The sequence below is a fragment of the Chelatococcus composti genome, assembly GCF_014201415.1.
GTDB lineage: Bacteria > Pseudomonadota > Alphaproteobacteria > Rhizobiales > Beijerinckiaceae > Chelatococcus_A > Chelatococcus_A composti.
In genome coordinates this window covers 113,919-167,745 of record NZ_JACHEH010000004.1, presented here as the reverse complement: position 1 = coordinate 167,745, position 53,827 = coordinate 113,919, and the positions used below count along the sequence as shown (strand labels likewise).

Here is a 53,827-nt window from a genome sequence, read left to right as displayed (position 1 = left end):
GCGCGCGGTCGCCTCGCGCGGCAGATCGTCTGCCGCCCCGGTCTCGTTAAAGTGGTGGTAGAGGCCGATCTTGAAGCCCGGCATGCCCCACTGCGGGAAGACGTAGAAGTGCCCGTGCTCGGTGAGGAGGTTGCCGACGGGGAAGCGGTCGAGTGCGAAGAGCTCGGGATCCTTCGGCCAGAACCAGCCGATTACCTGCCGCTCGGGCACGGCCTTGCCGGCGAGCGCCGGCACCATTTCGCCCATCCAGGCGCCAGCCGACAGGACGAGCCGCTCGGCGTGATAGGTGCCCTGCGGCGTGCGCACACAAACGCCTTCGGCGGTTGTCGACCAGTCGAGCACGGGCTCGCGCGCCCGGATCTCGGCGCCGTGGCGCAGCGCCAGCCACACATGGGCGAGGATGGCGCGCTCGCTCGCGACGAAGCCGCCCTCCGCCTGGTAGACCGCGGAATAGCCGTCCGGCAGCCGCCAGCCGGGAAAACGCCGAGCGAGCTCCCCGGCCGTCAGCTCCTCATGCTCCAGCCCGTGCGCGATGCACGAGGCGAGCGAGCCTGCCGCCACGCGGCTGCCGCGCGGGCCGGCATCAATGGAGCCGGTGATGAAGAGCAGCTGCTCACCGTGCGCCTGCTCGGTCTCCCGCCAGAGGCGATAGGCATGGCGCAGCAGCGGGACGTAGTCTGGATGCTCGAAATAGGCGAGGCGGATGATGCGGTTGACGCCGTGCGACGAGCCCATGCTGTGGCCGATGTCGAACCGCTCGAGGCCGAGCACGCGCTTGCCACGCCGGGCGAGCTGGTAGGCGGCGGCGCTGCCCATCCCGCCCATGCCGACGACGATGACGTCGTAACGCTGCCCCGCACCCATCGGCTCCTCCGCATCAGGACGACCGCCCGGATCGGCGGCACGGCGATTGATCGCGAAGAAGGGGCCGGGCGTCAACCGCCGGTGACGCTCATGTGCCGTCCGACGGCTGGCTGGCGGCGGCGCCGGTCGATGACGAAGTCGTGGCCACGCGGCTTGCGGGCGATGGCGCGCTCGATCGCCTCCTCCACCGGCCCGTCGCTGGCGGAGGCGCGCAGCGGTGCGCGCAGGTCGGCCGCGTCTTCCTGGCCGAGGCACATGTAGAGCGTGCCGGTGCAGGTCAGTCGCACACGATTGCAGCTCTCGCAGAAATTGTGCGTCATCGGCGTGATGAAGCCGAGGCGCCCGCCTGTCTCCCGCACGCGGACGTAACGCGCCGGGCCGCCGGTGCGATAGTCGATCTCCTCGAGCGTGTAGCGCTCGGCGAGCCGCGCCTTGACGAGGGAGAGGGGCAGGAACTGGTCCACCCGCGCCGGCCCGATCTCGCCAAGCGGCATCACCTCGATGAGCGAGAGGTCCATGCCCCGCCCGTGCGCCCATTCCATCAGCGAGGGGATCTCGTCCTCGTTCACGCCCTTGAGCGCCACGGCGTTGATCTTGACGGCGAGGCCCGCTTCCTGCGCCGCATCGATGCCGGCGAGCACCCTGCTGAGGTCGCCCCAGCGCGTCAGCGCGCGAAAGGTCGCGGGCAAGAGCGTGTCGAGCGAGACGTTGATGCGCCGGACGCCGCAGGCCGCGAGGTCGCGCGCATGGCGGGCTAGCTGCGTGCCGTTGGTCGTCAGCGTCAGCTCCTCCAGAGCGCCACTCTCGAGGTGGCGGGAGAGGGAGGCGAACAGGCGCATGATATCACGCCGCACCAGCGGCTCGCCGCCGGTGATGCGCAGCTTGCGCACGCCGCGGCGGATGAAGACGCTGCACAGCCTGTCCAGCTCCTCCAGCGTCAGCAGGTCGCGCTTGGGCAGGAAGTGCATGTCCTCGGCCATGCAGTAGACGCAGCGCAGGTCGCACCGGTCGGTCACCGACACGCGCAGATAGGTGATGGCCCGTGCGAACGGATCGAGGAGCGGCAGGGCAGGCCGGACCTCGCCCCGGTCGAGAACTGTCGTGTCGGCCAAACCGTCCTCCTCCACCCCCGCTCTGGCGTCTTTATGGATACCAATTTAAGGGTGATTGCCGGGGCATCAATCCCGGATCGGCACTTGCGGCAGGAAAGCCGATCACAGTTGTGCGGGGATAACGGATCGATGGAAAGCATCCACTGGCCGAGCGAGATCCGCCTGGCGAAGGACCGCCGCCAGCTTCTCGTGACCTTCGAGGACGGCCGGCAGTTCACGCTCGCGGCCGAATACCTGCGCGTCTCGAGCCCGTCCGCCGAGGTGCGCGGCCACGGGCCGGGCGACCGCAAGACCGTGGCGGGCAAGAAGAACGTCGAGATCATCGGCGTCGAGCCCGTCGGCCGCTATGCCGTCAAGCTCGTCTTCGACGACCTGCACGACACCGGCATCTACACCTGGGACTATCTCTACGAGCTCGGCAGCGACTTTGAGGCCAGGTGGCAGGCCTATCTCGCCGAGCTGGAGGAGAAGGGGCTGTCGCGGGAGCCGCCGAGGAGGCGGTGAGGCACAAGGCAGAGGCGTTTCGCCATGAAGAAAGCCGGCCGCGCGGCGGCCGGCTTTGTCGTGAAGGCAGGGAAGCTGCGGCTCAGCGCATCACTATGACCTTCGTGCCGACACGCACGCGGTCGTAGAGGTCGATGACGTCCTCGTTCATCATGCGGATGCAGCCGGAGGACACCGCCTGGCCGATGGTGTCCGGCTCGTTCGAGCCGTGGATGCGGTAGAGCGAGTTGCCGAGATAGAGGGCGCGCGCGCCGAGCGGGTTGTCCGGACCGCCGGGCATATAGCGCGGCAGGTCGGGACGACGCTTCAGCATCTGCGGCGGCGGGCGCCAGTCGGGCCACTCGCGCTTTGCCGTCACCGTCTTCACGCCGCTCCAGGTGAAGCCCGGGCGGCCGACGCCGATGCCGTAACGGATGGCGCGGCCGTTGCCGAGCACGTAGTAGAGGCGCCGCTCGGAGGTGGAGACCACGATGGTGCCGGGGGCGTGGCGGCCGTTGTAGGGCACGACCTCACGCGTCACCGGGCTCGCCTGCAGCTGGTACTGGTCGGTCTCGTGGAGCGGCTGGCGTGTGAGGGGATCGATCTGGTAGGCGCTGGCCGGTGTGGCTGCGAGAGCCACAAGGCCCGTTATGGCAAAGAGAATGCCGCGCATCGGTTGCCTCGATGGGTGTGCGGGAATCGAGAGTGACAAAAGGCTGTCAAAAGTTCCGCCTCGAGGCCAATGTGTCGAAACATCGGCTATCGTGCAACGACAGCGTGACGTTTCCGCGCCCAAATCATTGTGAACGCCGGGGTGCGTGGCGGCGCTGCCACACTTTCCGCCGCCGTTGTTGGAGCGGCGTAAATGAATACTCAACACTCCGCGCCGTATTTTAGTCGTATCTGACTAAAATGGGGTCAATCGACATGGCGGATCCGGCGAAATCATTGCATGGCGCGCAGGCCGATGCGGCCGGGGCGCGCGTCCGCACGCTGGCGGCCAACCTTGCCGTCGTCGGCCTCGACAGCGCCCTCGTCGTCGCCGAAGCAGGCGCGCAGGGGCCAGGCACGGTCGAGGCGGCACGCCGCCTCGGCAGGCTGGCAGACCGGCTGGAAAGGGCGGCGCGACCGCTCTTTGCCCAACCGGCCGCGGAGCAGGCTGGCGACCGCTGGCAGGCCGCGGTCGAGGTGGCGGAGGAGGCCTCGTCTGTCGCCGGCGCGCTGCTTGCGGCCGCCGCTGCGGCGCGGCGCGCGGCAGACGGCGAAGGGGAGGGGCACACCGCATCCGTGCCCGTCGCCGCCACGCCCCGGGCGATGGCAGCAGGACGGCGCCTTGCAGCCCGTTCGCTGGACGCGCGCCGCATCGTCTCCTGGCTGCGCACCAACGCGCCGCGCTGACACGGCGCGCCGACGATATCACGCGCTAGCCACCTCTGTCGCAACGAAGCGGGCCGTCTTCACGGGGCGTCCATGCCCCCGCATGCCAGGTCAGGCGCGCGGGTGCATCCGCAACCCGGCCGCGAAGCAGGACTGCCCGCGTAAAATGTGTTCGGTAAAATGCGTTCGAGCGCGAGGGTAGATGAATGGTGGGCGTGACAGGGATTGAACCTGTGACCCCTCCCGTGTGAAGGGAGTGCTCTCCCGCTGAGCTACACGCCCGAGCCATAGCGTTGCCTGCCGCTGCAGGGCTCGTAACGCGCCTTCTATGGGCAGTGCGCGCCGGCGTCAAGCGAGGAAGCGCACAATGTCACGTTGCTCCTGTGAAAAGCCCGCGCTACTGCTCGTCCCGTAGTCGATCCAGAGGGATGAATGCGGCTGCCGCGTCTCCTTGCCGTCCTGGCGCTGGCCTATGCGCTCGCCCTGCAGGCCATGCTTGCGGGGATGGCCGCCGTGCCCGCCGCCGCGGCGGAAGGTGCCGGCTCCTCCCTGGGCCTTGTCTGGTGCACGCCTGGAGGCGCAGATGCGACGACCGGGGACGAGGCCCCCGCCGCCCACCACGATCTGCATTGCATCCTCACCTGCGGCCAGCTGACGCCCGGCTCCGCGCTCGTCCCGGCGGCCATGCCGTCGGCGATTCCTGTCGCCCGGCCGGCGCACGACCGGCCGGCGCTGCCACTGGCCGAGCCGCTGTCGCGGCGGGACCTGTCCCGCCTCAAGCCGGCACCGCGCGCGCCACCGGTGATCTGATCCCGATTCACGCATCTCGAGCCAACCGCGGCGAATGCGGATGACGGACGGCACACGATGCCGCCGCCCGCCCGCCGCCATCGGAGATCAGGTTGATGACATCGCTTTCTGTTGCCGGCTTCACTGCGCAACTTTCCGCTTCCCGCCGCCGTGTCCTCGTCGGCGCGGCAATTCTTGCCACCGGTCTTGCGGCTTTCGCCGGCGGCGCCTCGGCGCATGGCTACAAGGCCGGCGCCCTCAGGATCGGCCACCCCTGGTCGCGCGCCACGCCGGCCAACGCTCCTGTCGCAGGCGGCTACATGACCATCGAGAACACGGGCGATGCCGATGACCGGCTCGTCGCGGTGAGCGCCGAGATCGCCCCGCGCGGCGAGATCCACGAGATGAAGATGGAGGGCGACGTGATGAAGATGAGCCCGCTGCCCGACGGGCTCCCCATCAGGGCGGGCGAGACGGTGAAGCTCGCTCCCGGCGGCTACCATCTCATGTTCATGCCCCTGGCGCGGCAGCTCAAGGAAGGCGACACCTTCAGGGGCGAGCTCGTCTTCGAGAAGGCCGGCAAGGTCACGGTCGAGTTCAAGGTCGAGGGCATCGGCGCCCGGGGCGACGGCAAGGCCGATAGCCACAAGAACCACGCCAACCATTGAGGAGCTGCGCCATGAGCCGTTTGCGCATCATCCTGTGGAGCCTCGTGGCCGTCATCGCGCTGCTCGCGGGCGCCCTGTGGATCGTCGGCGACCGTCTCATGGCGCCCCAGGGCGGACGCATGATCGGCGCCGCCAACATCGGCGGGCCGTTCACGCTGACGACGCACGACGGCAGGAAGCTGTCGTCTGCCGACCTGGCGGGGCGGCCCTTCGCCGTCTTCTTCGGCTTCACCCACTGTCCGGACGTCTGCCCGACGACGCTCTTCGAGATGTCGGAGAACCTGAAGGCACTCGGGCCCGACGGCGACAGGCTCACCGTGCTGTTCATCACCGTCGATCCCGAGCGGGACACGCGGGAGCTGCTGGCGACCTATCTCGAGTCCTTCGATCCCCGCATCATCGGCCTCACCGGCACGCAGGAGGAGATCGACGCGGTGGTGAAGGCCTACCGCGCCACCTATCAGCGCGTGCCGACCGAGGGGGGTGGCTACACCATCAACCACACGGCCTCGGTCTATCTCATGGACCGGCAGGGGAATTTCGCCGGCACGCTCGACTATCACGAGCAGCAGGAGACGCAGATGCGCAAGCTGCGTCGGCTCATCGAGCGCTGAGCAGCCGTCACGACCGGGCGAGGGACGTGCGGCGGGACAGGGCCGTCGCAGCGTCCCACAGGTGGTCGAAGTGCTCGATGATGGTGTCCGGGTCGAGCTCGCTCACCGGCGTCATGGTGTAGCCGAAGGGCACGGCCACGACCGGGATGCCGGCTGCCTTGGCGGTGGCGATGTCCGTCTGCGAATCGCCGACCATCACGGCTGCGTCCGGTACACCGCCCGCAGCTTCGATCGTCATCGTCAGATGCCGCGGGTCGGGCTTGAAGAAGGGGAAGGTGTCGCGCCCGCAGATGGCGTGGAAGCGCGGTGCGATGCCCAGCGCCTCAAGCAGCATGACCGAGTGGCGCTCGACCTTGTTGGTGCACACGGCGAGGCGCCAGCCCGCAGCCTCGAAGCGCTCGAGTGCCTCCGCAACGCCCGGAAAGAGCCGGCTCTCCACCGCGATGCGGCCGGCATAGACCTCGAGGAAGCGCTGGTAGAGCGTGTCGAGATGCGCTGCCGAGACGGTGCGGCCGTTGGCCGCGATGCCCCGCTCGAGCAGAGCGCGGCCCCCGGCGCCGACGAGGTCGCGCGCCCTGTCGAGGGGAACGGGCTTCAGCCCCTCCTCGACGAGGATGAAATTCAGCGTCGCAATGAGATCGGGCGCCGTATCGGCCAGGGTGCCGTCGAGGTCGAAAACGATGGTCGCGGTGTGGGACATGGAAGGAAGGGCTAGCCGATGTGGCCGGTGCGGGCAAGCCCGCGGGGCCTGACGGCTGCATCGGTGCCAACGGGGCGATGGTAGAATGCCAACGCGATTCGCCCGCATCGGAGTTGTCATGACGCCCATCGCGAAGTTTTCCGCGGCTGCCGTGCTGCTCGCCGCCTTCGTCCTGCCCGCCGAGGCCAACCAGTTCGAGTTCAAGGCCGCCCCGCAGACGGACCTCAACCGCATCTACCGGGTCGACCGGGTCACGGGTGAGGTGGGGGCCTGCCAGTACGGCCTCAAGGAAGGCACCATCGGCGTCACCTTCTGCTATCCGGCGGGCGAGGGGGCAGGGCCGCAGACGCCGGGCGAATACGGCCTCGTCGCCTCGAACCATCAGAAGGAGGCAGGCGTCTTCCGCGTCAATTACCGCACCGGGGAGATGAGCGTCTGCTACGTCTTCAACGACCACGTGGTCTGCACGCCGCAGGCCACCAGCGGCGCGGCCGCGAGCGGGGGCGGCAGCGGCGAGCAGCCGGCCGGCGGCGACAGCGGGCAGCGCGGCACGGGCGCGCGCTGAGCCGCGCTGCCTTTGCGCTGCCCGATGCGCGTGTTAAAGCGGCGGGACATGAGCGGGCCGGCGCGCGCATCCAGTCAGGCATGCAGGGCGCCAGCCGGCAGATTCAAGGCGGATCGTTGGAATGAATGCCGAAGAGATGAAGCGCTCCGCGGCCGCGCGGGCAGCCGAGCTGGTCCGGGACGGCATGCGCCTGGGCCTCGGAACGGGGTCGACCGCCCGCCATTTCGTCGCCATCGTCGGTGAGAAGGTGCGGGCCGGGCTCAAGGTTGTCTGCGTTCCCACCTCTGAGGCGACACGCATGCAGGCGGAGGCGGAAGGCATTCCGCTCACCACGCTCGACGAGACGCCTGCCCTCGACCTTACCGTCGACGGTGCCGACGAGCTGGACGACAGCCTGCGCCTCATCAAGGGCGGTGGCGGCGCGCTCCTGCGCGAGAAGATCGTCGCGGCCGCCAGCCGGCGTATGGTCGTCATCGCTGACAGCTCCAAGCGCGTGGACGTTCTCGGGCGCTTTCCGCTGCCCATCGAGGTCAATCCCTTCGGCCTGCGCGCCACGCAGGAAGCCATCGCGCAGGTTCTCGCCAGGCGCTGGCCCTCGGCGTCGCTGACGCTGCGACGGGGGGCGGACGGCAACCCATTCGTCACCGATGGCGGGCACTACATCCTCGATGCCGCGCTGCAGCGCATCGAGGAGCCGGAGGCGCTCGCCGGCGAGCTCGTCGCCATTCCGGGCGTGGTCGAGCACGGGCTCTTCCTCGGCCTCGCATCCGGGGCGATCATCGCCACGGAGCAGGGGCTCGTCGAGCTCGGCGAGCTCGGCTGAGACCGCGGGACGGGATATTGACTTCGATTGCCGTTCCGTCGTTCTGATCGCAGCCATCCGCACGACATGCGCTTGCAGGGCGCGAGGCGCCAGGGAGAGATCGATCAATGAAGCGTACAGCCATTCACGTCGCGGCCGCCGTCGTCGCCTTTTCCCTTGCCGGCCCGGTCGCTGCTCAGGAGGTGGGGCCCATCACGCCGGCCAAGGTCGAGGCGGCGCGCCAGATCGTGACGGGCTCGGGCATGGACCGCTCCTTCGAGGCGCTCGTGCCGACCTTCGCGGCGCGCATCAAGCAGAGCTACGTCACACGGCCCGAGATCACGAAGGATCTCGACGAGGTGCTGGCGCAGGTGCAGCCCTCCATCGAGAGCAAGAAGGCAGAGCTGGTCGACACGGCGGCCAAGATCCTCGCGAGCCGCATGAACGAGGCCGATCTCAAGGCCACGGCGGCTTTCTTCACCTCCGATGCCGGCAAGGCCTATGTTGCCGCCCAGCCCGCGGTTCTCGATGACCTCTACATCGCCATGCAGGACTGGACGAACCGCGTCTTCGAGGAGACGATGAGCCAGGTTCGCGCCGAGATGGCCAAGCGCGGCCACCAGCTCTGACGCTTCGCCCCGCGCGGAAAAAAACCGGCGGCCGCAAGGGCCGCCGGTTTTCTTTTGTCGGTGAACGGGCAGGTGGTTCAGTCCTCCTCGGCCTTGAAGCGCGACAGGCCCTTGAAGATGAGGGGCGCCACCAGCGCCAGCGCCGCGATGGCGAGCAGCGTCGCCGCGAGCGGGCTCTCGACCAGCGCCATCGGATCGCCCAGGCTGATCTGCAGGGCGCGCCTGAGCTGCGTCTCCGCCATCGGCCCGAGGATGAGGCCGACGACCATGGGCGCGATGGGATAGTCGTAGCGCCGCATGACGAAGCCGAGCAGGCCGAAGACCGCCAGCATGATGAGCTCGACGGGCGAAGGGTTTGCCGCGATCGTGCCCATCGCCGCGAAGACGAGGATGCCCGCATAGAGCCAGGGCTGCGGAATGGCGAGCAGCCGTACCCACAGGCCGATGAGTGGCAGGTTGAGCACCACCAGCATCACGTTGGCGATGAACAGGCTGGCGATGAGGCCCCAGACGAGATCCGGCTTCTCGGCGAACAGCAGCGGGCCGGGATTGAGCCCGTACTGCTGGAAGCCGGCGAGCAGGATCGCCGCCGTTGCCGAGGTCGGCAGGCCGAGGGTCAGCAGCGGCATCAGCGTGCCCGCGGCCGAGGCGTTGTTTGCCGCCTCGGGGCCGGCGACACCCTCGATGGCGCCCTTGCCGAATTCCTCCGGGTGTTTCGTCAGCCTCTTCTCGATGGTGTAGGAGAGGAAGGTCGGGATCTCGGCGCCGCCGGCCGGCAGCGAGCCAATGGGGAAGCCGAGTGCCGTGCCGCGTAGCCAAGGCTTCCACGACCGCTTCCAGTCTTCCTTCGTCATCCACAGCGAGCCGCGCACCGGCTCGATCGTCTCGGGCGCGTGCTTCAGGCGCGAGGCGACGTAGAGCGCCTCGCCGACGGCAAAAAGCCCCACGGCCAGCGTCGTCACCTCGATGCCGTCCAGCAGCTCGGGCACGCCGAAGGTCAGGCGCGCCTGGCCGCTCAGCGCGTCGAGGCCGACGAGGCCGAGCATCAGGCCGATGAAGAGACTCGTGAGGCCGCGCAGCGGCGAATCGCCGAAGGTCGCCGAGACGGTGACGAAGGCCAGGATCATCAGCGCGAAATAGTCGGCCGGGCCGAACTGGATGGCGATCTCGACAAGCCAGGGGGCGAACAGCGCAAGACCGATGGTGGCGATGAGACCGGCCACGAAGGAGCCGATGGCGGCGGTGGCGAGGGCTGGCCCGCCGCGCCCGGCCTTGGCCATCTTGTTGCCCTCGAGCGCCGTGATCATCGAGGAGCTTTCGCCGGGTGTGTTGATCAGGATCGACGTGGTCGAGCCGCCATACATGCCACCGTAGTAGATGCCGGCGAACATGATGAGCGAGCCCGTCGGGTCCAGCTTGAAGGTGACGGGCAGCAGCAGCGCCACGGTGAGCGCCGGGCCGATGCCCGGCAGGACGCCGACGGCTGTGCCGAGGAAGACGCCGATGAGCGCGAAGAGCAGCTTCGTCGGCTCCAGGGCGACGGAGAATCCCTGCGCGAGCGCGAGAACGGAATCGAGCACCGGACGACCTTTCAGAAGAGATGTTCGATCGGCCCTTGCGGCAGCGACAGGGCGAGGAGCTTCGTAAAGCCGAGATAGACGAAAAGGCCGAGCGCGACGCCGATACCCAGATCGGTCAGCAGCGCCCGCCGGCCGAAGCCGCGCGCCGTAAGGCCGAAGAGCACGGCCATGGCCGGAATGAAGCCGCCACCGAAGCTGATGATGGCGATCATGCCGGCGATGCCCGCGAGGATGGTGAGAACGGCGGCGTGGTCGCTCGGCTCGGGCACGGGGATCTTGCCGCGCACGGCGCTGACGACCGTGCCGAGAGCGAGGGCCGTGAGGGCGGCGGCAACTGTCCAGGAGGCGGCGCTCGGCCCGATGCCCGCATAGCTCGACACGGCGCCCATGCCCGAGGCGTCCCACGCGACGGCCGCGGCAAGGGCCAGCAGCCCGGCGGCGATGACGAAGCCGACGGGATCGCCCCTGCGGCCCTCCGGCCGGTCGTCTTCCTGCTGTGTCATGAACATCTCCAGGATGGTTCCGCGGCTCCGCTCCGTCGCCGGCCGTCCGTGGCGCCTGGCGGTGAGGGAGCAGTGCGGGGGATGAGCGAAAACGGCGGACGGAGCGCCCGCCGTTCCCGTCTTTCAGGCGGTGTCGGGCCCGCTTACTTCACAAGGCCGATCGACTTCAGCACCTCGGCGACGCGGACCTGCTCGTTCTTGAGGTAGTCGGCGAAGGCGTCACCGGCGAGATAGGCGTCGTCCCAGCCCTTGGCCTTCAGCGTCTCCTGCCACTGGCTCGACTTGACCATCTTGTCGACGGCCTCGAGCAGCGTCTTCTTCTGCTCCTCGCTGAGGCCGGGAGGGGCGACAACCGAGCGCCAGTTGACGATCTCGAGGTCGATGCCCTGCTCCTTCAGGGTCGGCGCGTCGATGCCCGGCACGGGCTTCTCGGCGGCGATGCCGATGAGGCGCAGCTTGCCCGCCTTGATCTGGCCCTCGAACTCGCCATAGCCGGAGACGCCGGCCGTCACCTTGCCGCCGAGGATGGCCGCCAGGGCCTCACCGCCGCCGGAGAAGGGCACGTAGTTGATCTTGGTCGGGTCGACGCCGACCGCCTTGGCGAAGAGGCCCACCATGATGTGGTCGGTGCCGCCGGCCGAGCCGCCGGCCCAGGTCACCTTCGCCGGGTCGGCTTTCAGCGCCTCGGCGAGATCCTTGGCGTCCTTGATCGGCGAGTTGGCCGGCACGACGATCGCCTGGTTCTCGGCGGTAAGGCGCGCGATCGGCGTCGTCTGGTCAAGCGTCACGGGCGACTTGTTGGTGAGAATCGCGCCCACCATGACGAAGCCGTTGACCATGAGCTGCGAGCCGTCACCCTTGGCGTTGACAAACTGCGCAAGGCCCACGGTGCCGCCGGCGCCCGGTACGTTGACCACCTGCACGCTCTTGGCCGCGCCGCTCTCGGTGAGGGCCGCCTGCATGGCGCGCGCCGTCTGGTCCCAGCCGCCGCCCGGCCCGGCGGGCGCCATGATCTTCAGCTCGAGATCCTGGGCAAGCGCGCCGGTGGACAGGCCAGCCGCCATCACGAGCGCGGCGATGGCACCGGTGGCCGTTTTTAACGAACGAAACATGTGGTTCCTCCCGTTTAACAAATCAGCTTTGCCGATAGGGTGCCGGACGGTATCACGGCTTTCTGTCCCATCAAGCGAACCTCACGACACAATATATCGCAACAATCCTCCCGTCGCCGGCCTTTGCGGCTTTCCCTTTTCCGAGGCTTCTTCTAAAGCCGGGCGTCGCATCTTCAAAGCCAGCGAGCATTCTCTTGCCTCACGCCATGCCCGTTCCGAGCGCCGAGCCTTCCGTTCATGCCCGACGGCTGACCCTCGCCGCCTTCGTCACGCTGGCGCTGATGCCGCTGGCCATGGCGCTCGCCAACCGCTCGGCGCCGCTCGTACTGACGGTGGCGGCAGTGCTCGCGCTCCTTGCGGCGCTTCTGGAGCCTGATGGGCGGATGCGCCTCGTCCGGGCGGCGCGCGCCATCGTGCGCACGCCGGTGTTCCTGGCCGTCCTGTCTCTGGCCGCCTATGCGGCCGTCAGTATGACGTGGAGCATCCGTCCCGGCGCCTCGCTCTTCAGCTACGGGGAGGTGCTGCTGCCGGCCGTCGCTGGGACCGTCGCCACCTCCGTCCTGCCGTTCCGGGTGCCGCGGGCCGTCCTGACGCTTGCGGCCGTGGCCATGGTGGCGGCCTGCCTTGTGGTCACCGGAGATCTCGCCAGCGAGCTTGCGCTGCGGCGGGCGCTGGGGCTGCGTGCCACGGGCGGCTTCGTCTTCAACCGCAGCATCCTCACGGTGCTGATGCTGGCCTGGCCGCTGTGCCTGCTCTGGTGGACTGCCGGCCGCCGACCGCTCGTGGGCGCGGCGGTGGCCTTCCAGCTGCTCGTCATCGCCGTTGGCGAATCGGGGGCGGCAACGATGGGTATCCTGTGCGGCGCGGCGGCTTTCGCCATCGCGCTTCTCGACCGGCGCCTCGCCCTTGCTCTCGTCACGGCCGGTCTCCTGGCCTGTCTTGCCGTCGGCCCCTTCAAGGGTTCGCTCACGATGCGGCTGCCGGACGCCCTGATCGAAGCCGTGCAGAAGCGCGGCCACGCCATCGAGCGCATCGCGCTGTGGCGCAGCTTTGAGGAGGTGGTGTGGCGCCGGCCGTTCCTCGGCACGGGCTTCGGGTCGAGCCCGGGACTGCCCGACGACACGGTCGCGCAGGAGGTGCCGGACGAGCTGCGCGGGATGCTGGCCATCGGGCATCCGCACGATGCCTTTCTGCAGATATGGGTCGAGCTGGGTGCCGTCGGCGCCGCCCTGGCTGCGCTCGTGATTGCAACAATGATGCGTGCGCTGGCGCACTTGCGGGGGCTGCGGCTGGCTGCTTCGCTCGGGCTCGTGGCCTCGGCCGCCGGTGTCATGTTCGTCGGGCACGGGGCCTGGCAGGGCTGGTGGGTTGCAGTGTTGGGGGCTGCGATCGTCTGGCTCCGCTGTCGTTCCGATGGGGTGGTGCCCACCGAAGGGGTGGATCATGAGTGATTGCGATGTTGATCTCTTCGTGATCGGTGGGGGCTCCGGTGGTGTGCGCGCCGCGCGTATCGCCGCTGGCTACGGCGCCCGCGTCATGCTGGCGGAAGAATACCGGGTGGGCGGCACCTGCGTGATCCGCGGCTGTGTCCCCAAGAAGCTCTTCGTCTACGCGAGCCGCTTCGCCGCCGATTTCGAGGATGCAGCCGGCTACGGCTGGAGCGTGCCCCAGGCCACGTTCGACTGGCCCACGCTCGTCAAGAACAAGGATGCCGAGATCACCCGCCTCGAAGGTATCTACCGCAACAATCTCGTCAGGGCCGGGGTCGAGATCGTGGACAGCCGCGCCGTGATCGAGGATGCGCACACGGTGCGTATCCTGAAGACCGGCGCCCGCATCCGCGCCCGCTTCATCCTGGTCGCCACGGGCGGACGCGCGGTGAAGGCGCCGGCCGTGCCGGGCATCGAGCATGCCATCACCTCGAACGAGGCCTTCCACCTCGAGCGGCTGCCGGGGCGCATCGCCGTGGTCGGCGGTGGCTACATCGCCGTCGAGTTCGCCGGGATCTTCGCCGGCCTCGGTGTGGCGACCACGCTCGTCCACCGGGGCGAGAAGCTGCTGCGCGGCTTCGACGAGGACGTGCGCGACGCGCTCGGCCGCGCCTATGCCCGCCGCGGTATCACGCTCTGCCTCCAAACGGGCCTGGCGCGTATCGAAAAGGCGGTGGATGGCCTCGTCGTCTCGCTGACGGACGGGCGCGAGCTGCATGTCGACCAGGTCATGATCGCGACCGGGCGGATGCCCAATACCGAGAAGCTCGGCCTGGAGGAGGCGGGCGTACAGCTGGCTGCCAATGGCGCCATCATCGTCGACGAGATGTCGCGTACCAGCGTGCCGAGCATCTACGCGGTCGGTGACGTGACGGACCGGGTCAATCTCACGCCCATGGCTATCCGCGAGGGGCACGCCTTCGCCGACACCGTTTTCGGCAACCGCCCCACGCGCGTCGACCATGCTGTCGTGCCGACCGCCGTGTTCTCGACTCCCGAGATCGGCACTGTCGGCCTCACCGAAGCCGATGCGCGGCAGCGCTACGGCAATGTCAGGATCTTCCGCACCACCTTCCGCGCCATGAAGGCCACCCTGTCCGGGCGCGACGAGCAGGTGCTGATGAAGATCGTTGTCGACGGGGAGACCGACCGGGTGCTCGGAGTCCACATCGTGGGCGACGGGGCCGGCGAAATGATCCAGCTCGTCGGCATCGCCGTCACGATGGGGGCCACCAAGGCCGACTTCGACCGCACCATGGCCGTCCACCCTACGGCGGCGGAAGAGCTTGTGACCATGCGCTCGCCGGTGGCCTGAGGGCCGACGCGCGCTTCACTATCCGAAAAGAAAGCGCCCTCCCCGGGTGGTCATACCCGCGGGAGGGCGTTTGCATTGCAGCCCCGTCGCTGTCGGTGCTGCTTCCCTTGTTCTTTAATGGCCATGTATATCATTGTCGCATTAATATACTTTATAAATATTTCGTTGTGCCATTTTGTTGACAAAGTAACGCAGTAGCGCGTGTTTATTGCTATTTGAAGCGGGTTTACTGCTATGGACAGTCGAGTTTATAGTGCTTGTAAGGGTTCGGTATCGGTTAATCGCGGTGATGCTGCGGCCCATTTCCATACTGTTGTGTCAGGGGTCGAACGTGAACGTGAATCCGCGTCGGCGAACGGCTCCCCTCATGCGAGGCGGAGTGCGGACGGCCGCGGCGGATCGCGTGTCCGCCGAGGGCGCGGCCATGAGGAAAGGGCAGGCTGTAGAGCCTTGGTGCCGGCCGACCAACGCGGGCCGGCGTCGATGAACTCTCCCGCTCCCCAGAGGGCGGGCACGACGCAAACGGCGCAGAACCCTTGTTGTAACCCGATCCTGCCAGTTTGGACGGATGCATTGGCGGCGCTCACCGCAGGTATCGGATCTTACGCGGAAAGTAAAAAGTATCATGGAGTTGCATCAATAACAAAAGGCGTCAGTGGCCTTTTATGGTTATCATCCCCGACAACGGCGCAAATACAATATTGCTCATCGTAGCAGGGTGACAGTATATTATATCGTTCTGCGACGACGATTGGGAATGCTGTTAATATATTTGCTGGTTTCACTGCAACGGTCAGTGCGGCAATCTATGTCGCAAATGTATTTTATGAAAAGCATGAAGACTTGGAAGAATTGCAAGATTTGTTTGGAAAATTATCAGACGGTTCGTGGTTTTTGGGTGGCCTGCTGAATGCTTCTAAGGTCGTTCTGGATTGTTATGTGACATGCAATAATGATGACAATCTGGGCGCAAGGAAGTTGTTCAAGATTGGCATTGACGCGTGCAATTTTTTGTCAGCCGGGTTGAATTCTTTGGGCGCCGCATGCAGCTGGGCAGGCTGGTCTCTGAGTTCCGCAGCCTTCTGGCTCGTTGGAGCGACGTTCTCCGCTCTTGGTGTCGTGGGCTCTGATTGCGTGGACCCTGCGGAAACGGAAGAAGACGAGTGGTTTGATGCTGTCGAGATGATGGATTACCCGCAAGCGGGGTCGCCCCTGCGCACCGAGACGGCAGTCGCAGAAGCCGAGCCGTTGGCTGGATACGGCGTTTCCATCGTATAACGCGCTATGGCACTGGATGATGCGCCGCCGTTCCGGGCGGCGCATCGAGCACGAGCTGCGCGTCCGAAGGCGGGCGCTTCATCATGCGCCAGGCGACGAAGCCGGCAAGGATGGCGTGGATGGCGGCGTTGTGCACGAAGAGCATGACGTCACCCACGAGCGTCATCAGCGTGGAGGCGACCAGCGGCCCGACGATGCCGCCCACGCAGTAGAGGAACAGGAGCGTGCTCGACAGATGCACCGCACCCTCCTGCGAGCCCCGGTCGTTGGCGTGGGCGGAGATCAGCGGGTAGGTGACGGACGCCGTGAGGCCGAGCGCGAGGGCGAGCGCGTAGAGCACTGTCGTCTCGCCGCGCCCGACGATGACGAGCGCCACCTCGATGACGAAGGCGATGGCCGAGACGGCGAGGATCACACCGCGCCGGTCGACGATGTCGGACAGCTTGCCGATGGGGTAGGGCGCGATGGCGGAGCCGAGGATCATGGCCGTCATGAAGCTTGCGACCACACCCGCGCCCAGCTCGAGCCGCTCCACATAGGCCGGGGCGAGCGACCAGAAGCTGCCATTGGCGAGCCCGACGAGCAGGATGCCGACGGCGCCGATGGGAGAGGTGCGGAACAGCGCAAGGATGCGCAGCTGGCCTTTGGCCGGCAGGGGCGGCGCCTCCGCCCGCGTCATGGCAAGCGGCACGAGTGACAGCATGAGGAAGGCGGACGTGCCTGAAAACAGCGTGAACGAGCGGGGGCTGTCGAGGCGCAGGAGCTGCTGGCCGGCGGCGGAGCCGGCGTAGTTGACGATGTTGTAGAGGCCGAGCATGCGGCCGCGGTTGCGGTCCGTCGCCTTGGCGTTGATCCAGGCCTCGACGATGGCATAGAGCCCCGCGAAGCAGAAGCCGACGAGCCCGCGCAGCACCATCCAGACGGGTGGCGAGATGAAGATCGCGAAGCCGAGGCAGGCCACCGCCGCGATGGCGGCGAAGGCTGCGAAGGCGCGGATGTGCCCGGCGCGCCGCACGATGGCCGGCGTCACCCACGTGCCGGCGAGCATGCCGCCGAAATAGACGGAGCCGATGACGCCGACCTCGGTGGGCGAAAAGCCTTCCAGCACCCCGCGCAGCGGCACCAGCGTGGTCAGAAGGCCGTTGCCGGCGATCAGGATAAAGACGGCGAGGAGAACCGGGGACAGGGCAACGAGAACGGTTGGCACGATCGGTTCCGGTGTTCGGGCAAGACGCGTCGACGCGACTGGCATTCAGACACGGCAAGGCGTCGCGAACCTTGCGGCTGCGGCCGAGGATCATTCTGAGCGATTATGGCGGCGGACGGGCGGCGATTTTGCGCAAAATGCTCCCGCGATGCGCGATCGTCCCGCCGAACGGCGCGCATGGACGCTGGAGGCCCGCTCGGGCGGGCCGGCGGCCTGGCGCCGGTGCGCAGGAAGCAACCTCGAATCATGATCATCGGTCTTCTGGCCGGGCTTGCCGCCGGCGCCGTGTGGGGGCTCGTCTTCGTCGGACCGGCAGCGGTCGAACCCTATACCAGCCTCGACCTCACGGTCGCGCGCTATCTCGCCTTCGGCATCGGCTCGCTCGTGCTGATGCTGATGGTGCCGCGCTGCCGGGCGGGCATTGTGCCGCGGCGGGATGCTGGGGTGGGGCTCGTGCTCGGCCTCACCGGCTATGTCCTCTACTACCTGCTGGCGGCCGGGGCGGTGCAGCTTGCTGGCCCGGCCATCCCGCCGCTCGTCATCGGCTCGCTGCCGGTGGTGCTTGCGATCGTCGGCAACTGGCGCGAGCCAGCGGTGCGCTGGCGGGCCCTCGTCATGCCGCTCCTGCTGATTTTCGCCGGCCTTGTGCTCGTCAATGTGACCACGCTCGCGCAGGCGGGCAGTGTGACCTCGCGCACCGATGTCCTGCTCGGCAGTCTGTGCGCCCTCGGGGCCGTCGTGGTGTGGACGGTCTATGCCCTCGTCAACGCCCGTACCTCTCGGGCGCTCACCGGCGACGGCGTCTATGCCTGGACGAGCCTGCAGGGCGTCGGTTCCCTGGTCGCGGTGCTGCCGCTCGTGCCGCTCCTCGCCGTCGACGGCTGGTCGGCCGTGCCGGGGCTCGGCCTGTTCAACTCCGGCGGGCTCAACCTCGTGCTGTGGGCGCTTGTGCTCGGCATGGTGAGTTCGTGGGCCGGCACGATGCTCTGGATCGTGGCGGCGCGGCGCCTGCCGGTGGCGCTCGCCGGCCAGCTTATCGTCTCCGAGACGGTCTTCGCGCTCATCTACGGCTTCCTCTTCCAGGGGCGTTGGCCAACTGCCGGAGAGGCGGGCGGCGCCTGCCTCCTCATGCTCGGCGTCTTCGCGGCGGCAAGTGCCTTCCGCCGCGCGGAGGACGACGGCAAAGACGCTCGCCTTGTGGCCGACTGTCAGCTATAAGCGCCACCTCTGTTGCGGCACTATGGAGGAGGCCTGACGGCTTTCCCTGTTTCTTGGCGGGAGTTGGTGAGATGACCGAGCGGTGGACGCCCTCGAGCTGGAGGAAGATGCCTATCCAGCAGGTGCCTGTCTATCCGGATGCCGAGGCCCTTGAAGGCGTCGAGCGGCAGCTTGCCGGCTTTCCCCCGCTCGTCTTTGCCGGCGAGGCCCGCCGGCTGAAGCGTGACCTCGCCAAGGTCGCGGCCGGTGAAGCCTTCCTGCTGCAGGGTGGTGACTGCGCCGAGAGCTTCGCCGAGCATTCTGCCGACAACATCCGTGACTTCTTCCGCCTGTTTCTCCAGATGGCGGTGGTGCTTACCTTCGCCGGCGCCTCGCCGGTGGTGAAGGTTGGCCGCATCGCCGGCCAGTTCGCCAAGCCGCGCTCGGCGCCGACCGAGAAGGTGGGTGACAAGGAGCTGCCGAGCTACCGCGGCGACATCATCAACGGCATCGAGTTCACTGAAGAGGCGCGCACGCCCGACCCGCGCCGCCAGCTCATGGTCTACCGCCAGTCAGCGGCGACGCTGAACCTCTTGCGCGCCTTCGCCAGCGGCGGCTATGCCAACCTGCAGAACGCGCACCGCTGGATGCTGGGCTTCGTCAAGGACAGCCCGTCCTCGGGCCGTTACCAGGAGCTCGCCGGGCGCATCACTGAGGCACTCGACTTCATGCGCGCCTGCGGCATCGACCCGGAGTCGCATCCCGAGATGCGCTCGACGGACTTCTACACCAGCCACGAGGCCCTGCTGCTCGGCTACGAGGAGGCGCTGACGCGCATCGATTCCACCTCGGGCGACTGGTACGCGACCTCCGGCCACATGCTCTGGATCGGCGACCGCACGCGCCAGCCCGACCATGCCCATGTCGAATACTGCCGGGGCATCAAGAACCCCATCGGCCTCAAGTGCGGGCCGTCGCTGAAGCCCGACGAGCTGCTGCGCCTCATCGACATGCTCAACCCGGACAACGAGCCGGGCCGGCTGACGCTGATCTGCCGCTTCGGCGCAGACAAGGTGCTGGAACACCTGCCGCCGCTCGTCAGGGCCGTGAAGGAGAGCGGGCGCATCGTCATTTGGTCGTGCGATCCCATGCACGGCAACACGGTCAAGGCCGCCAACGGCTACAAGACCCGGCCCTTCGACCTCATCATGCGCGAGATCAAGGGTTTCTTCGACGTGCACCAGGCCGAGGGCACCCACGCCGGCGGTATCCATCTCGAGATGACGGGCAAGAACGTCACCGAATGCACCGGCGGTGCCCGCGCCCTGACGGACGAGGATCTGCACGACCGCTACCACACCCACTGCGACCCGCGCCTCAATGCGGAGCAGGCGCTGGAGGTGGCCTTCCTGGTCGCCGAGCGGCTGAAGCGTGAGCGCGCCGCGCGCACCGTGCCGCATGTCGCGGCGGCCGAGTGAGCGGCCTTGCAGAGCGGTTGAAGGGCGGCCCTTGCGGTCGCCCTTTTCGTTTCCGACACGGGGAGCCGGGCATCGGGAACTGCCGGCGGCGGGAGGGCGTTGACGCCACGGGACCCTTGCGGAGGGAAGGTTGTGGCGTTCAAGAATTCCTGGAGCGGCCTTACGGTTGCGTTCCACAACGACCGAAACGTGCGCATCCTCGTCGCGGCGCTTCTGGCGGCGGTGCCGCTGTCGCTCGTCGTGGGCTTCTCGCCGCTCGTCTCCGCGGCGCTCATCAGCGTCGTCGTGCTGGCGCTGGCCGTCGAGCTCCTCAATACCTCGATCGAGGAGCTTGCCGACCACGTCACGCCCGAGCGCAACCCTGACATCAAGCGCACCAAGGACTTTGCTTCGGCGGCCGTTTTCCTGACGCGCCTGCTCGCGGCCTTCGTCTGGGGGGCGACGCTTGTTGAGCGGGCTGTCTTCGGCATCTGACGGCTGCCCTGCAAAGCATGTCTTGCGCCACTGCAAGGGCGAAAAGCGGCCGGCGACGATATATCGGCAGGCAGCAAGTCGCGGAGCCTGCGATGACCGACCCAGCCCCCCTCATGCCGACGCTCTTCCTGTCGCATGGTGCGCCGAACCTCGTGCTGCACAACACCGAGGCACACCGCTTTCTGAAGTCATTCGGCGCCGCTCTGCCACGTCCGTGCGCCATCCTCGTGGCCACGGCGCATTTCGCCACCGCCACCCCCGCGCTGACGGCCGACGAGCGGCCCGAGACGATCTACGATTTCGGCAACTTCGAGCCGGAGCTGTTCCGCATGACCTATCCGGCGCCAGGCGCGCCCGCGCTCGCGGAGAGGGCGGCGGCGCTGCTCGGCGAGGCCGGGATCGCGGCCGGCACGGTGCACGACAGGGGCTTCGACCACGGCACCTGGGTGCCACTCAGGCTGCTCTATCCCGAAGCGGACATTCCCGTGGTGCAGCTCTCGGTCCAGCCGCGCTCCGGGCCGGCGCATCACCTCGCCGTGGGGCGGGCTCTCGCGCCGCTGCGGCGGGAGGGCGTGCTCATCATCGGCTCCGGCGCGCTGACGCACAACCTCCACGAGATGTTCGGGCGCGGCTATGCCCTCGATGCCGCCGCCCCGCGTTGGGTCCGGGATTTCGGCGAATGGATGCGCGAGGCGATCGAGGAGGGGCGCGCCGATGATGTCCTCGACTATCGCCGCAGGGCTCCCTTCGGTGCGGAGAACCACCCGACGGAGGAACACCTCCTGCCGCTTTTCGTCGCCATGGGGGCGGCCGGCGGGGCGCGGGGCGAGCAGGTCCATTCCAGCGCGCAGTACGGCGTCATCATGATGGACGCCTACCGCTTCGGCTGACGGGAAGGGGCGTTCCGTCGCCCCTCGCCGCCGTTGCCGGGCCGGTCTGCCCGCGCTAAATCGGAGGCATGACGACATCCATCGACCGCTTCCGCCTCGCGCTCGCCCAGCTCAACCCCATCATGGGCGACATCGCGGCCAATCTCGCCAAGGCGCGCAAGGCGCGCGCAGAAGCCGCCGCCATGGGGGCGGATGTCGTGATGTTCACCGAGCTCTACCTTGCCGGCTATCCGGCGGAGGATCTTGTGCTGCGCCCCGCCTTCCTCGACGCCTGCCGCCGGGCCTGCGAGGAGCTGGCCCGCGACACGGCCGACGGCGGCCCGGCCGTCCTCGTCGGCCTGCCGTGGAACGAGGACGGCAAGGTCTACAACGCCTATGCGGTGCTTGACGCCGGCTCCATCGCCGCCGTGCGCTTCAAGGTGGACCTGCCCAATTACGGTGTCTTCGACGAGAAGCGCGTCTTCACCCCCGGCCCCCTGCCGGGGCCTGTCAACCTGCGCGGCCTGCGCCTCGGCCTGCCCATCTGCGAGGACATCTGGGGCGAGGAGGTGGTCGAGTGCCTCGCCGAGACCGGCAGCGAGATCCTGCTCGTGCCCAACGGCTCGCCCTACTGGCACGACAAGATGCTGGAGCGCACCAACATCGCCGTGGCGCGCGTCACCGAAACGGGCCTGCCGATGGCCTATCTCAACCAGGTCGGCGGGCAGGACGAACTCGTCTTCGACGGCGCCTCCTTCATCCTCAACGGCGATGCGAGCCTGGCCGGCCAGTTGAGGGCTTTTTCCGAGACCGTCGCGCTCACGGAGTGGCGGCGCGGGGAGCAGGGCTGGCGCTGCGTGGCCGCGCCCCGGGAGGTGGTGGAGGAGGGCGAGCGGGCCGACTATGCCGCCTGCGTGCTCGGCCTGCGCGACTATGTGGAGAAAAACGGCTTTCCCGGCGTCGTGCTCGGCCTGTCAGGCGGTATCGATTCGGCTCTCTGCGCGGCGATGGCGGTCGATGCGCTCGGCTCCGAGCGCGTCCACTGCGTCATGCTCCCCTACCGCTACACCTCGAGCGAGAGCCTCGACGATGCGGCGGCCTGCGCCAGGGCGCTCAAGGTGCGCTACGACATCCTGCCCATAGCACCGGCGGTGGAGGGGCTTGAGCGGGCGCTCGCGCCGCTCTTTGCCGGCACCCCCCGCGGCGTGACCGAAGAGAACCTGCAGAGCCGCGCGCGCGGCACCATGCTCATGTCCATCTCCAACAAGTTCGGTTCCATGGTGGTGACCACGGGCAACAAGTCGGAGATGTCGACGGGCTATGCCACACTCTACGGCGACATGAACGGCGGCTTCAACCCGATCAAGGACCTCTACAAGACGGAGGTCTATCGCCTGTCCGCCCTGCGCAACGGCTGGAAGCCGCCGGGCGCGCTCGGCCCCCACGGCGAGGTCATTCCCGCCAACATCCTCGTCAAGGCGCCGACGGCGGAGCTGCGCGAGGGGCAGAAAGACCAGGATTCGCTGCCCCCCTACGAGGTGCTCGACGATATCCTGAAGGGGCTGGTGGAGGACGAGCTGCGCGTGGCCGAGATCGTCGCGCGCGGGCACGACGAGGCGACGGTGAAGAAGGTGGAGCGCATGCTCTACCTCGCCGAGTACAAGCGCCGGCAATCGGCCCCCGGCGTGAAGGTGACACGCCGCAATTTCGGCCGCGACCGGCGCTACCCGATCGTCAACCGCTTCCGCGACACGGGTGCGCCGGCGCACATGCCGGAGGCTGGGATGGACAGGGCGAGGGGAGCCGCCCGCGCCGATGCCATTGACTTCTGAGGAGCCGGGCGCCCGCCGCCACGTCGTGGCGCGACGGGCACTCCTGCACCGTCCGTCGGCGTAACGCGCCTCGTCTCCCGCGCGGAAAATCATAAGGTCCGTCCCATGTCCGCTCCCGTCGTCCGCTTCGCTCCTTCGCCCACCGGCCGCCTGCACATCGGCAATGCGCGCACGGCGCTGCTCAACTTCCTCCTGGCGCGGCGCGAGGGGGGGCGCTTCATCCTGCGTCTCGACGACACCGATCTCGTCCGCTCGACGCAGGAGTTCGCCGATGGCATCGTCGAGGATCTCGCCTGGCTCGGCATCGTGCCGGACATCACGGTGCGCCAGTCCGAGCGCACGGCGCTCTACGACACGGCGGTTGAGAGGCTCATTGCCATGGGCCGCCTCTATCCGTGCTACGAGACGGCGGAGGAGCTGGAGCGGAGGCGCAAGCGCCAGCTCGCCCGCGGCCTGCCTCCGGTCTACGACAGGGCCGCGCTGAAGCTGACAGCGGAGGAGAGGGCAAGGCTCGAGGCCGAGGGCCGGCGTCCGCACTGGCGCTTCCTGCTGGAGCATCGCGTCGTCCGCTGGCACGACCTCGTGCGCGGCGACAGTCATGTGGACTGTGCCTCCCTGTCGGATCCGGTGCTGCGGCGCGAGGACGGAACCTATCTCTACACGCTGCCCTCGGTCGTCGACGATCTCGACCTCGGCATCACCCACGTGGTGCGCGGCGAGGACCACGTGACCAATACAGCGGTGCAGATCCAGATCATCGAGGCGCTCGGCGGCGCGGTGCCGGCCTTCGGCCACCACAACCTGCTCACGACGGCAAGCGGGGAGGGGCTGTCGAAGCGGCTCGGCCATCTCTCCCTCAAGGGCCTGCGCGACGGGGGCCTGGAACCGATGGCGGTCGCGAGCCTTGCCGTGCTCGTCGGCTCGGCCGAGGCGGTGCGGCCGGTTGCCTCGCTCGACGAGCTGGCCGGCCTTGTTGATCTCGGTCGCCTGTCGCATGCGCCGGCGAAGTTCGACGAGGCCGAGCTGGAGGGGCTCAATGCCCGGCTGCTGCACGCCATGCCCTACGAGACGGCGAAGCCGCGGCTCGTGTCCCTTGGTGCCGATGGCGGCCCCGCCTTCTGGGATGCCGTGCGCGGCAACCTTGTCCGCATGGCGGATGTTGCGATGTGGTGGACGGTTGTCGCGGGCGAGATCACGCCGGTCGTGACGGATGCGGATTTCCTCGCCAGGGCACGGGCCCTCCTGCCGGAGGAGCCCTGGGACGGCTCGACCTGGAAGCGCTGGACGGACGCGGTCAAGGCTGAGACCGGCGCCAAGGGCAGGGCGCTGTTCATGCCGCTCAGGCAGGCCCTCACGGGGCTCGACCACGGGCCGGAGCTCGCCGCGCTGCTGCCACTGATCGGGCGCGCCAAGGTGGCCGCGCGGCTGGAGGGCCGCACGGCCTGAGGGCGGGGCCAGAAGCTTAGGCCGGAAGCCTGCGCTCGTAGTCCTGCTGCAGGCGATGCCAGCCGTCCCAGAAGGGCTCCGGCTCCTCGCCCGATGTGCGGGCGACGAGGATGTCGAGGTGCACGTGCCAGCCGGCGCTGACCTTGAGCAGGGTCGAGCGGTCGGCGACCTGGCGATGGGTGATCGTAAGCAGCACGGCCTCGCCCCTCGGCTCCAGCGCGAAGGTCACCTCCCCCGTGCCGCTCCAGGTGAAGGAGAGGCGGTGCGGAGGTTCAACCTCCGTCAGGCGGCTCTGCATCCGGTGTTCCTGCGCAAAGCCGGAGGGGCGCCGGCCAGGCGGAACGGTCAGCTCGTCGTTGCGCCAGACGAACTCGAAGGGCGCGCCCACCTTCAGCTCCATGTCTCCCGCCGCCAGCCAGCGGCGGCGCAGGTCGCTCTCCGTGAGATAGGCCCAGATCCGCTCGACGGGGCCCGGCAGCAGGCGCTGGATCATCAGCGTGGCGGGCTTGGTCACCACGCCGTAGGCATCCGGTGCGTCTCGGTCGTTCATGGTTCCTCTCCTTTCGGGGTGGAGGAGGGGCCGGCGTCCTCCGCGCGCAGGAGCGCCTCGAGCACGTCCAGACGCTCGGTCCAGAAGCGTTCGTAGAAGCTCAGCCATTGGTGGGCGCTGGCGAGCGGCCCCGGGTCAAGGCGGCACACATGCGTGCGGCCCCTGATCTCCCGCCGGATGAGCCCGGCGTTTTCCAGCGCCTTGATGTGCTTCGAGGCCGCTGCGAGCGAGATGGAGAACGGCTCGGCGAGCTGGCTCACGGTGCGCTCGCCGGCCGAGAGCTGGCGCAGCATGTGCCGCCGCGTCGCGTCGCAGAGAGCATGAAAGACAGTGTCGAGCTGGGCAGTGTCAAATTCAACCATATGGTTAAAGATATGGCCCGCGGATTGATTGTCAACCGATTGGTTGAATGATGGCCCAATGGGAGGCCGGTGCCGGCGCAGCTTGGCCTCGGCGCCCATGGCGACGGGAGCAAGCAATGCCTGCTCGCCGCCCGGCGGAGAAGGTGTGGTCGGGAAAATCGGTCGGCTGGTCATCCACGCCGGTTCAGGCGTGGGCTTTCAGGCAGGCGCGGGCGGCGTGCCGACAGCAGGGCGAGGGCGCCCCGGCGGGCGCCGCCTTACTGCTTGGCGACGGGCGGCTCGACCTTCGGCACCGCGACGACGTTCGGCGCGACGATGCGCACGCGGGTGCGCATGCCGTCCGGGCGGGTGACGTCCTGGGTCGGGCCCTCGTTCTGGTCCACCGTCGGAGCGGCCGTCTCGATGGCGCCGGCATCGATGCCCGAGGATTCGCTCGAGCCCGTGGGCAGGGTGCTTGCCGATTCGCCTGCCTCCTCCTCCGCCTCTGCAGCGGCGGGCTTCCTGGCCTCGGCGCGGCGCTGCGCCGGTTCCTCGCGCTTGGGACGCGACAACTCCTCAGCCTTCTCGGCCGTGACGATGAGGTCGCCCTTGCGGCCGCCGATCATCTGCTCGGCCCGCTGCAGCACCTGCGCCCAGGTCTCGTCCGGATTCTTGCAGCTGCAGGAGGGGTCGAACGTCCGCTTGTAGCGGCCGGCGTTGGGCAGCGCGGTATAGGGCTGGCCGTTCCAGCTCGCCGCCTGCTCGATGGCGCCGCCCTGCGGCATGAAGTAGAGGTCGGTCGCGGCGCCGGGGCACAGCGCCTGGCACATGCTGCGCGCACCCTCGCGGCCACCGGGGCTTGCCTCCAGCGGGAAGAAGTAGCCGTCACAGGTCCGCACGCAGACGGCGCGCGACCCGCCGAAGCGCTGGCTCTCCTCCGGCGGTACCTCAGTGATCTCGGGCATCGGCTCGTCGGGCAGCGGGCCGCCGCCGAACAGGCTTTCGAAGAAGCCGCGTGGACGCCCGCCCGGCTGGCACTCGCGGGCGATCAGATTCTGCAGGTGCCGGCGGCGCTGCTCCACGCCCGGCCCGCCGCCAAGACGTTCAGCCGTGGCGAGCAGCTGGTCGAGGTTGTTCTCCATCTGCCGGATGCGGGCGGCGAGGCCGTTGCACTCAGGGGGCGGCGCGTCGCCGAAGAACAGGAAGCGACCCCGGCTGCAGCCGAGCTGGTCGAAATAGGCACGGGTGCGGTCGAGCTCCTGCCGCTGGCGCCGCGCTGCGGTCTCATATTGGCGCGCGCGCGGATCCGGTCCCGCCTGCAGTGAGGCGAGCTCGGCCCGGTAGCGGTCGCAGGCGGGCGACTGCGCCAGCGCGGAGCCAGCGGCGACCACGAGGGCGACGGTCGCAAAGGCGATCTTCAGGGGGCGAGCAACCATCGATCCTTCCCGGGACGGCGGAACAGCGGACACGTGGCAAAAGTCCGCGGATTAGGACAACGAGACATCGACCAAAGTGTGTCGCCGCTCCCGCCCGGAGGCGAGAGGCGGCGGACACCCGTCAATGCCTTAGCTGAGCGGGCTTCACTGATCAATCGCCGGCGGCTCCTCGTGCAGGGCGGCGCACCGCTGCATGAGATGCTCGATGACGCGGCTGAAGGCGGCGAGATCCTCCTGCGGGACCCCGTCCGTCAGCCGTTCCGCGAAGCCGAGCGCGATGGGCACGATGGCGTCGTAGACCTCGAGGCCCTCGCGCGACAGCGAGACGAAGGCCTCGCGCCGGTCCTCCTCGTTGGAGCGCCGCTCGATGAGCCCGCGCTCGTCGAGTGCGCTGATGGCCCGCGACACCTTCGTCTTGTGCATGCGGCTATGGCGGCCGATGTCGCGCGCGGTCATCACCTCGTATTCGCCGAGAGTGGCGATGACGCGCCATTCGGGAATGCCGAGGCCGAAGGTCTCCGCATAGCTCTCAGCAAGCGCCTCGGCCACGAGCTGGGCCGCAACGTTGAGCTGGTAGGGCAGGAAGGTCGAGAGGGCGAGCTTCGCCCGCCTCGCGGGGGCGGCCGCCTGATCCGTCGCTATGGGTTTCATGTGCTGCAGATCGTTGCCTCTTAGCGGTGCCCCGTCGGTGGGCACCGCGCAGGTTACAGCGTCCGCCCGCTGCTTCTTTGCGTTGCCCGAAAGATCTAATGGATTTGATCGATACCCGAGATGGTGCCCCCTGCAAAGGTCGGCGGTGCGTCGAAGGCGAATGGCACTGACGCATGCACCCGGGAGGTGCTTTCCGGCCGGCTATATGGTGAGGGGGCGGCAAATCCGCAACTGCGATCAGGCCCGCCGTGCTAGAAGGCCTCTGCCGGCAAGGGCCGGCCGACTGGTGGGGAGAGGACATGCTGAGCCACGTCACGCTGGGAACGGCCGACATCGAGCGCGCCAAGCGCTTTTACGACATCGTGCTCGCGGTGCTCGGCATTTCATGCCAGTTCGACCATCGCGAGGAGGGCTGGGTCGGCTACGCAGCCGGGCCGGAAAGCCTGCCGCAGTTCTGGCTGGGCAGGCCCATCGACGGCCGCCCGGCGACAGTCGGCAACGGCGTCACGGTGGCTTTCGTCGCGCCATCGCGTGACAAGGTCGATGCCTTCTACCACGCGGCGCTGGCCGCCGGCGCCCGCGACGAGGGGGCACCCGGCCTCAGGCCGCACTATCATCCGGATTATTACGGGGCCTATATCCGCGACCTCGACGGCCACAAGATCTGCTGCGTCTGCCATTCGCCGGCCTGAGCCCGGATGGTCCTGAGCGTCGGCTTGGAGGGCAAGGCGGTCGGCGACTGCCGTGTGACGGCCGGCTGCGGGCCGGAGGGATGGTGGGGTGGCAGGAGGGTGAGGCCGGCGACCGCGACGACGCTGGCGGCGAGGCAGAGCGCCCATTCCGTCCGTGCAACACGCCGCGGCTTTGCAATCTGCATTCTTCCCCTCATGCGTGGCTCCCCGGTTGGTCGAATGCCATGCTGCCCCGCGCGCCCTCGGGGTGGGTAATGTGGATCGTGGTTAAAATCAAACAAAATCAATAATTTATAATTTTTCCGATGTGGTTGTGCCGACGTGGCGGCGAGGGCTGGTGCAGGCAGCCGGCGCTGCCCATATGATCCTGCAGCACTGCAGGAGGGCACGCATGGCGTTTCGTCGATTTCTCATGGCTGCCGCGGCCAGTGCGGCGGCGATCATCGTCGCGGCCGGTGCGCCGGCGCGCGCGGACGGTCCCGACCTCATCTTCAAGAAATCGACCGTGTGGAAGATGCTGACGCCGGACGACAAGCTCGCCGTCTACGGCATCGACGATCCGGTGGCGGAGGGCGTCGCCTGCCACTACACCCTGCCCGAGAGAGGCGGGGTCAAGGGCATGTTCGGCGTCGCGGAGGAGGTGTCGGACATCTCCCTGTCCTGCCGCCAGGTGGGGCCGATCACCTTCAAGAGCAAGTTCGAGCAGGGCGAGGTGGTCTTCAGTGAGCGCCGCTCGCTCGTCTTCAAGCGCATGCAGATCGTGCGCGGCTGCGACGTCAAGCGCAACGTGCTCGTCTATCTCGTCTATTCGGACAAGATCATCGAGGGCTCGCCCAAGAACTCCACCTCGAGCGTGCCGATCATGCCCTGGGGCGGCAGCGAGGCGCCGCGCTGTGCCGACTGGCTGAAGAGCTGAGGCCGGACGGTGTGGCCGTCCCGGCCCGTCGCGCTCAGGGCGCGACCGAGCAGGTGATGGAGATGGACGGCGAGCCGCGACGGCTCGCCACAGCCACGTGCTCCTTCAGGGAGCCGGTTGCTTCCCGACGGTCGACGAAGCCGAACTGCGTCGCCCGGGCATAGCCCTGGGCGGTGCACCACGCCTGCGCCACGCCCGCCGCGCAGTCGTCGGCGCTGGCCAGGCATTCCGCGACGCCATAGCCGTCGCTGGCGGGGATGATGAAGGTCGCCTCGTCCGCGGGCGAGGCCGTGACGGCTGCGGGCAGAATGAGGGTCAGCGCAACGAGGTGGACGGCAAGACCGGTCAGGAGGAGTGCGCGGCGCATGGGAAGCGTGTCTGTTGTCGACGATAAGTTGGGACGAGGCCCGAAGGCACTCTCCATAACGATGCTGAAGAAACCCTGAAAGTTCCGCGAGCGAGGTGCGCCATCGCACATGGGAAGGCACGAATGACGCATTCGCGGCGAGGTCTCTTGACGGATTCTCGCCAAAAAGGCAAACATCCCCACCATGACGGCCACCGCGATCATTCGCCCGATTATTATTTGCAGCTAGCGTTTCCGCTGGCTGGAGCCGTCCTGTTCTCTCGCAAAGATCGGGTTGCCCCTCCGGCCGGCGGCTAGGGGATAACTCATGTCTGAACCGATCTTGCGGCTCTACAACACGCTGACGCGCACCGAGGACGACTTCCGCCCCATCGATCCGGCGAACGTGCGCATGTATGTGTGCGGGCCGACGGTCTACGACTACGCCCACATCGGCAACGCCCGGCCCGTCATCGTCTTCGATGTGCTGTTTCGCCTGCTGCGGCACATCTATGGGGAGAAGCACGTCACCTACGTCCGCAACATCACGGACGTGGACGACAAGATCAACGCCCGCGCCGCCCGCGACTATCCCGACCTGCCACTCAACGAAGCCATCACCAGGGTCACGGAGAAGACGGAGGCGCAGTTCCACGCCGACATTGCTGCCCTTGGCGTCCTTCCGCCCACGGCCGAGCCGCGCGCCACGGCCCATATTGACGAGATGAAGGCCATCATCGAGCGGCTCGTCGCCCGCGGCGTCGCCTATGTGGCCGAGGACCACGTGCTCTTCTCCCCAAGCGCCATGGACGCGCGCGGCAAGGCGCCCAAATACGGCTCTCTCGCCCGCCGCTCGCTCGACGAGATGCTGGCCGGTGCGCGCGTCGACGTCGCACCCTACAAGCGCGACCCGATGGACTTCGTGCTGTGGAAGCCCTCGAAGGAGGGGGAGCCGGGCTGGCCGAGCCCCTGCGGCATCGCCGTCCTCGGCCGGCCGGGCTGGCACATCGAGTGCTCGGCCATGGCCATGGCCAAGCTTCTCGAGCCGTTCGGCGGCGGCCTTTCCTGCGATGATCCGGCCAGAAACGTCTTCGACATCCACGGCGGTGGCATCGACCTCGTCTTCCCGCACCACGAGAACGAGATCGCCCAGAGCTGCTGCGCCCTCGACACCGCCCGCATGGCCAACTTCTGGCTGCACAACGGTTTCCTCATGGTCGAAGGCGAGAAGATGTCGAAGTCGCTCGGCAACTTCGTCACCATCCATGAGTTGCTCGCCACCGACCGGTTCGGTGGCCGCTCCTGGCCCGGCGACGTGCTGCGCCTCGCCATGCTGCGCACGCACTACCGCCAGCCCATCGACTGGACGGTGAAGGCGCTGGAGGAGGCGGAAAAGACGCTGCGCGGCTGGGCGAATGTCCTGGAGGCGTACCAGACCTCACTTGTCGAGGCGTGTGCCGCTGGGTCCGATGTCATTGCGGCGCTGTGTGACGATCTCAACACCCCCAAGGCCATCGCCGGCCTGCACGGCCTCGCGGGCGAGGCGCGCAAGGGCAACGTCGAGGCGGCCCGTGCCCTGCACGGCTCGCTCACGCTGCTCGGCTTCGACGTGGCGGCCCTCTTGGCGTCCCATGGCGAGGCGGCGGTGCGCGCGGCTGCCGCGCCGCTCGCCGTCACGCCCGAAATCAAGGCCCTCATGGACGCGCGCCTGGCGGCGAGGAAGGCGAGGAACTGGGCGGAGTCCGATCGCCTGCGTGACGAGCTCGCGAAGCTCGGTTTCGCCGCCAAGGACGGCAAGGACCCGGTGACGGGTGAGCCCGTGACCGAGTGGGAGGTCGTGCGATGAATGCCCAGGCCATGCCGGCGCCCGCGCTCCGGCCGTTCCTGCCGGCGGACGTGCCTGAACTCGCCATGATCTTCCGCGCCAGCGTCGAGGAGCTGACGGGAGAGGACTACAGCGAGGCCCAGCAGGAGGCCTGGATGGCCGTGGCGGATGACGAGGCGACGTTCGGTGCCCGGCTTGCGGGCATGCTGACCATCGTCGCCACCATCGGCGGCATGCCGGTGGGCTTCGCCGCGCTCAAGGGCGCCGATCACATCGACATGCTCTACGTGCACCCGGACTTCGCGCGCCGCGGCATCGGCTCCGCCCTCTGCGACGCGCTGGAGAAGCTGGCCGGCGCCCGCCAGGCGAGGCGCCTGACAACGGACGCGAGCGACACTGCGCTGCCCTTCTTCGAGCAGCGCGGCTATCTCCCGCAGCACCGCAACACAGTCATGCTGGGCGAGGAATGGCTCGGCAGCACCCGCATGGAAAAGACCCTGCCGGCTGCAGGGGAAGGACAAGTCTCATGACAACGCGCGAGCGCGTCTATCTCTACGACACCACCCTGCGCGACGGCGCGCAGACCACGGGCGTGGATTTCTCGCTGGAGGACAAGCGCCTTATCGCCGGCATGCTCGACAGGCTGGGCGTGGACTATGTGGAGGGCGGCTATCCTGGCGCCAATCCGCTCGACACGGAGTTCTTCAAGACAAGGCGCACCGAGCGTGCGAAGTTCGCCGCCTTCGGCATGACGAAGCGGGCTGGCCGTTCTGTCTCCAACGATCCCGGCGTCGCAGCGCTGCTCGAGGCCGAGGCCGACGTCATCTGCTTCGTCGCCAAGTCCTGGGACTATCAGGTCACGGTGGCGCTGGAGACGACGCTGGAGGAGAACCTGGCCAGTATCCGCGAGAGTGTTTCGGCTGCGAAGGCGGCAGGACGCGAGGTCATTCTCGACTGCGAGCACTTCTTCGACGGCTACAAGGCCAACCGCGACTATGCCATCGCCTGCGCAAAGACCGCCTTCGAGGCCGGCGCGCGCTGGGTCGTGCTGTGCGATACCAACGGCGGCACCTTGCCGGAGGAGGTCGCCGCCATCGTCACCGACGTGGCACGCCACGTCCCCGGCGACCATCTCGGCATCCATGCCCACGATGACACGGGCTGCGCCGTCGCCAATTCGCTCGCCGCGATCCGTGCCGGTGTGCGCCATGTGCAGGGCACGCTCAACGGCCTCGGCGAACGCTGCGGCAACGCCAATCTCGTCAGCCTCATTCCCACGCTGAAGCTCAAGGAAGGCTTCGCCGACCGCTTCGAGATCGGCGTCGACGACGACGCGCTCGCCGGCATCACCAAGCTGTCGCGCGCGCTCGACGAGATCCTCAACCGCGCACCCAACCGCCACGCGCCCTATGTCGGCGCGAGCGCCTTCGCTACCAAGGCGGGCATCCACGCTTCCGCCGTCCTCAAGGATCCGCGCACCTACGAGCACGTGGAGCCGGAGCGCGTCGGCAACGTGCGCCAGGTGCTGGTCTCGGATCAGGCCGGCCGCTCCAACCTGCTCGCGGGGCTCGAGCGCGTCGGGCTCAAGGTGGACCGCAACGACCCGCGCATCTCCCGCCTGCTCGCTGCGGTGAAGGAGAAGGAGGCCCAGGGCTACGCCTATGAGGGGGCGGACGCTTCCTTCTTCCTGCTGGCCAAGCGCGTGCTGGGCGAGGTGCCGGAGTTCTTCACGGTCGAGCGCTTCAGCGTGAACGTGGAGCGGCGCTACAACGCCGTCGGCGAGCTCGTCACCGTGGCCGAGGCCATCGTCAAGGTGAGGGTGGGGGAGGAGGTTCTCATCTCTGCCGCCGAGGGCAACGGGCCCGTCAACGCCCTCGATCTTGCCCTGCGCAAGGATCTCGGCGAGTACCAGCGTTTCATCGAGGGGCTCCAGCTCCTCGATTACAAGGTGCGCATCTTCCAGGGCGGCTCGGACGCGGTGACGCGCGTGCTCATCGAATCGGGTGACGAAACCGGCGAGCGGTGGTGCACCGTCGGCGTCTCGGCCAACATCATCGACGCGTCGTTCCAGGCGTTGACGGATTCGATCGTCTACAAGCTCGTCCGCAGCGGCGCGGGCAGGGGGTGAGAGGCTGCTGCGATGCCTGCGCCCGCCGCGGGCATCGCCACCTCCGCATGCCGGCATGAAATGCCGATCCGCATGACCTGGCCGCCCCCGGTCACGACGGCGCGGATATCAGAACCGCTCGCCGAGTGGCATCTTGGCTTCCCGCTCCTCGTCGCTGACGCGGGCGGCGGCCTTCTCGAGCATTGGCACCACGTCGCCCGCCTTCTCGGCGACGAGGTAGGAGATCTCGAAGCCGGGGCGGATGAAGCCCTCATTGCGCATGTGCGCGAAAAGCTGTAGCAGCGGGCGCCAGAAGTCCTGCGTGTTGAGCAGGAGGATCGGCTTCTTGTGCTGGCCGAGCTGGGCCCAGGTGAGCTGCTCGACGAGCTCCTCCAGGGTGCCGATGCCGCCTGGCATGGCGACGAAGGCATCGGCGCGCTCGTACATCATGCGCTTTCGCGTATGCATGTCGGGCACGACGATGGTTTCCTGCGCCTCCGTCAGCATCACCTCGCGCTTCTTGAGGAATTCCGGGATGATGCCGGTCACGTGTCCGCCCGCGTCCAGCACCGCGCGCGCGATGGTGCCCATGAGGCCGACGTTGCCGCCGCCGTAGACGAGGCGGATGCCCTTCTCAGCCATGGCGGTGCCGAGTGTTTTTGCCGCAGCCTCGTGGGCTGGCTCGTCTCCGGACGCCGAGCCGCAATAGACGCAGATGGATCGAATCTTGCTCATGCCTAGGGGTTTGCGCGTCCCGGAGCCGCCGGTCAAGTCACGAAGCGTGCTGTGGCCCGGAACGGCACAGGCAAGATTGGTGTGGCATGGACTGCCGTCAAAGAGCGTAAATGTGCCGCTGGCTCAAAAGGATATGGCGAGGCGGCGGCAACGCCGCTAGCTTGGGCGGACGGAAAATCGGGGGTAGTCGCATATGGTCCTGTCCCGCAACTCGCAAGTTGCCATTGCGGTCGCAGGGGTAATCGCCCTTGGGCTCATCATCTATTTTTTCGGCATTCCGCAAGAGGCGGGGCAGCAGGCCGGGCGCGAGCAGCCCGTGGCGGCCGGCAGCCCGCCGGCCCGGGACGTGCCGTCCGCCCCCGCGACGACGCCTGCGCCGTCGGACGACAAGCCGTCCGCCGGCGATTCCGGCAAGGTTGAGGCAGGAGCCTCGCCAGCAGGTGCCTCGGAGGCCGGGACGACACAGCCCGCGAACGGACAGACCGGGGCCGGGCAGAAGGAAAGCGGCCAGGCCGCGGACGCGGCGGCGGAGGAGGATGAAGCCGGCGGGGCCCAGCAGCAGGCGGTAGCCGAGGCGGCCGCGCCGCAAGGCATCGTCCCGTCCTTCGACATCATTCGCGTGGAGCCGAACGGCGACGCCGTCATCGCCGGCCGCGCGGCGCCCAACGGCAAGGTCGAGCTGCTGCGCAACGGCGAGCCCTTCGCCGAGGCCACGACCGATGCGGCAGGCCAGTTCGCCATGACGCCGCCGCCCCTGCCGCCGGGTACCTACGAGCTGACCCTGCGCCTGACCGACGCCGAGGGGCGCACGCACCATTCCGGGCAGGCGGTTACGGTGGTCGTCGCGGAGGACGGCAGGCAGCAGCCCATGGTGGCGCTCGCCACGCCCAATGCGCCGACGCAGGTGCTGTCGCGCCCGCAGACGGACGTGGCGCAGGCTTCGTCCGGCACCGGACAGGATGCGCAGCCCGGCGCAGCTGACAGCGCGCAGCCGCCCGCCGCCGGCGGCGCCGACGTCCCGGCAGCCGGAACGTCCGCTGCGGCGGATGCGCCCGCGGCGACGGAGCAACAGAACGAGCGTGCCCGCGTCGCCATCGATGCGGTCGATGTCGAGGGGCAGGGCAGGTTCTTCGTCTCCGGCCGCGGCGCGCCCGGTGCGACCGTGAGGCTCTATCTCAACGAGAGCTATCTCGCCGCCGGCACAGTGCCAGACGACGGGCGCCTGTCCTTCTCCGTGGAGCGCGGCGTGGCACCCGGCGACTACCGCGTGCGCCTGGACGACATCGACCCGGCCACCGGAGCCGTGCTGTCGCGCGCGGAGGTGCCCTTCACCATGCCGGCAGCGGAAGCGGGGGGGGGCGCCGCCACCGCATCACCCGCCGCGCCGGCCTCACCGGATGTCGCAGGCGGAGCCGCGGGGCAGGGGCAGACCACTCCGGCCGAAGGCGCGCCTCCGTCGGGCGGCGAGGGCGTGGTGGTGGTGCCCGAGGTGCGCACCACCGTCGTCTCGCGCGGCGACAGCCTGTGGCGGATCAGCCGGCGCATCTATGGCCACGGCATCCGCTACACTGTCATTTACGACGCCAACCAGGACCAGATCCGCAACCCGGACCTGATCTATCCCGGCCAGGTTTTCGTGCTGCCCAACGACGAAAAGCGCCAGTGAGCGGCGGCGCGGCGCTTTCGGCAAGCGCCGCGCCTGCACACGCCCGGCATGGCCGGGGTGCACAAACGGTCGGACGCGCCTATATCAGGGGCACCTTCTGTCCTGGAATTATTCCGAATGGCTGACCAAGCAACCGGCCCGGCCGCCCAGGCAGCGGCAGCGCAGGGGCCTGCCGCAGCGCCGCAGAGGCCGGGCATCGCCGGCACCATGGTGCGCCTGTGGCCCTACCTGTGGCCGCACGATCGGGCGGACCTGCGCCTGCGCATCTACATCGCCTTCGCCCTGCTCCTGGCGGCGAAGATCGTCACCGTCCTCATGCCCTACAGCTTCAAGTGGGCGACGGACGCGCTGACGGGCGAGCTCGGCGGCGCCGGCGTGCAGGTGACTGCCCCGCTGTGGGGCGGGGCGGTGGCGCTTACGGTGCTCTACGGCCTGATGCGCATGCTCATGGCCGGACTCACGCAGCTGCGGGACGGCATCTTCGCCTCCGTGGCCATGAACGCGGTGCGGCGCCTGGCTCTCAAGACCTTCGAGCACATGCACCGCCTCTCCCTGCGCTTCCACCTGGAGCGCAAGACCGGCGGGCTGACGCGCGTGCTCGAGCGCGGGCGCTCCGGCATCGAGGAGCTGGTGCGCCTGGCAGTGCTGCAGCTCGTGCCCACGATCATCGAGTTTGCGCTGGTGCTCGCCATCCTCTGGCTGCAGTTCGACTGGCGCTACGCTGCCGTCGTCTTCGCCATGGTGGTCGTCTACCTCGCCTTCACCTACCAGGCGACGGAGTGGCGCATCGGCATCCGCCGGCGCATGAACGAATCCGACACCGACGCCAACACCAAGGCCGTCGATTCCCTGCTCAACTACGAGACGGTGAAGTATTTCTGCGCCGAGGAGCGCGAGATCCGTCGCTACGACCGCTCCGTCGAGCGATACGAGCGGGCCAGCATCGAGACCTATACCTCGCTCGCCATCCTCAACGCCGGCCAGGCCATCATCTTTACGCTGGGGCTGACGGCGGCGATGGTGATGGCGGTGTTCGACGTGCGGGCCGGCCACACCACGGTCGGCGGTTTCGTCATGATCAACGCCATGCTGATCCAGCTCTACATCCCGCTCAACTTCATGGGGATGCTGTATCGCGAGATCAAGCAGGCGCTCATCGACATCGACGACATGTTCTCCATCCTCGCCCGCCATCCGGAGGTGAGCGACAAGCCGGGTGCCAAGCCGCTTGTCGTCACCGAGGGGACGGTGCGCTTCGAGAACGTGCGCTTCTCCTACGTGCCGGAGCGCGAGATCCTCAAGGGCATCACCTTCGAGGTGCCGGCAGGGCGCACGGTCGCCATCGTCGGCCCTTCGGGCGCCGGCAAGTCGACCATCTCGCGCCTGCTGTTCCGCTTCTACGAGCCGAGCAGCGGCCGCATCCTCATCGACGGGCAGGACATCGCCGACGTGCAGCAGGCGAGCCTGCGCGAGAAGATCGGCATGGTCCCGCAGGACACTGTCCTGTTCAACGACACCATCGGCTACAACATCCGCTACGGACGCTGGGAGGCCAGCGAGGAGGAGGTGGCCGAGGCTGCACGCCTCGCGCAGATCGACACCTTCATCCGCTCCCTGCCGGAAGGCTACGACACGCCGGTCGGCGAGCGCGGCCTCAAGCTCTCGGGCGGCGAGAAGCAGAGGGTGGCGATTGCCCGCACCATCCTCAAGGGCCCGCCCATCCTGGTGCTGGACGAGGCGACCTCTGCCCTCGACAGCTTCACGGAAAAGGAGATCCAGGACGCGCTGGACCGCGTGTCGCGCGGGCGAACCACGCTGGTCATTGCCCACCGTCTCTCCACCGTCGTCGGCGCGGACGAGATCATTGTGCTCGACAAGGGCGTCATCGCCGAGCGCGGCACGCACGAGGAGTTGCTGGCCGCTGGCGGCATCTACGCCGCCATGTGGAATCGCCAGCGCGAGGCTGACGAGGCGCGCGAAAAGCTCAAGCGTGCCGCGGAGGAGGAGGGCGAAAGCCTGCGGATGAGCCTGACGGCGGGTTGACGGGCGGGGCAATGCCTGCCATCCCACTGCGCCACGCAGATCCTGGCGGGGCGCGGGTTGCGAGTGGCAGCGCCGCCGTGACGGTGCGGTTTCAATGACGGAACCGGCTCCACTGCCGGCTGACGGTTTCCGCCAAGGGACGGCGTTGGGGTCCCGGCGGCACAGTGCCGATGCGAGAGCAAGAGATGTCCATCTACGAATCGATTCGCAAGACGCTGACGCCGATCCACAAGGAAGGGTATCCCTTCATCGCCATTGCGGCGGTGGCTACGCTCGTCCTCGGGCACCTGTGGGCGCCCTTCGGCTGGATCGGCCTCATCATCACCCTTTGGATCTGCTACTTCTTCCGCGATCCCGAGCGCGTGACGCCGACGCGCGAGGGCCTCGTCATCGCCCCCGCCGACGGGCGCATCAGTGGCATTGCCACCGTGGTGCCGCCGCCGGAGCTTGCGCTGAGCGACGAGCCGCACACGCGCATCTCCATCTTCATGAACGTCTTCGACTGCCACGTGAACCGCGCGCCGGTTCCGGGGCGGATTGCGCGCATCGTCTACACGCCGGGCCTGTTCATCAACGCCGAGCTCGACAAGGCCAGCGAGAACAACGAGCGCAACGGCCTCGTCATCGAGTCCGGCCCCTATCGCATCGGCGTGGTGCAGATCGCCGGCCTGATCGCCCGGCGCATTGTCAGCTTCGTGCACGAGGGTGACACGCTCGCTGCGGGCGAGCGCTTCGGCCTCATCCGCTTCGGCTCGCGCGTGGACGTCTACCTGCCGGCCGGCATCCAGCCTCTCGTCGGGCTCGGCCAGCTCACGGTCGCCGGCGAGACGGTGCTCGCCGATCTCAAGTCGCAGGAAGGGCCGCGCGCCTTCCGCAGCTCCTGACGTTGTACCGGCGGTGCCTTTGCCCGAGAATGATCCGCGATGACTGACCTTTTCCCGCCCTTCGCGCCGGATCCGGAGGAAGCGCGCCGCCGGCGCTTCACGCCCATTCCGCTGCGGGTGCTGGTGCCCAATGTCATCACCCTGCTTGCGCTCTGCCTCGGGCTCACCGCCGTCCGCCTCGCCATCGAGGAGCGGCTCGAGCCGGCGCTGATCGCCATCGTCATCGCCGCCATCCTCGACGGCATCGACGGGCGCGTGGCGCGCCTGCTCAAGGGCACCTCGCGCTTCGGCGCCGAGCTCGACTCGCTGTCGGACTTCGTGAACTTCGGCGTCGCGCCGGCGCTGATCCTCTACAGCTTCGTGCTGCACGAGCTGAAGTCGATCGGCTGGATCGCGGCGCTTGTCTTTGCCATCGCTGCCGCGCTGCGCCTCGCGCGCTTCAACGTCATGATCGACGACCCGCACCGGCCAGAGTGGCAGAAGAACTACTTCGTCGGCATGGCCGCGCCGGCGGGCGCCATCTGCGCCCTCCTGCCGATCTACCTCTACATGCTCGGCCTGCCGGTCGACAGCATCGCGGCCCCTTTCGTCGCCGCCTATCTCGTCGGCATCGCCTTCCTGATGGTGAGCCGCATTCCGACCTATGCCGGCAAGACGCTGGGCAGCCGCATCCCGCGCGAGAAGGTGCTGCCGCTGTTTGCGGTCATCGTGCTCTTCGCGGCGCTGCTTGTCAGCTTCACCTTCCAGGTTCTGGCCGTCGGCGTCATCGTCTATCTCGCCCTCATTCCGCTCGGCGTCGCGCGTTACCGGCGCAGGGCGCGCGAGGAAGCGGCCCGCGCCCGGGCAGAGGAGGCTGCCGCTGCCCCTGAGGCAGGGGCCGGCGAGGCGAAGGGGGCCGGGCCGGCGGGTGTGTGAAATCTCACCAACGGCCCAGTTCACAAGACTTCGGCTTTCGATTACGTTCCGCGCCGTTTCGTTGTCAGAGCTGGTCGGAGCATGTCGAAAGAAGAGCTGCTCGAGTTTCCTGGGGTCGTTACCGAACTGCTTCCCAACGCGATGTTTCGTGTGAAGCTTGAGAACGATCACGAGATCATCGCCCACACGGCGGGCAAGATGCGCAAGAACCGCATTCGCGTCCTCGCCGGTGACCGCGTCCTCGTCGAGATGACGCCCTATGATCTGACCAAGGGGCGCATCACATACCGCTTCAAGTGAGGCAGCAGCGGCACCTGCGGCGGGCCCCACGCTCGAAGTGGAGAAAGGTTTGTCCTTGAAGCCCAACCCCGCCGGAAGCTGGCGTCCCAGGCTCATACTGGCATCGGCCTCGCCGCGCCGGCTTGCCCTGCTGCAACAGGCGGGGCTCGAGCCCGACGCTGTCCTGCCGGCAGATATCGACGAGACGCCCCGGCGGGGCGAGAAGCCGCGCGACTATGCACGCCGCCTCGCGCGTGAGAAGGCGGAAACGGCACTTGCCGTGGCGCGCGGACGCGAGGAGCTGGCCGAGGCCTTCCTCATCTCCGCCGATACGGTGGTTGCTGTCGGCCGGCGCATCCTGCCCAAGGCCGAGGTCGTGGACGAGGCGGCACAGTGCCTGCGCCTGCTGTCCGGCCGTGTGCACCGCGTCTACACGGGTGTTTGCGTCGTCACCCCCTCGGGCAAGTTCCGCGAGCGGGTGGTGGAGACGCGCGTGCGCTTCAAGAACCTGTCGCGCGACGAGCTAGAGAGCTATCTCGCCTCCGGCGAATGGCGCGGCAAGGCCGGCGGCTACGCCATCCAGGGCCTCGCCGGCTGTTTCGTCGTCAAGCTCGTCGGCTCCTATACGGCGGTGGTGGGCTTGCCGCTGCACGAGACGGTCGCCATCTTGGATGGCGAAGGCTACCCTGTGCGCCTCAGCTGGCTCAACGCCGTGTGACAAGCATCCGGCCCGAGCATAAGGCCATGTCCCAGGGAGTTCGGACCATCAAGGATCGCGATACCAAGCCAGCCAACGACGCGCCGAAGACCCCGGCCTGCCCGATCTGCGGCAAGCCGCGCGTCGAACGCTGGCGCCCCTTCTGCTCCTCGCGCTGCGCGGACATCGACCTCAACCGTTGGCTGAGCGGTTCATACGTCATCCCCGCCGTGGAGGACGATGACCTGCCGGACGACGGCAGCACGGGCGGGGAGGGCCGCCGCAGCAGCGACGAGGACTGAGCCGCCGGGACAGCCTTCCGCCCGCCTGTGGATGAGCCAACACCCACTGGACAGGCGCGGCGGCTCTCTCTATAAGCGCTTCGTCCGCAGCGGCGCCGAACGGCGCTGCGAGCGTGAGCCCAGATAGCTCAGTTGGTAGAGCATGCGACTGAAAATCGCAGTGTCGCTGGTTCGATTCCAGCTCTGGGCACCACTCCTCCCCTGAAGATCAGCAGATCGAGACGTTTCAATCCGCAGCCACCGCGGTCACGGGCCAGGTATGCCTCCATACGCGCGCACGAGGCGTTCCATCTCAGCCGCGCGCGGATCTGCCTCGGCAGCGAGGCCGGCGGTGACACCGATGCGGTCGGCGAGGGGGCGGTTCTGGCTCACCTTCCACTTGCCCTCGATGGTCTCGATCGTCATTTCGATGCCGATGATGCCCTTGAGCTGCGCTTCCACGAAATCCTCCGGCGCGTCAGTCACGGCCCAGGGTTCGCTGCGGCTGCTCTCGTGCTCGGCGGTCAGTGCCGTGATCTGGCGGCGCAGCCATTCCCGGTCCTCGACGACGCGCACCGGACCGCGCACCTGCACGATGGCATAGTTCCACGTGGGTACGACCTTGCCTGTCTCCTTCTTCGTCTCGTACCAGGATGGCGTGATGTAGGTGTCGACGCCCTGGAAGACGACGAGGGCCGGCTGGCCGGCGGCAAGGGCCTGCCACTGCCGGTTGGCGCGGGCGAGGTGTGCCCTCAGCACGCCCTTGGGCGCCGCCGCCGCGTCGAGCAGGAACGGCACCGGATTGGCGAGCAGCCCGTCCTCGCCCGAGGAGATCAGCAGGCCAAGCGGATGGGCGCGGATCAGCGCATGCTGAATCTCGAGCCTCTCCTCCCGGAAATGCGGGGGCTGATACATTCGCGTTCCTCCGTCGGCGTCGCTCGCACAGGCTTTTGCCGTCTTCTAGCGCCTTTTCGCGGCGCTGCCACACGCCCGAGGCAGGAAAGGGGAGGCGGTGCGGGCGGCTCTGACCGTGTCGCCACGGAGGCGAACGCTCTCCCCACGATTTCGCTGCCTAATTCTGCGTCATCGGCATGGGCGCTTTTGGCATTTGCGTATAGATTGCCGGCCCATGACACAGAACGATACCGTGAGGAACGCCACGCCGGGGGCGTGGGCGAAGGAGTGGCGCGCGACCCTGGCGCTCGCCTGGCCCCTCGTGCTCACCAACCTCGCCCAGACGGCCATGGGCACGACGGACGTGATCATGCTCGGCTGGCTGGGCCCCGAGGCGCTCGCCGCCGCCGCGCTCGGCTTCAACCTCTATTTCGCGGTGCTCATCTTCGCGATCGGCGTCGTCACGGCAACTGCGCCGATGATCGCGCACGACGTGGGTCGCCGCTCCTATGACGTGCGCCAGGTGCGCCGCACCGTCCGGCAGGGACTGTGGGTGTCCGGTGTCATCGCAGTGCCGACCTGGCTGCTGCTCTGGCAGGGAGAGACCATTCTTCTCGCCATGGGGCAGAAGCCGGAGCTCGCGCAAGCTGCCGCCACTTATCTGCACGCCCTGCAATGGGCACTGCTGCCGTTCTGCGGTTATGTCGTGCTGCGCTCGTTCCTGTCGGCGCTGCAGCGGCCGATGTGGGCGCTCACGGTCAGCATCGCCGCCAATCTGTTCAATGTGCTCGCCAACTGGTGCCTCATCTTCGGCAACCTTGGCTTCCCGGCGCTCGGCCTCACCGGCGCAGGCGTGGCGACCACGGCCTCGAGCCTCTTTCTCTTCGGCGGCCTCGCCGTTGCCATCCAGCTCGACAGGAGGCTGAAGCGCTACGCGCTTTTCGGCCGCTTCTGGCGGCCGGACTGGTCGCGCTTCGTGCAGATCTGGCGCATCGGCCTGCCGATCGGCGCCACCTTCGCCTTCGAGACCACCATCTTCAATGCGGCCGTGTTTCTCATGGGGCTCATCGGCACGGCCTCGCTCGCCGCCCATTCCATCGCCATCCAGATCGCCTCGCTCACCTTCATGGTGCCGCTCGGCATCGGGCAGGCGGCGACCGTCCGTGTCGGCCGCGCCTTCGGCGCGCAGGACAGGACGGGTGTGGCCGTCGCGGGCTGGACGGGCTTCGTCATGGCCATCGCCTTCATGGCAACGATGGCCTTCTTCATGCTGTTGACGCCGCGCCTGCTCGTGAGCGCCTTCCTCGACGTCGACGCGCCTGCGAATGCGGAGGTCGTCGCGCTCGCGGTGACATTCCTCGCCTTTGCCGGCCTGTTCCAGGTCTTCGACGGGGCGCAGGCCGTCGGCTCCGGCATGCTGCGCGGCCTCAATGACACGCGCGTGCCGATGATCTACGCGGCCATCGGCTACTGGGGCGTCGGGCTGCCGCTGGGGACGGCGCTCGCCTTCCGCGCCGGCCTTGGCGGGGCAGGGATCTGGATCGGCCTTGCCTCGGGTCTCGCCGTCGTCGCCGTGCTCATGCTGGTGCGCTGGGCGCGGCGGGAGCGGCTGGGACTTGTCGATTTCGGCGCCGATCGGAGGGAGCCGCTGGCTGAGTGCGTGCCGGGCAGCGCATGACAAAAGCGGCCGGACAAGCCGGCCGCGCGGCAACGTTAAGGAGAGTGAGGCAAGGAACGGCGCCTCGTCACTCCGCCAGTTCCCAGGTGATGCGCACCTGCGCGCGCAGCGTCTGCTCGCCAGCCTCGACGGGCACGGCCTTCGCCTCGGCGAAATCCATGGACCGCGCCATCATCATCGGCCTGGGCGGTGTCTGCATGGTCGCCTCGCTGATCTCGACGAGGCGGCCAAGCTTGGCGCCCGCGGCCTGCACGTAGAGCTCGGCCTTGCGCTTGGCGTCCTCAATGGCGGCGGTGCGCGCCTTGTCGAGCAGGGCAGCGGGCTCGGCGACATCGAAGGAGAGGCCGCCCATCTGGTTGGCGCCGGTGGTGATGGCAGCGTCGAGCACCGTGCCGAGCTTGGCGAGTTCTCGCACGCGCACGATCACATGGTTGCGCACCTCATAGCCGTCGATGCGCGGCGGCTGGCTCGAACCGTCCTTGGGCTCCGGATAGACGTAGCGCGGCTGTACGGAGAAGCCGTCCGTCATGATGTCCTTGGCGGCGATGCCGGCCTTCTTGAAGGCTTCGATAACGCGGGCCATGGCCTCGGTGTTGGCGTCGAGCGCCTCGCGTGCGGTCGAGGCCGAGGTGACGACGCCCGACGTGAGCGTCGCCATGTTGGGGACCGCGTTGACGGTGCCTTCGCCGACGATGGTGATGCGTCCGGGCGCCCGTTCCGCTGCTGTCTCGGCGGCGAGAGCCGAGGTGGCCGCGGTCGCGGCAAGGGCGGCGGCGAGGACGGTACGACGAAGATTGATCATGTTCCGTGGATTCCTGCAATCAATCGGCGCAGCTGCTTCACCATGCAACTGTGACGGAGATGAGACCGTGGCCGGGGTGCGGGCGCCCTTTCCTCTGCCAGCCCGACGGCCCGGGTTGCGGGAGGCAGGCGGCACAATAGAATGGTGCCGGGGAGAGAGCCATGCAATCGGCCATCGGGGTCGTGGTCTATCAATCGCAGCATCTCGTAGACGGGCTGCTCGTGGAGCTGAGCCGGCGCCTTCGGCGGCGCGATCTGCGCCTCGCCGGTCTCGTGCAGCATAACGAGGACGATGCCTGCACCATCTGCGGGGACATGGCGCTCGAGGATCTCGCCACCGGCCAGCGCATCCTCATCAGCGAGCAGCGTGGCCCGGGCGCCGGTGGCTGCCGGCTCGATCCGCAGGGCCTTGCGATGTCGGCGGGCCTCGCAGCCGCGTCCATCGGCGCGGACGATGTCGACCTCGTCATCCTCAACAAGTTCGGCAAAGCCGAGGCCGAAGGCGGCGGCCTGCGGGACGAGTTTGCCCTCGCGGTCGGCCGCGGCCTGCCGACGCTCACTGCCGTGGGCGAGGCGCTGCTGCCCGCCTGGCGCGCCTTCGCCGGCGACGCCTGGCAGCGGCTCGAGCCGACGCTCGGGGCCCTCGAGGCGTGGTGCGTCGCGCAGGTGGCCGGGCGGGCCGGAGCCGGCGAAAAGGTGTCGTCGTGAACGGACCGTCGGGCAGCGTGGCGCGGCCGCCGGGCGCGGAAGAGGAGGATCTCGCCTTCCTCTCCGAGTATCTGGTGCGGCCCGACCCGTTCGACCCGCGCCTCAGCGTCGCGGTCCGTGGCATCGACCACACGGGTGCGCCGGTCGAGACCCGCGTCGTCACGGAGCGGGCGCTGACGCTTTTCCTCAATTCGCAGGAGATCGTCACGATGATGACGATCGGCGACCATCCGGAGCATCTCGCCGTCGGCTACCTGCTCAACCAGAACATGCTCAAGCCGGACGATGTCGTTACGGCCGTGGACTACGACGCCGAGCTAGACGTCGTCGTGGTGCGCACCGAGCGCAAGACTGATTACGAGGACAAGCTGCGCAAGCGCACCCTGACCTCCGGCTGCGCGCAGGGCACTGCCTTCGGCGACCTGATGGACGTGATCGAGGAGGCGCGCCTGCCGCATGCGGAGCTGCGCACATCCTGGCTCTATGCGCTCACCCACAAGATCAACCGCACGCCCTCGCTCTATCTGGAGGCGGGGGCCATCCATGGCTGCGTGCTGTGCCAGCGCGACAGGCCGCTCGTCTACATGGAGGATGTCGGCCGCCACAACGCGGTGGACAAGGTGGCAGGCTACATGCACCGGCACGGCATCGATCCGGCGGACAAGATCTTCTACACGACCGGGCGTCTCACCTCCGAGATGGTCATCAAGACCGTGCGCATGGGTATTCCCGTGCTCGTCTCGCGCTCCGGCTTCACCGCCTGGGGCGTCGAGCTCGCCCGCAAGGCGGGGCTGACGCTCATAGGTCGCGCGCGTGGCAAGCGCTTCATCGCTCTTTGCGGTGCTGAGCGCATCGTCTTCGACCAGGATCTCGCCTACGTGGCCGAGGAATCGGCGCGGCACCGGCGCAAGGGCGCCGAGGACGAGGAAAAGGGAGGCAAGGGAGGAGCGGATGGGTGAGGCCTGGCCACCGACCATCGGCGCGCTGCTCGCCGGGGGGCTTGCCCGGCGCATGGGCGGCGGAGACAAGCCGCTGCGACTCGTCGGCGGCCGGCCCATCCTCGACCATGTCGTCGAGCGCATGGCGCCCCAGTGTGCCGGCCTCGTCATCAACGCGAACGGTGATCCGGCGCGCTTCGCATCCTACGGACTGCCCGTCGTGCCCGACGACGTGCCCGGTTTCGCCGGCCCGCTGGCCGGGGTCCTTGCGGTGCTCGACCACGTGGCGCGCCGGCGCCAGGCAGAATGGATCGTTACGGTCGCCGCCGACACGCCCTTCCTGCCGCCCGATCTCGTGGCGCGCCTGCATGCCGCGCGCGAGGAGGAGGGGGCGATGCTCGCCTGCGCAGCCTCGGGCGGCCGCACCCATCCGGTTATCGGCCTGTGGCCTGTGAGCATCCGCGAAGATCTGCGCCGCGCGCTGGTCGGTGAGGGCGAGCGCAAGATCGACCGCTTTACCGCCCGCTTCCCCCTTGCGGTGGCCGAGTGGCCGGCGGAGCCCTTCGACGTCTTCTTCAACGCCAACACGCCTGCGGACATCGAGGTGGCGGAGTCGATCCTCGCTCACGCGCGCCTGAGTTGACGGAACGCGCTTGCGCACGCACCCTCTGCGCGGGCAACGCGGGTGGAAGACCCGCAGAATCGGGGGAGGAAGTGATGCGCGCGTTCATCCTAGCGGTGGTCGTCGCAATCGTCGTCGCGGCAGGCGCCGGCTTCGTGCTGTCCGACCTGCAGAAGCCGGTGGACGTGGCCTTCACAACGAGCGGCGTGCGCCTCGGCGACATTCCCTGAGCCGCGGCCCGTCAGGCCTTGCGGATTGTGAAGAGGAGGGTGTCGTCGCGCTTGTCCTGGGCCTCCAGCACGTCGCCGGTCTCGCGCACGAGGTTGGGTATGTCGATGGCCGCCATCGGATCGGTGCATTCGACGAGGAGGAGCGCGCCCGCCTCTAGCTCACGCAGGGCCTTGCGGGTGCGCAGGGCGGGCAGGGGGCACTTGAGGCCACGCAGGTCGAGCGTTCGCCCGGCGGGCGTATCGCTGGTCTCGTCACGCATTCGGAGGCTTCCCTTCGATGATTCGGCCGGATCATGCACCGCGTCGCGCCGCCCGGGCAATGCTGGGCCTTGTCGCGCTCATCTCCATATGGACGCCTGCTGACAGCTCCTCGGCGCAGGAGCTGCGCGGCCACGGCGGGCCGGTGCGGGCGGTCGCCGTCGACCCGGGCGGCGAGGTGGCGCTGACCGGCAGCTTCGACACCTCGGCCATCCGCTGGCGGCTGGCCGACGGCGTGGCGGAGGCGGTGCTGCGCACCCACGAGGGATCGGTCAATGCGGCTGTGGCGCTCGGCGAGGGACGCTTCGCCACGGCCGGCGAGGACGGCCGCATCGCCATCTGGCCTGCGACCGGCCGCACGCCGCAGCGGGTGATCGCGGCCCACGAGGCACCGGTCGCCGCGCTCGCGGCGGGCTCCGACGGCACCTTCGCCTCGGCGGCCTGGGATGGCACCGCGGCGCTCTGGTCGGCGCAGGGCGAGGAGTTGCGGCGCCTGCGAGGCCACCAGGGCAACGTCAACGGCGTCGCCTTCACGCCCTCGGGCGGGCTCGTCACCGCCGGCTACGACGCCACGCTGCGCCTGTGGCCGCCAGATCCGGCGCAGCCGCCTCGGGTCGTCACCCTGCCGACGCCGCTCAACGGCGTCGTCGTCGCGCCCGACGGCGAAATCGTCGTGGCGGGGGCGGACGGAAAGCTCCATTTCGTCTCGGCGGCGGGCGCGGTGCTTGCCGAGTGCGAGGTGGGCCAGACGCCCCTTATCGCGCTCGCCCTGTCGCCGGACGGCACGCGCGTTGCCGCCGGCGGCATCCGCGGCAACGTCGCCATCGTCGAGCGGCGGACGCGCCGGACGATCGCGACCCTCGTCGGGCCGGGGCTGCCGGTGTGGTCACTTGCCTTCTCCCCCGACGGGGCCGAGATCCTTTCGGGCGGTGGCGACCGCGTGGTGCGCCGCTGGAACGCACGCACGGGCGAGCATATCGGTGCCGTCGTCCCGCAGGCGGGGGAGGATCCGCTCGCGGCCTTCTCCGGCGAGCGTGGCGCCGAGGTCTTCCGCGCCTGTGCCGCCTGCCACACGCTGACGCCGGACGGCGGCAACCGCGCCGGCCCGACGCTCTACGGCATCTTCGGCCGCCGCATCGCCTCGGTACCCGGCTACGACTATTCGCCGGCGCTCCGGGCGATGGACCTCGTCTGGACGGGAGAGACCATCGCCCGCCTCTTCGAGGTCGGCCCCAACGCCTATCTGCCCGGCACCAAGATGCCGGAGCAGCGGGTGACGAACGAGGCCGACAGGCAGGCGCTGGTCGACTTCCTGAAGAAGGCCACCGCACCGCGGTGACCGCGGCCCGCGGCCGCTGTCATCCGGAAAGGTGCGCCCGGCGCATGGCTCCGCGCCGGGGCAGGCGTCTCCGGCGGGTTCCCTGCAGCCTTCCGGCTCCCCATCTTGCCAGAACGACGGCCCGATGGGGGTGACACCATGGTTCCGCTTTCCATTCTCGACCTTGTCCGCATCACACAGGAGACGGACGCGCGCGGCGCGCTGAACAACGCCCGCGACCTGGCGCGCCATGCGGAGGGCCTCGGATACCGCCGCATCTGGGTTGCCGAGCATCACAACATGCCGGGTATCGCGAGCGCGGCGACCTCCATCGTCATCGCCCACATCGCTGCCGGCACGAGTACCATCCGCGTCGGCGCGGGGGGTATCATGCTGCCCAACCATTCGCCGCTCGTCATAGCGGAGCAGTTCGGCACGCTCGAGGCGCTGTTCCCCGGCCGCATCGACCTCGGCCTCGGCCGGGCTCCCGGCACCGACCAGCGCACCCTGCGCGCCCTGCGCCGCTCACCCGCGAGCGCGGACACCTTCCCGCAGGATGTCGTCGAGCTTCAGGCGCTTCTCGGCCCGCCGGTGCCGGGCCAGGCGGTCGTGGCGGTGCCGGGGGCGGGCTCGAACGTGCCGATCTGGATCCTCGGTTCCAGCCTGTTCGGCGCGATGCTCGCCGCCGAACTGGGCCTGCCCTATGCCTTCGCCTCGCATTTCGCACCCGACATGCTGCTGCCGGCGCTGGAGACCTATCGCTCCCGCTTCAAGCCCTCGGCCCAGCTCGAACGGCCCTACGCCATGGTGGGCGTCAACATCATCGCCGCGCCGACCGACGCGGAGGCGCGCCGCCTCGCCACCACGCAGCAGATGTCATTCACCAACATCTTCCGCGGTGCGCGCGGCGTGAGCCGCCCGCCCATTGACGACATCGAGACCTACTGGACGCCGACGGAGAAGGAGCAGGTCATGCGCATGCTGGCCCGCTCCATCGTCGGCTCGCCCGAAACGGTGCGCGATGGCATCGCCGCCCTCGTCGCCGAGACCGCGGCCGACGAGCTGATCGTCGTCTCCGACGTCTACGACCATGCCCTGCGGCTGCGGTCGTTCGAGCTCATCGCCGCCGCGGCGCAGGACGTGCGCTGAGCCCCTTCAGCTTCCCTTTTTGTCCCGCTCGCGCAGGTAATCCTCGGTGGTGCGCGGCGCCGGCCTGGCCGGCGCGCCATGCGGATCGAAGCTCTCGTTGACCACGGCTTCGACGCGGCAGTCCTCGCACATCTTGATGACTGCGATGCGCTGGGCATGTTCGCCCGAGAACATCCAGTGCCGCCCCTCGAGCCGGACTACGATCCGCTCGATGGTGGAGCGGGTGCCGAAGGGCTTGCCGCAGGCGATGCAGTGGAAGGGTTCCTCCTCCTTCTTCGTCACCGGCGGGGCGGCCCAGGCGGCGAAGTCGATGCGCGGCTCGAGCGTGATGACCTTCTCCGGGCAGGTGGCGGCGCACAGCCCGCACTGCACGCAGCGGTCCTCAGCGAAGGTCAGCATCGGCTTGTCGGGGTTGTCGCCCAGTGCGCCGGAGGGGCAGGCGGAGACACAGGCGAGGCACAGCGTGCATCCCTCGGCATCGACATGGACTGTGCCGAAGGGCGCGCGCTCGGGCAGCGGCAGGGCATCGACGGCGAGCGGCGCGACGTTGCGCAGCTCCTTGAGCGTCATGACGGTGAGTTCGCGCCCGCGGCCGAGGGGCAGGAACCTCGCAGCCTGCCGCCGCAGCGCGGCCGCCGGCACCGGCACGCCGGCGAGCGCGGCCGCGAGCTGGTCGGGATCGTCCGTCTCGATCGTCGCCACTGAGCCCTCGCCGAAGCCGAGGGGCACCGCGATGGCGTCCATGTAAGCGAGATTGCGCAGCAGCGCAGTCATATCGTGCTTGGGGCGCGCGCGTGTCAGCACGCGGATCGCCGCCGCGCCGTAGGCGAGGGCGGCGGCGAAGGCATCGAGCCCGAGCTGCGTCACCTCGTTGACCGCAACGGGCAGCACGTGAGCCGGCAGGCCGGCTCCGTGGCGGGCGAGGGCATCAATCAGCGCAGAACCGTGCGCCTCGTCGTGAAAGAGCACCACCGCCCGCTCGCCGCCGGCCTCGGAATAGGTGTGCAGCAGGGAGCGCAGCCGCGCCATCAGGGCGTCGCTCGCAGGCAGGGCATAGGTCGCGGCGCCGGTCGGGCAAACGGCGGCGCAGGCTCCGCAGCCGGCGCAGATCTCGGCCGATATGGCCACATGGTCCCCGTCCGGCGTGATGGCGCCGGTGGGGCAGAGGTCGAGGCAGCGGGTGCAGCCCGTCTTCTTCGAGCGCGAATGGGCGCACAGCGCCGCCTCGTAGGTGACGTAACGGGGCTTGTCGAACTCGCCCACGAGCTGCGAGGCCTCGAAGGCGAGGCGCGCTACGGCCGCCGGGTCGCCCGGGTCGGCGCGCAGGTAGCCGACGCGCAGCTCCCCGGCCGGGAACAGCGGCACGCCGCCGCTGACATCGACGACGATGTCGCAGCGCGACACGGCGCCGTCCCGCGGCGCGCCGAAGACGAGCCTGTCGCGAGAAGAAGGGGCCGGATGCGCGAAGTCGTTGACCGTCAGCTCGAAGGCGCCGAGCCAGCCGGTGGCGCGGGCGATGGTGCCCTTGAGAACGGGAAAGTCCGTGCGGCGCGGCGGTGCCACCTCGCCCGGACGCGTCAGCAGCACGGTGACGTCGAGCACGTCCTTCAGGCGTTCGGCAAGCGCGATGGCCGTCTCGTCACGGCCGTAGATGAGGGTGATTCCCTCGCTCTTCAGCGACACCAGCGGCGCTTCCGACGGCGCCGCCACGGCTGCCGCGATCAGCGCCGCCATCTTGGGGCCCGCCGCATCCGCCTCGGCCGACCAGCCGGCCGTCTCGCGCAGGTTGACAAAGGTGATGTCGGACAGTGCGTTCTCGCCTGCCGCTTCCTCGAAGAGCGGCGCCTCCTGCGTGCAGCCGACGACGAGCGCCGCCTCCGGGCCGAGAGCGGCCTGGAACCGCTCCAGCTCGCGCCGGCACAACTGGTCGGCAAAGCGCAGGTCATGGCCCGGGCAGGCACGTGTCAGCAGCGTCTCGTCGAGTGGCATCGTGCCTTCGCAGGAGCAGACGAAGGCGACGGGCCGCGTCTCGACGACAGCGTTGCCTGCGACGGGGCGCTTGCCGCGACCGGGACCTTCAGCCATGCATTCACCTCCGCGGGACTGGCGCTGGCAGCGCTTGCATTCGCGCTGTTTGAGCGCAGCTTATATGGAATTGGATGAATTCCAATCGCACGACGCCGGGGAGGAGACCATTTCGGTCAGGATCACGTCAGTCGGCCGGCGCGAGCTCATGCTGCCGCCACCGTTCACGCTCATCACCCTGCGCGAGGCGGGGGATGCCTTCGCCCATGCCCAGGCGATCGCGGGGAAGGCGGGGGCCGGCACGCTCGTCTGGGCGCGCCGGTTCGATCTCGTCGATTGCGCCGTGGTGCTGGAGCCGGCCGAGCCGCTCGCTCTCGCGCGTCTTGCCTTCTACCCGGCCATGAATGCGCTCGCCGATGCCGTCGCGGCCCACTGCGCGCCGGAGCATCCGCTCGCCTTCGACTGGCCGGGCGGCATCCGCCTCGACGGTGTCCCCGTCGGTGACGGGCGGCTCGCTTGGCCGAAGGATGCGCATGACGCGGCTGTGCCGGACTGGCTCGTCTTCGGTGCGCGCGTGCGCATCGCGACGCTTGACGGGCAGGCGGACGGCGAACGGCTCGGCCTCGATCAGGTCGGCGGGATGGAGGGGGATGCCGAAAGCCTCGTGGAGAGCTTTGCCCGCCACCTCATGGCCAACCTGCACGGCTTCTCCGGCGACAGGGGCGCTTCTCAACTTCCACGTTATGTTGAGCGTCTCGCGCCAAGCGATTCTGGCGACTCGTCTTTCGCCATCGACGTGAACGGCGACCTCGTCGTCACGACCGGCGGCGGCCGGCGGCGGCACCTCTTCGTCGAGGCGCTGGAGCGGGGTGCGGACAAGGCCGGAAGGAGGCCCGCATGAAGCTGCCGCGCACCATCCGGCTCGACGCCTCCGACACCTTCGTCTTCACCCGTGCGGCCTCGCCGGGCGAATGGGCCGTGACCGGCAGCTTCCTCTTCACCGATGTCGACGTGGCCGTCCTGCCGACCAAGGAGCGCGTCGCCTTCCGCTCCGGCTTCCTCGGCATCGACAGCTTCGGCTTCTCGACCCTTGCCGTGGTGAGCGAGGCGAGCGAGGACGAGGCGGAGGCAGCCACGGCCCTTCTCGCCCGGCGATTCGTCGAGCGACTCGGGGCACCGGACGTCGCCACTGCGCTGCCGGCAGCGCGCGAGGAGATCGCCTTTGCCGCGTCGCTCTGCGATCATCCCGCAGGGACGCTGCTCGCCCTGCAGCGCGTGATGGAAAACGGCGAGATCCGCGAGCGCTACCGCACGCTCACCCCGCGCGGCGACCGTCCCCGCGACAGCTTCCGCGCCTTCGACTTCTTCGAGACCGACGAGGAGCCTGCCGAGGAGGTCGATCTCATCGCCCTGATGAAGGACAAGCCATGACCGATACCGATGTCCGCGACTTCTGGCTGTCGAGCGGCCATGTGCTGCTCGACCGGAGCGAGGACGGCGGCCTCGTGGTGACGGATGCCTTTCTGAAGGCCTATCTGGCACGGCCGGAGCTCGTGCCGCCGGCCGAGGCCTGCGCGGCCGAGCGCGCCCTCCATGCCAAGCTGCTGGACGATCCCTTCGCCGACGTTCCGCCGGGGGCGGTCGCCGCCCTGGCCGATGCCGACGCGCAGGACAACTGGCGGGCCTTCCTCTCCTTCCGCGACCGTCTCCTCGCCGCGCCGACGCTGCAGGGAGCCTATGTGCGCATGATCGGGGAGGGAGTCTCCGGTGTGCCGCCGCTCTTCCTCAACCAGCTTGTCCACGTGCTGATGCGCGCGGCGCTCGACGGCTGCGAGGACGCCATGGTGCTGCGAGCGGGAGAGATCTTCTTCCGGCCGCAGAAGGTAACCGTGCACGAGGGCCGCCTGCTGCTCGCCGACGCGGAGACCATCGAAATGCACGAGGAGAGCAGGCAGGCCTCCCCGCTGCTCGCCATGCTGGGCGGGCCGGCCGTGACCGAGCTCGACGTGCTGCAGCCCGGCGAGACTGGTTATCACGCGCGCAGTGACGCCTTCGACCTGGTGCTGGACCTCGGAGAGGAGGGGCGCGCCGCTGTCGCCCGCTGCATCGAGGCCTTCCTGCGCGGCACGCTGGGGCTCGCCGCCGAGGTCGAGGCCGTGCCGCGCATCGAGGACAGCGACTGGCGCTGGTTCATCGGGCTCGATGCCGAGGCGACCGCCATCGGCAACGCCCTGTGGCGGGGTGAGGACGTGGAGGAGGAGGCCCTTTCGCGTGTCCTCGCCCTTTTCAGCATGCGGCTCGACCCGGCGGTGCCGGTGCGGCCGGAGGTCAGCGGTCACCCCGTCTATCTCATCATGGCGATGGATCGCAGCAATCTGCTACGCTTCAAGCCGCAGAACCTCATTGCCGGCCTGCCGCTCGCGGCGAACCAGCCGGTGCACTGAGGAGGCGAAGTCAT

58 protein-coding genes and 2 tRNA genes (2 of these 60 only partly in view) are annotated in these 53,827 nt (G+C 68.6%); 41 read left to right on the top strand and 19 right to left on the bottom strand.

The features are described from left to right. Together solA and moaA are read right to left on the bottom strand one after the other, a co-directional pair. Positions 1–864 carry the 5' portion of an N-methyl-L-tryptophan oxidase gene (solA, locus tag HNQ73_RS09530; protein ID WP_183334616.1) on the bottom strand. Its footprint begins 282 nt before the window's first position, so only the first 864 of its 1,146 coding nucleotides appear in the window; it begins with the start codon at positions 862–864; its stop codon lies off the left edge, out of view. 71 nt (positions 865–935) lie between these two features. After that, positions 936–1,976 (bottom strand): GTP 3',8-cyclase MoaA, encoded by a 1,041-nt coding sequence (moaA, locus tag HNQ73_RS09525; RefSeq protein WP_183334615.1) that lies wholly within the window; start codon positions 1,974–1,976, stop codon positions 936–938. A 129-nt stretch (positions 1,977–2,105) separates the two neighbouring features. Between moaA and HNQ73_RS09520 the strand changes: the two genes are divergently transcribed. Further along, complete coding sequence (locus HNQ73_RS09520) at positions 2,106–2,480, top strand: gamma-butyrobetaine hydroxylase family protein (protein ID WP_183334614.1); 375 nt, start codon at positions 2,106–2,108, stop codon at positions 2,478–2,480. An 82-nt stretch (positions 2,481–2,562) separates the two neighbouring features. On the opposite strand, the gene HNQ73_RS09515 is transcribed toward HNQ73_RS09520, so the two are convergent. After that, positions 2,563–3,132, bottom strand: a complete 570-nt coding sequence (locus tag HNQ73_RS09515) for a L,D-transpeptidase (RefSeq protein ID WP_183334613.1) — start codon at positions 3,130–3,132, stop codon at positions 2,563–2,565. Positions 3,133–3,386: 254 nt separating this feature from the next. Between HNQ73_RS09515 and HNQ73_RS09510 the strand changes: the two genes are divergently transcribed. After that, positions 3,387–3,857 (top strand): hypothetical protein, encoded by a 471-nt coding sequence (locus HNQ73_RS09510; RefSeq protein ID WP_183334612.1) that lies wholly within the window; start codon positions 3,387–3,389, stop codon positions 3,855–3,857. Positions 3,858–4,043: 186 nt separating this feature from the next. On the opposite strand, the gene HNQ73_RS09505 is transcribed toward HNQ73_RS09510, so the two are convergent. Next, positions 4,044–4,118 (bottom strand) — tRNA-Val (locus HNQ73_RS09505). Positions 4,119–4,268: 150 nt separating this feature from the next. Here HNQ73_RS09505 and HNQ73_RS09500 point away from each other — a divergent pair. The 3 genes from HNQ73_RS09500 to HNQ73_RS09490 all read left to right on the top strand — a co-directional run bounded on the left by HNQ73_RS09500 (position 4,269) and on the right by HNQ73_RS09490 (position 5,907). Continuing rightward, the gene (locus HNQ73_RS09500) at positions 4,269–4,646 is read left to right on the top strand and encodes a DUF2946 family protein (RefSeq protein ID WP_183334611.1); all 378 of its coding nucleotides are present in this window, start codon (positions 4,269–4,271) and stop codon (positions 4,644–4,646) included. 95 nt (positions 4,647–4,741) lie between these two features. After that, positions 4,742–5,293, top strand: coding sequence for a copper chaperone PCu(A)C (locus tag HNQ73_RS09495; protein ID WP_183334610.1), 552 nt, complete (start codon positions 4,742–4,744; stop codon positions 5,291–5,293). An 11-nt stretch (positions 5,294–5,304) separates the two neighbouring features. After that, positions 5,305–5,907 (top strand): SCO family protein, encoded by a 603-nt coding sequence (locus HNQ73_RS09490; RefSeq protein WP_183334609.1) that lies wholly within the window; start codon positions 5,305–5,307, stop codon positions 5,905–5,907. Positions 5,908–5,914: 7 nt separating this feature from the next. Here the strand turns inward: HNQ73_RS09490 and gph are convergent, their stop codons facing one another. After that, positions 5,915–6,607: a phosphoglycolate phosphatase gene (gene gph / locus HNQ73_RS09485; RefSeq protein ID WP_183334608.1), complete on the bottom strand. Its 693-nt coding sequence runs from the start codon at positions 6,605–6,607 to the stop codon at positions 5,915–5,917. Positions 6,608–6,725: 118 nt separating this feature from the next. Here gph and HNQ73_RS09480 point away from each other — a divergent pair, with 118 nt between their 5' ends. The 3 genes from HNQ73_RS09480 to HNQ73_RS09470 all read left to right on the top strand — a co-directional run bounded on the left by HNQ73_RS09480 (position 6,726) and on the right by HNQ73_RS09470 (position 8,603). Continuing rightward, positions 6,726–7,172, top strand: a complete 447-nt coding sequence (locus HNQ73_RS09480; RefSeq protein ID WP_244650055.1) for a hypothetical protein — start codon at positions 6,726–6,728, stop codon at positions 7,170–7,172. Between the two features lie 121 nt (positions 7,173–7,293). After that, a complete protein-coding gene (gene rpiA, locus HNQ73_RS09475; protein ID WP_183334606.1) occupies positions 7,294–7,995 on the top strand; it encodes a ribose-5-phosphate isomerase RpiA in 702 nt (233 codons plus the stop codon). Between the two features lie 107 nt (positions 7,996–8,102). Beyond that, positions 8,103–8,603: a DUF2059 domain-containing protein gene (locus HNQ73_RS09470; protein WP_183334605.1), complete on the top strand. Its 501-nt coding sequence runs from the start codon at positions 8,103–8,105 to the stop codon at positions 8,601–8,603. A 77-nt stretch (positions 8,604–8,680) separates the two neighbouring features. On the opposite strand, the gene HNQ73_RS09465 is transcribed toward HNQ73_RS09470, so the two are convergent. The 3 genes from HNQ73_RS09465 to HNQ73_RS09455 all read right to left on the bottom strand — a co-directional run bounded on the left by HNQ73_RS09465 (position 8,681) and on the right by HNQ73_RS09455 (position 11,798). Next, positions 8,681–10,183 carry a tripartite tricarboxylate transporter permease gene (locus HNQ73_RS09465; RefSeq protein ID WP_183334604.1) on the bottom strand — a complete coding sequence of 501 codons (1,503 nt, stop codon included), beginning with the start codon at positions 10,181–10,183 and terminating at the stop codon, positions 8,681–8,683. An 11-nt stretch (positions 10,184–10,194) separates the two neighbouring features. Then, a complete protein-coding gene (locus tag HNQ73_RS09460) occupies positions 10,195–10,686 on the bottom strand; it encodes a tripartite tricarboxylate transporter TctB family protein (protein ID WP_183334603.1) in 492 nt (163 codons plus the stop codon). A 143-nt stretch (positions 10,687–10,829) separates the two neighbouring features. Continuing rightward, entirely contained in the window at positions 10,830–11,798 is a 969-nt protein-coding gene (locus HNQ73_RS09455) for a Bug family tripartite tricarboxylate transporter substrate binding protein (protein ID WP_183334602.1), read from the bottom strand. A gap of 206 nt (positions 11,799–12,004) precedes the next feature. On the opposite strand from HNQ73_RS09455, the gene HNQ73_RS09450 reads away from it, so the two are divergent. The 3 genes from HNQ73_RS09450 (at position 12,005) to HNQ73_RS09440 (ending at position 15,881) form a co-directional block, all read left to right on the top strand. Beyond that, the gene (locus HNQ73_RS09450; RefSeq protein ID WP_183334601.1) at positions 12,005–13,249 is read left to right on the top strand and encodes an O-antigen ligase family protein; all 1,245 of its coding nucleotides are present in this window, start codon (positions 12,005–12,007) and stop codon (positions 13,247–13,249) included. Beyond that, a complete protein-coding gene (gene gor, locus HNQ73_RS09445; protein ID WP_183334600.1) occupies positions 13,242–14,603 on the top strand; it encodes a glutathione-disulfide reductase in 1,362 nt (453 codons plus the stop codon). The genes HNQ73_RS09450 and gor overlap by 8 nt, the downstream gene beginning before the upstream one ends. Before the next feature lie 843 nt (positions 14,604–15,446). Next, on the top strand, positions 15,447–15,881 hold the full coding sequence (locus tag HNQ73_RS09440; RefSeq protein WP_183334599.1) for a hypothetical protein: 435 nt from the start codon (positions 15,447–15,449) through the stop codon (positions 15,879–15,881). A 4-nt stretch (positions 15,882–15,885) separates the two neighbouring features. On the opposite strand, the gene HNQ73_RS09435 is transcribed toward HNQ73_RS09440, so the two are convergent. Then, the gene (locus HNQ73_RS09435) at positions 15,886–17,088 is read right to left on the bottom strand and encodes an MFS transporter (RefSeq protein WP_183334598.1); all 1,203 of its coding nucleotides are present in this window, start codon (positions 17,086–17,088) and stop codon (positions 15,886–15,888) included. Between the two features lie 246 nt (positions 17,089–17,334). On the opposite strand from HNQ73_RS09435, the gene HNQ73_RS09430 reads away from it, so the two are divergent. From HNQ73_RS09430 to gltX, 6 genes are all read left to right on the top strand, one after another. Then, a complete protein-coding gene (locus HNQ73_RS09430; RefSeq protein WP_183334597.1) occupies positions 17,335–18,306 on the top strand; it encodes a DMT family transporter in 972 nt (323 codons plus the stop codon). Positions 18,307–18,377: 71 nt separating this feature from the next. Continuing rightward, positions 18,378–19,763 (top strand): class II 3-deoxy-7-phosphoheptulonate synthase, encoded by a 1,386-nt coding sequence (locus HNQ73_RS09425; RefSeq protein WP_183334596.1) that lies wholly within the window; start codon positions 18,378–18,380, stop codon positions 19,761–19,763. 132 nt (positions 19,764–19,895) lie between these two features. Beyond that, positions 19,896–20,237, top strand: a complete 342-nt coding sequence (locus HNQ73_RS09420) for a diacylglycerol kinase (protein WP_183334595.1) — start codon at positions 19,896–19,898, stop codon at positions 20,235–20,237. 92 nt (positions 20,238–20,329) lie between these two features. After that, a complete protein-coding gene (locus HNQ73_RS09415; RefSeq protein ID WP_183334594.1) occupies positions 20,330–21,127 on the top strand; it encodes a DODA-type extradiol aromatic ring-opening family dioxygenase in 798 nt (265 codons plus the stop codon). A 68-nt stretch (positions 21,128–21,195) separates the two neighbouring features. After that, a complete protein-coding gene (locus HNQ73_RS09410; RefSeq protein ID WP_183334593.1) occupies positions 21,196–22,938 on the top strand; it encodes an NAD+ synthase in 1,743 nt (580 codons plus the stop codon). Between the two features lie 105 nt (positions 22,939–23,043). After that, positions 23,044–24,384, top strand: a complete 1,341-nt coding sequence (gene gltX / locus HNQ73_RS09405) for a glutamate--tRNA ligase (protein ID WP_183334591.1) — start codon at positions 23,044–23,046, stop codon at positions 24,382–24,384. Between the two features lie 16 nt (positions 24,385–24,400). Here the strand turns inward: gltX and HNQ73_RS09400 are convergent, their stop codons facing one another. The 4 genes from HNQ73_RS09400 to HNQ73_RS09385 form a co-directional block, all read right to left on the bottom strand. After that, a complete protein-coding gene (locus HNQ73_RS09400) occupies positions 24,401–24,934 on the bottom strand; it encodes an SRPBCC family protein (protein ID WP_183334589.1) in 534 nt (177 codons plus the stop codon). Next, positions 24,931–25,296 (bottom strand): ArsR/SmtB family transcription factor, encoded by a 366-nt coding sequence (locus HNQ73_RS09395; protein WP_183334587.1) that lies wholly within the window; start codon positions 25,294–25,296, stop codon positions 24,931–24,933. The genes HNQ73_RS09400 and HNQ73_RS09395 overlap by 4 nt, the downstream gene beginning before the upstream one ends. A 257-nt stretch (positions 25,297–25,553) precedes the next feature. Next, a complete protein-coding gene (locus HNQ73_RS09390) occupies positions 25,554–26,711 on the bottom strand; it encodes a DUF2865 domain-containing protein (protein WP_183334585.1) in 1,158 nt (385 codons plus the stop codon). A gap of 144 nt (positions 26,712–26,855) precedes the next feature. Beyond that, the gene (locus HNQ73_RS09385; protein ID WP_183334583.1) at positions 26,856–27,362 is read right to left on the bottom strand and encodes a MarR family winged helix-turn-helix transcriptional regulator; all 507 of its coding nucleotides are present in this window, start codon (positions 27,360–27,362) and stop codon (positions 26,856–26,858) included. A gap of 299 nt (positions 27,363–27,661) precedes the next feature. On the opposite strand from HNQ73_RS09385, the gene HNQ73_RS09380 reads away from it, so the two are divergent. Continuing rightward, a complete protein-coding gene (locus HNQ73_RS09380) occupies positions 27,662–28,054 on the top strand; it encodes a VOC family protein (protein WP_183334581.1) in 393 nt (130 codons plus the stop codon). A gap of 391 nt (positions 28,055–28,445) precedes the next feature. Beyond that, positions 28,446–28,970 (top strand): CreA family protein, encoded by a 525-nt coding sequence (locus HNQ73_RS09375; RefSeq protein WP_183334580.1) that lies wholly within the window; start codon positions 28,446–28,448, stop codon positions 28,968–28,970. Between the two features lie 34 nt (positions 28,971–29,004). On the opposite strand, the gene HNQ73_RS09370 is transcribed toward HNQ73_RS09375, so the two are convergent. Beyond that, entirely contained in the window at positions 29,005–29,337 is a 333-nt protein-coding gene (locus HNQ73_RS09370; protein ID WP_183334579.1) for a hypothetical protein, read from the bottom strand. Positions 29,338–29,644: 307 nt separating this feature from the next. Here HNQ73_RS09370 and cysS point away from each other — a divergent pair, with 307 nt between their 5' ends. Genes cysS through cimA form a run of 3 tightly spaced genes read left to right on the top strand, consistent with a single transcriptional unit; the run spans position 29,645 to position 33,269 of the window. Next, positions 29,645–31,162, top strand: a complete 1,518-nt coding sequence (gene cysS / locus HNQ73_RS09365; RefSeq protein WP_183334577.1) for a cysteine--tRNA ligase — start codon at positions 29,645–29,647, stop codon at positions 31,160–31,162. Further along, positions 31,159–31,671, top strand: coding sequence for a GNAT family N-acetyltransferase (locus HNQ73_RS09360; RefSeq protein ID WP_183334575.1), 513 nt, complete (start codon positions 31,159–31,161; stop codon positions 31,669–31,671). The genes cysS and HNQ73_RS09360 overlap by 4 nt, the downstream gene beginning before the upstream one ends. Further along, positions 31,668–33,269 (top strand): citramalate synthase, encoded by a 1,602-nt coding sequence (gene cimA / locus HNQ73_RS09355; protein ID WP_183334573.1) that lies wholly within the window; start codon positions 31,668–31,670, stop codon positions 33,267–33,269. Before HNQ73_RS09360 ends, cimA begins: the two co-directional genes overlap by 4 nt. 108 nt (positions 33,270–33,377) lie before the next feature. Here cimA and HNQ73_RS09350 read toward each other — a convergent pair whose 3' ends face one another. After that, the gene (locus tag HNQ73_RS09350; protein WP_183334571.1) at positions 33,378–33,983 is read right to left on the bottom strand and encodes an LOG family protein; all 606 of its coding nucleotides are present in this window, start codon (positions 33,981–33,983) and stop codon (positions 33,378–33,380) included. Positions 33,984–34,176: 193 nt separating this feature from the next. Between HNQ73_RS09350 and HNQ73_RS09345 the strand changes: the two genes are divergently transcribed. From HNQ73_RS09345 to HNQ73_RS09310, 8 genes are all read left to right on the top strand, one after another. Continuing rightward, complete coding sequence (locus tag HNQ73_RS09345) at positions 34,177–35,649, top strand: LysM peptidoglycan-binding domain-containing protein (protein WP_183334569.1); 1,473 nt, start codon at positions 34,177–34,179, stop codon at positions 35,647–35,649. A gap of 117 nt (positions 35,650–35,766) precedes the next feature. Then, positions 35,767–37,692, top strand: a complete 1,926-nt coding sequence (locus tag HNQ73_RS09340) for an ABCB family ABC transporter ATP-binding protein/permease (protein WP_276513674.1) — start codon at positions 35,767–35,769, stop codon at positions 37,690–37,692. Between the two features lie 170 nt (positions 37,693–37,862). Further along, the gene (locus tag HNQ73_RS09335; RefSeq protein ID WP_276513673.1) at positions 37,863–38,576 is read left to right on the top strand and encodes a phosphatidylserine decarboxylase; all 714 of its coding nucleotides are present in this window, start codon (positions 37,863–37,865) and stop codon (positions 38,574–38,576) included. Positions 38,577–38,615: 39 nt separating this feature from the next. Next, complete coding sequence (gene pssA, locus HNQ73_RS09330; protein ID WP_183334565.1) at positions 38,616–39,491, top strand: CDP-diacylglycerol--serine O-phosphatidyltransferase; 876 nt, start codon at positions 38,616–38,618, stop codon at positions 39,489–39,491. Between the two features lie 81 nt (positions 39,492–39,572). Beyond that, positions 39,573–39,791 (top strand): translation initiation factor IF-1, encoded by a 219-nt coding sequence (gene infA, locus HNQ73_RS09325; protein ID WP_026014757.1) that lies wholly within the window; start codon positions 39,573–39,575, stop codon positions 39,789–39,791. A gap of 55 nt (positions 39,792–39,846) precedes the next feature. Beyond that, positions 39,847–40,488, top strand: a complete 642-nt coding sequence (locus HNQ73_RS09320; RefSeq protein WP_183334949.1) for a Maf-like protein — start codon at positions 39,847–39,849, stop codon at positions 40,486–40,488. A gap of 26 nt (positions 40,489–40,514) precedes the next feature. After that, entirely contained in the window at positions 40,515–40,769 is a 255-nt protein-coding gene (gene yacG / locus HNQ73_RS09315) for a DNA gyrase inhibitor YacG (protein ID WP_183334562.1), read from the top strand. Positions 40,770–40,886: 117 nt separating this feature from the next. After that, positions 40,887–40,962 (top strand) — tRNA-Phe (locus HNQ73_RS09310). Between the two features lie 53 nt (positions 40,963–41,015). Here HNQ73_RS09310 and HNQ73_RS09305 read toward each other — a convergent pair. Further along, positions 41,016–41,663 (bottom strand): FMN-binding negative transcriptional regulator, encoded by a 648-nt coding sequence (locus tag HNQ73_RS09305; protein ID WP_183334560.1) that lies wholly within the window; start codon positions 41,661–41,663, stop codon positions 41,016–41,018. Between the two features lie 214 nt (positions 41,664–41,877). Here HNQ73_RS09305 and HNQ73_RS09300 point away from each other — a divergent pair, with 214 nt between their 5' ends. Further along, positions 41,878–43,320 carry an MATE family efflux transporter gene (locus tag HNQ73_RS09300; protein WP_183334558.1) on the top strand — a complete coding sequence of 481 codons (1,443 nt, stop codon included), beginning with the start codon at positions 41,878–41,880 and terminating at the stop codon, positions 43,318–43,320. 67 nt (positions 43,321–43,387) lie between these two features. Here the strand turns inward: HNQ73_RS09300 and HNQ73_RS09295 are convergent, their stop codons facing one another. Then, complete coding sequence (locus tag HNQ73_RS09295; RefSeq protein ID WP_183334556.1) at positions 43,388–44,122, bottom strand: SIMPL domain-containing protein; 735 nt, start codon at positions 44,120–44,122, stop codon at positions 43,388–43,390. 161 nt (positions 44,123–44,283) lie between these two features. Here HNQ73_RS09295 and HNQ73_RS09290 point away from each other — a divergent pair, with 161 nt between their 5' ends. The 4 genes from HNQ73_RS09290 (at position 44,284) to HNQ73_RS18085 (ending at position 46,619) form a co-directional block, all read left to right on the top strand. After that, positions 44,284–44,829, top strand: a complete 546-nt coding sequence (locus tag HNQ73_RS09290) for a DUF2478 domain-containing protein (protein ID WP_183334554.1) — start codon at positions 44,284–44,286, stop codon at positions 44,827–44,829. 71 nt (positions 44,830–44,900) lie between these two features. Then, a complete protein-coding gene (locus tag HNQ73_RS09285; protein WP_210305114.1) occupies positions 44,901–45,788 on the top strand; it encodes a formate dehydrogenase accessory sulfurtransferase FdhD in 888 nt (295 codons plus the stop codon). After that, complete coding sequence (gene mobA / locus HNQ73_RS09280) at positions 45,781–46,410, top strand: molybdenum cofactor guanylyltransferase MobA (protein WP_183334552.1); 630 nt, start codon at positions 45,781–45,783, stop codon at positions 46,408–46,410. Before HNQ73_RS09285 ends, mobA begins: the two co-directional genes overlap by 8 nt. Positions 46,411–46,484: 74 nt before the next feature. Then, on the top strand, positions 46,485–46,619 hold the full coding sequence (locus HNQ73_RS18085) for a hypothetical protein (protein WP_276513672.1): 135 nt from the start codon (positions 46,485–46,487) through the stop codon (positions 46,617–46,619). 11 nt (positions 46,620–46,630) lie between these two features. On the opposite strand, the gene HNQ73_RS09275 is transcribed toward HNQ73_RS18085, so the two are convergent. Further along, positions 46,631–46,879 (bottom strand): sulfurtransferase TusA family protein, encoded by a 249-nt coding sequence (locus HNQ73_RS09275; RefSeq protein ID WP_183334550.1) that lies wholly within the window; start codon positions 46,877–46,879, stop codon positions 46,631–46,633. A 17-nt stretch (positions 46,880–46,896) separates the two neighbouring features. On the opposite strand from HNQ73_RS09275, the gene HNQ73_RS09270 reads away from it, so the two are divergent. Next, the gene (locus HNQ73_RS09270) at positions 46,897–48,216 is read left to right on the top strand and encodes a c-type cytochrome (protein ID WP_244650052.1); all 1,320 of its coding nucleotides are present in this window, start codon (positions 46,897–46,899) and stop codon (positions 48,214–48,216) included. A gap of 138 nt (positions 48,217–48,354) precedes the next feature. After that, positions 48,355–49,344, top strand: coding sequence for an LLM class flavin-dependent oxidoreductase (locus HNQ73_RS09265; RefSeq protein WP_183334548.1), 990 nt, complete (start codon positions 48,355–48,357; stop codon positions 49,342–49,344). A 6-nt stretch (positions 49,345–49,350) separates the two neighbouring features. Here HNQ73_RS09265 and HNQ73_RS09260 read toward each other — a convergent pair whose 3' ends face one another. Next, entirely contained in the window at positions 49,351–51,429 is a 2,079-nt protein-coding gene (locus HNQ73_RS09260; protein WP_183334546.1) for a 4Fe-4S dicluster domain-containing protein, read from the bottom strand. 64 nt (positions 51,430–51,493) lie between these two features. On the opposite strand from HNQ73_RS09260, the gene HNQ73_RS09255 reads away from it, so the two are divergent. The 4 genes in view from HNQ73_RS09255 to HNQ73_RS09240 are tightly spaced (at most 12 nt apart) and all read left to right on the top strand, a layout consistent with a single transcriptional unit that may run on beyond the window. Then, positions 51,494–52,270: a biotin/lipoate--protein ligase family protein gene (locus HNQ73_RS09255; protein ID WP_244650050.1), complete on the top strand. Its 777-nt coding sequence runs from the start codon at positions 51,494–51,496 to the stop codon at positions 52,268–52,270. Continuing rightward, complete coding sequence (locus HNQ73_RS09250) at positions 52,267–52,800, top strand: DUF6505 family protein (RefSeq protein ID WP_183334544.1); 534 nt, start codon at positions 52,267–52,269, stop codon at positions 52,798–52,800. The genes HNQ73_RS09255 and HNQ73_RS09250 overlap by 4 nt, the downstream gene beginning before the upstream one ends. Then, a complete protein-coding gene (locus tag HNQ73_RS09245) occupies positions 52,797–53,813 on the top strand; it encodes a DUF6352 family protein (protein WP_183334542.1) in 1,017 nt (338 codons plus the stop codon). The genes HNQ73_RS09250 and HNQ73_RS09245 overlap by 4 nt, the downstream gene beginning before the upstream one ends. A 12-nt stretch (positions 53,814–53,825) precedes the next feature. Beyond that, a protein-coding gene (locus HNQ73_RS09240; protein ID WP_183334540.1) for a DUF3305 domain-containing protein crosses the window boundary here: on the top strand, positions 53,826–53,827 show a 2-nt sliver of it. The gene runs 505 nt beyond the window's last position; a 2-nt sliver of its 507-nt coding sequence is all that appears in the window; the start codon is cut by the window's right edge — 2 of its three bases fall inside, at positions 53,826–53,827; its stop codon lies beyond the right edge, outside the window.

What these genes read in the sequence shown, in the direction of transcription:
- HNQ73_RS09430 (WP_183334597.1), top strand. Translation starts at nt 17,335, where the DNA reads ATGATCATCGGTCTTCTGGCCGGGCTTGCCGCCGGCGCCGTGTGGGGG.
- HNQ73_RS09425 (WP_183334596.1), top strand. Translation starts at nt 18,378, where the DNA reads ATGACCGAGCGGTGGACGCCCTCGAGCTGGAGGAAGATGCCTATCCAG.
- HNQ73_RS09300 (WP_183334558.1), top strand. Translation starts at nt 41,878, where the DNA reads ATGACACAGAACGATACCGTGAGGAACGCCACGCCGGGGGCGTGGGCG.
- HNQ73_RS09400 (WP_183334589.1), bottom strand. Translation starts at nt 24,934, where the DNA reads ATGAACGACCGAGACGCACCGGATGCCTACGGCGTGGTGACCAAGCCC.
- HNQ73_RS09450 (WP_183334601.1), top strand. Translation starts at nt 12,005, where the DNA reads ATGCCCGTTCCGAGCGCCGAGCCTTCCGTTCATGCCCGACGGCTGACC.
- rpiA (WP_183334606.1), top strand. Translation starts at nt 7,294, where the DNA reads ATGAATGCCGAAGAGATGAAGCGCTCCGCGGCCGCGCGGGCAGCCGAG.
- cimA (WP_183334573.1), top strand. Translation starts at nt 31,668, where the DNA reads ATGACAACGCGCGAGCGCGTCTATCTCTACGACACCACCCTGCGCGAC.
- HNQ73_RS09490 (WP_183334609.1), top strand. Translation starts at nt 5,305, where the DNA reads ATGAGCCGTTTGCGCATCATCCTGTGGAGCCTCGTGGCCGTCATCGCG.
- HNQ73_RS09335 (WP_276513673.1), top strand. Translation starts at nt 37,863, where the DNA reads ATGCGAGAGCAAGAGATGTCCATCTACGAATCGATTCGCAAGACGCTG.
- HNQ73_RS09515 (WP_183334613.1), bottom strand. Translation starts at nt 3,132, where the DNA reads ATGCGCGGCATTCTCTTTGCCATAACGGGCCTTGTGGCTCTCGCAGCC.
- HNQ73_RS09340 (WP_276513674.1), top strand. Translation starts at nt 35,767, where the DNA reads ATGGCTGACCAAGCAACCGGCCCGGCCGCCCAGGCAGCGGCAGCGCAG.
- HNQ73_RS09380 (WP_183334581.1), top strand. Translation starts at nt 27,662, where the DNA reads ATGCTGAGCCACGTCACGCTGGGAACGGCCGACATCGAGCGCGCCAAG.
- HNQ73_RS09370 (WP_183334579.1), bottom strand. Translation starts at nt 29,337, where the DNA reads ATGCGCCGCGCACTCCTCCTGACCGGTCTTGCCGTCCACCTCGTTGCG.
- HNQ73_RS09250 (WP_183334544.1), top strand. Translation starts at nt 52,267, where the DNA reads ATGAAGCTGCCGCGCACCATCCGGCTCGACGCCTCCGACACCTTCGTC.
- HNQ73_RS09460 (WP_183334603.1), bottom strand. Translation starts at nt 10,686, where the DNA reads ATGACACAGCAGGAAGACGACCGGCCGGAGGGCCGCAGGGGCGATCCC.
- HNQ73_RS09500 (WP_183334611.1), top strand. Translation starts at nt 4,269, where the DNA reads ATGCGGCTGCCGCGTCTCCTTGCCGTCCTGGCGCTGGCCTATGCGCTC.
- HNQ73_RS09245 (WP_183334542.1), top strand. Translation starts at nt 52,797, where the DNA reads ATGACCGATACCGATGTCCGCGACTTCTGGCTGTCGAGCGGCCATGTG.
- gor (WP_183334600.1), top strand. Translation starts at nt 13,242, where the DNA reads ATGAGTGATTGCGATGTTGATCTCTTCGTGATCGGTGGGGGCTCCGGT.
- HNQ73_RS09375 (WP_183334580.1), top strand. Translation starts at nt 28,446, where the DNA reads ATGGCGTTTCGTCGATTTCTCATGGCTGCCGCGGCCAGTGCGGCGGCG.
- HNQ73_RS09255 (WP_244650050.1), top strand. Translation starts at nt 51,494, where the DNA reads ATGGAATTGGATGAATTCCAATCGCACGACGCCGGGGAGGAGACCATT.
- HNQ73_RS09345 (WP_183334569.1), top strand. Translation starts at nt 34,177, where the DNA reads ATGGTCCTGTCCCGCAACTCGCAAGTTGCCATTGCGGTCGCAGGGGTA.
- HNQ73_RS09270 (WP_244650052.1), top strand. Translation starts at nt 46,897, where the DNA reads ATGATTCGGCCGGATCATGCACCGCGTCGCGCCGCCCGGGCAATGCTG.
- HNQ73_RS09390 (WP_183334585.1), bottom strand. Translation starts at nt 26,711, where the DNA reads ATGGTTGCTCGCCCCCTGAAGATCGCCTTTGCGACCGTCGCCCTCGTG.
- HNQ73_RS09480 (WP_244650055.1), top strand. Translation starts at nt 6,726, where the DNA reads ATGACGCCCATCGCGAAGTTTTCCGCGGCTGCCGTGCTGCTCGCCGCC.
- HNQ73_RS09395 (WP_183334587.1), bottom strand. Translation starts at nt 25,296, where the DNA reads ATGGTTGAATTTGACACTGCCCAGCTCGACACTGTCTTTCATGCTCTC.
- cysS (WP_183334577.1), top strand. Translation starts at nt 29,645, where the DNA reads ATGTCTGAACCGATCTTGCGGCTCTACAACACGCTGACGCGCACCGAG.
- HNQ73_RS09350 (WP_183334571.1), bottom strand. Translation starts at nt 33,983, where the DNA reads ATGAGCAAGATTCGATCCATCTGCGTCTATTGCGGCTCGGCGTCCGGA.
- infA (WP_026014757.1), top strand. Translation starts at nt 39,573, where the DNA reads ATGTCGAAAGAAGAGCTGCTCGAGTTTCCTGGGGTCGTTACCGAACTG.
- mobA (WP_183334552.1), top strand. Translation starts at nt 45,781, where the DNA reads ATGGGTGAGGCCTGGCCACCGACCATCGGCGCGCTGCTCGCCGGGGGG.
- HNQ73_RS09410 (WP_183334593.1), top strand. Translation starts at nt 21,196, where the DNA reads ATGACGACATCCATCGACCGCTTCCGCCTCGCGCTCGCCCAGCTCAAC.
- HNQ73_RS18085 (WP_276513672.1), top strand. Translation starts at nt 46,485, where the DNA reads ATGCGCGCGTTCATCCTAGCGGTGGTCGTCGCAATCGTCGTCGCGGCA.
- pssA (WP_183334565.1), top strand. Translation starts at nt 38,616, where the DNA reads ATGACTGACCTTTTCCCGCCCTTCGCGCCGGATCCGGAGGAAGCGCGC.
- HNQ73_RS09495 (WP_183334610.1), top strand. Translation starts at nt 4,742, where the DNA reads ATGACATCGCTTTCTGTTGCCGGCTTCACTGCGCAACTTTCCGCTTCC.
- HNQ73_RS09265 (WP_183334548.1), top strand. Translation starts at nt 48,355, where the DNA reads ATGGTTCCGCTTTCCATTCTCGACCTTGTCCGCATCACACAGGAGACG.
- HNQ73_RS09455 (WP_183334602.1), bottom strand. Translation starts at nt 11,798, where the DNA reads ATGTTTCGTTCGTTAAAAACGGCCACCGGTGCCATCGCCGCGCTCGTG.
- HNQ73_RS09415 (WP_183334594.1), top strand. Translation starts at nt 20,330, where the DNA reads ATGACCGACCCAGCCCCCCTCATGCCGACGCTCTTCCTGTCGCATGGT.
- HNQ73_RS09295 (WP_183334556.1), bottom strand. Translation starts at nt 44,122, where the DNA reads ATGATCAATCTTCGTCGTACCGTCCTCGCCGCCGCCCTTGCCGCGACC.
- gph (WP_183334608.1), bottom strand. Translation starts at nt 6,607, where the DNA reads ATGTCCCACACCGCGACCATCGTTTTCGACCTCGACGGCACCCTGGCC.
- HNQ73_RS09520 (WP_183334614.1), top strand. Translation starts at nt 2,106, where the DNA reads ATGGAAAGCATCCACTGGCCGAGCGAGATCCGCCTGGCGAAGGACCGC.
- HNQ73_RS09305 (WP_183334560.1), bottom strand. Translation starts at nt 41,663, where the DNA reads ATGTATCAGCCCCCGCATTTCCGGGAGGAGAGGCTCGAGATTCAGCAT.
- yacG (WP_183334562.1), top strand. Translation starts at nt 40,515, where the DNA reads ATGTCCCAGGGAGTTCGGACCATCAAGGATCGCGATACCAAGCCAGCC.
- HNQ73_RS09290 (WP_183334554.1), top strand. Translation starts at nt 44,284, where the DNA reads ATGCAATCGGCCATCGGGGTCGTGGTCTATCAATCGCAGCATCTCGTA.
- HNQ73_RS09470 (WP_183334605.1), top strand. Translation starts at nt 8,103, where the DNA reads ATGAAGCGTACAGCCATTCACGTCGCGGCCGCCGTCGTCGCCTTTTCC.
- HNQ73_RS09260 (WP_183334546.1), bottom strand. Translation starts at nt 51,429, where the DNA reads ATGGCTGAAGGTCCCGGTCGCGGCAAGCGCCCCGTCGCAGGCAACGCT.
- HNQ73_RS09275 (WP_183334550.1), bottom strand. Translation starts at nt 46,879, where the DNA reads ATGCGTGACGAGACCAGCGATACGCCCGCCGGGCGAACGCTCGACCTG.
- HNQ73_RS09360 (WP_183334575.1), top strand. Translation starts at nt 31,159, where the DNA reads ATGAATGCCCAGGCCATGCCGGCGCCCGCGCTCCGGCCGTTCCTGCCG.
- gltX (WP_183334591.1), top strand. Translation starts at nt 23,044, where the DNA reads ATGTCCGCTCCCGTCGTCCGCTTCGCTCCTTCGCCCACCGGCCGCCTG.
- HNQ73_RS09385 (WP_183334583.1), bottom strand. Translation starts at nt 27,362, where the DNA reads ATGAAACCCATAGCGACGGATCAGGCGGCCGCCCCCGCGAGGCGGGCG.
- HNQ73_RS09510 (WP_183334612.1), top strand. Translation starts at nt 3,387, where the DNA reads ATGGCGGATCCGGCGAAATCATTGCATGGCGCGCAGGCCGATGCGGCC.